This is a genomic window from Streptomyces sp. NPDC001480, from assembly GCF_042894725.1.
Taxonomy (GTDB): domain Bacteria; phylum Actinomycetota; class Actinomycetes; order Streptomycetales; family Streptomycetaceae; genus Streptomyces.
Window position 1 is genome coordinate 1 of record NZ_JBIAVX010000034.1, and the last position, 53,388, is coordinate 53,388.

Annotated in this window: 47 protein-coding genes, 1 pseudogene and 1 riboswitch; of the genes and pseudogenes, 17 read left to right on the plus strand and 31 right to left on the minus strand. The window is 70.5% G+C overall.

Annotation, left to right across the window (positions count from 1 at the left end; genetic code table 11):
- Positions 1–114 precede the first annotated feature (114 nt).
- Complete coding sequence (locus tag ACFY01_RS43615) at positions 115–516, minus strand: winged helix-turn-helix transcriptional regulator (RefSeq protein ID WP_390741337.1); 402 nt, start codon at positions 514–516, stop codon at positions 115–117.
- 95 nt (positions 517–611) lie between these two features.
- Here ACFY01_RS43615 and ACFY01_RS43620 point away from each other — a divergent pair, with 95 nt between their 5' ends.
- The 3 genes from ACFY01_RS43620 to ACFY01_RS43630 all read left to right on the plus strand — a co-directional run bounded on the left by ACFY01_RS43620 (position 612) and on the right by ACFY01_RS43630 (position 3,105).
- Positions 612–1,466 (plus strand): SDR family oxidoreductase, encoded by an 855-nt coding sequence (locus tag ACFY01_RS43620; RefSeq protein ID WP_390741338.1) that lies wholly within the window; start codon positions 612–614, stop codon positions 1,464–1,466.
- Between the two features lie 200 nt (positions 1,467–1,666).
- The gene (gene rarD / locus ACFY01_RS43625) at positions 1,667–2,605 is read left to right on the plus strand and encodes an EamA family transporter RarD (RefSeq protein ID WP_390741375.1); all 939 of its coding nucleotides are present in this window, start codon (positions 1,667–1,669) and stop codon (positions 2,603–2,605) included.
- A gap of 29 nt (positions 2,606–2,634) precedes the next feature.
- The gene (locus ACFY01_RS43630) at positions 2,635–3,105 is read left to right on the plus strand and encodes a VOC family protein (RefSeq protein WP_390741339.1); all 471 of its coding nucleotides are present in this window, start codon (positions 2,635–2,637) and stop codon (positions 3,103–3,105) included.
- A 55-nt stretch (positions 3,106–3,160) separates the two neighbouring features.
- Here the strand turns inward: ACFY01_RS43630 and ACFY01_RS43635 are convergent, their stop codons facing one another.
- The gene (locus ACFY01_RS43635) at positions 3,161–4,132 is read right to left on the minus strand and encodes a hypothetical protein (protein ID WP_390741340.1); all 972 of its coding nucleotides are present in this window, start codon (positions 4,130–4,132) and stop codon (positions 3,161–3,163) included.
- Between the two features lie 214 nt (positions 4,133–4,346).
- Between ACFY01_RS43635 and ACFY01_RS43640 the strand changes: the two genes are divergently transcribed.
- The gene (locus ACFY01_RS43640) at positions 4,347–4,934 is read left to right on the plus strand and encodes a flavodoxin family protein (RefSeq protein ID WP_390741341.1); all 588 of its coding nucleotides are present in this window, start codon (positions 4,347–4,349) and stop codon (positions 4,932–4,934) included.
- 14 nt (positions 4,935–4,948) lie between these two features.
- On the opposite strand, the gene ACFY01_RS43645 is transcribed toward ACFY01_RS43640, so the two are convergent.
- The 4 genes from ACFY01_RS43645 to ACFY01_RS43660 form a co-directional block, all read right to left on the minus strand.
- Complete coding sequence (locus ACFY01_RS43645) at positions 4,949–5,830, minus strand: ABC transporter permease (RefSeq protein WP_390741342.1); 882 nt, start codon at positions 5,828–5,830, stop codon at positions 4,949–4,951.
- Entirely contained in the window at positions 5,817–6,791 is a 975-nt protein-coding gene (locus ACFY01_RS43650; protein ID WP_390741343.1) for an ABC transporter ATP-binding protein, read from the minus strand. Before ACFY01_RS43650 ends, ACFY01_RS43645 begins: the two co-directional genes overlap by 14 nt.
- A gap of 63 nt (positions 6,792–6,854) precedes the next feature.
- On the minus strand, positions 6,855–8,075 hold the full coding sequence (locus ACFY01_RS43655) for an outer membrane lipoprotein carrier protein LolA (RefSeq protein WP_390741344.1): 1,221 nt from the start codon (positions 8,073–8,075) through the stop codon (positions 6,855–6,857).
- Between the two features lie 337 nt (positions 8,076–8,412).
- Positions 8,413–9,423 carry a polyprenyl synthetase family protein gene (locus ACFY01_RS43660; RefSeq protein WP_390741345.1) on the minus strand — a complete coding sequence of 337 codons (1,011 nt, stop codon included), beginning with the start codon at positions 9,421–9,423 and terminating at the stop codon, positions 8,413–8,415.
- 530 nt (positions 9,424–9,953) lie between these two features.
- Positions 9,954–10,136, plus strand: a riboswitch (cyclic di-AMP (ydaO/yuaA leader).
- A gap of 5 nt (positions 10,137–10,141) precedes the next feature.
- On the opposite strand from ACFY01_RS43660, the gene ACFY01_RS43665 reads away from it, so the two are divergent.
- On the plus strand, positions 10,142–10,627 hold the full coding sequence (locus ACFY01_RS43665) for a transglycosylase SLT domain-containing protein (RefSeq protein ID WP_390741346.1): 486 nt from the start codon (positions 10,142–10,144) through the stop codon (positions 10,625–10,627).
- 30 nt (positions 10,628–10,657) lie between these two features.
- Here ACFY01_RS43665 and ACFY01_RS43670 read toward each other — a convergent pair whose 3' ends face one another.
- The 3 genes from ACFY01_RS43670 to ACFY01_RS43680 form a co-directional block, all read right to left on the minus strand.
- Positions 10,658–11,488 carry an HAD family hydrolase gene (locus tag ACFY01_RS43670; RefSeq protein WP_390741347.1) on the minus strand — a complete coding sequence of 277 codons (831 nt, stop codon included), beginning with the start codon at positions 11,486–11,488 and terminating at the stop codon, positions 10,658–10,660.
- Between the two features lie 159 nt (positions 11,489–11,647).
- Entirely contained in the window at positions 11,648–12,850 is a 1,203-nt protein-coding gene (locus ACFY01_RS43675) for an FAD-dependent oxidoreductase (protein WP_390741348.1), read from the minus strand.
- A gap of 81 nt (positions 12,851–12,931) precedes the next feature.
- Positions 12,932–14,179: an ATP-grasp domain-containing protein gene (locus ACFY01_RS43680; protein ID WP_390741376.1), complete on the minus strand. Its 1,248-nt coding sequence runs from the start codon at positions 14,177–14,179 to the stop codon at positions 12,932–12,934.
- Positions 14,180–14,442: 263 nt separating this feature from the next.
- On the opposite strand from ACFY01_RS43680, the gene fahA reads away from it, so the two are divergent.
- From fahA to ACFY01_RS43720, 8 genes are all read left to right on the plus strand, one after another.
- On the plus strand, positions 14,443–15,657 hold the full coding sequence (fahA, locus tag ACFY01_RS43685; protein ID WP_390741349.1) for a fumarylacetoacetase: 1,215 nt from the start codon (positions 14,443–14,445) through the stop codon (positions 15,655–15,657).
- A gap of 175 nt (positions 15,658–15,832) precedes the next feature.
- Positions 15,833–16,771, plus strand: a complete 939-nt coding sequence (locus ACFY01_RS43690) for a M56 family metallopeptidase (RefSeq protein ID WP_390741350.1) — start codon at positions 15,833–15,835, stop codon at positions 16,769–16,771.
- 121 nt (positions 16,772–16,892) lie between these two features.
- Positions 16,893–17,684, plus strand: a complete 792-nt coding sequence (locus tag ACFY01_RS43695) for a GntR family transcriptional regulator (RefSeq protein ID WP_390741351.1) — start codon at positions 16,893–16,895, stop codon at positions 17,682–17,684.
- A 48-nt stretch (positions 17,685–17,732) separates the two neighbouring features.
- Positions 17,733–17,960, plus strand: coding sequence for a ferredoxin family protein (locus ACFY01_RS43700; RefSeq protein WP_010986276.1), 228 nt, complete (start codon positions 17,733–17,735; stop codon positions 17,958–17,960).
- A 50-nt stretch (positions 17,961–18,010) separates the two neighbouring features.
- Positions 18,011–19,354, plus strand: coding sequence for an ABC transporter substrate-binding protein (locus ACFY01_RS43705; RefSeq protein ID WP_390741352.1), 1,344 nt, complete (start codon positions 18,011–18,013; stop codon positions 19,352–19,354).
- Positions 19,351–20,229: an ABC transporter permease gene (locus ACFY01_RS43710; RefSeq protein ID WP_390741353.1), complete on the plus strand. Its 879-nt coding sequence runs from the start codon at positions 19,351–19,353 to the stop codon at positions 20,227–20,229. The genes ACFY01_RS43705 and ACFY01_RS43710 overlap by 4 nt, the downstream gene beginning before the upstream one ends.
- Complete coding sequence (locus ACFY01_RS43715) at positions 20,213–20,980, plus strand: ABC transporter ATP-binding protein (protein ID WP_390741354.1); 768 nt, start codon at positions 20,213–20,215, stop codon at positions 20,978–20,980. Before ACFY01_RS43710 ends, ACFY01_RS43715 begins: the two co-directional genes overlap by 17 nt.
- Before the next feature lie 80 nt (positions 20,981–21,060).
- Complete coding sequence (locus tag ACFY01_RS43720; RefSeq protein ID WP_390741377.1) at positions 21,061–23,799, plus strand: fumarate reductase/succinate dehydrogenase flavoprotein subunit; 2,739 nt, start codon at positions 21,061–21,063, stop codon at positions 23,797–23,799.
- 12 nt (positions 23,800–23,811) lie between these two features.
- On the opposite strand, the gene recQ is transcribed toward ACFY01_RS43720, so the two are convergent.
- From recQ to ACFY01_RS43795, 15 genes are all read right to left on the minus strand, one after another.
- Positions 23,812–25,803, minus strand: coding sequence for a DNA helicase RecQ (recQ, locus tag ACFY01_RS43725; RefSeq protein WP_390741378.1), 1,992 nt, complete (start codon positions 25,801–25,803; stop codon positions 23,812–23,814).
- Between the two features lie 141 nt (positions 25,804–25,944).
- On the minus strand, positions 25,945–27,594 hold the full coding sequence (gene nuoN / locus ACFY01_RS43730; protein WP_390741355.1) for an NADH-quinone oxidoreductase subunit NuoN: 1,650 nt from the start codon (positions 27,592–27,594) through the stop codon (positions 25,945–25,947).
- A complete protein-coding gene (locus tag ACFY01_RS43735) occupies positions 27,591–29,162 on the minus strand; it encodes an NADH-quinone oxidoreductase subunit M (protein ID WP_390741356.1) in 1,572 nt (523 codons plus the stop codon). Before ACFY01_RS43735 ends, nuoN begins: the two co-directional genes overlap by 4 nt.
- A gap of 5 nt (positions 29,163–29,167) precedes the next feature.
- Positions 29,168–31,114 (minus strand): NADH-quinone oxidoreductase subunit L, encoded by a 1,947-nt coding sequence (gene nuoL / locus ACFY01_RS43740; protein ID WP_390741357.1) that lies wholly within the window; start codon positions 31,112–31,114, stop codon positions 29,168–29,170.
- A gap of 15 nt (positions 31,115–31,129) precedes the next feature.
- Positions 31,130–31,429 (minus strand): NADH-quinone oxidoreductase subunit NuoK, encoded by a 300-nt coding sequence (nuoK, locus tag ACFY01_RS43745; RefSeq protein WP_361449666.1) that lies wholly within the window; start codon positions 31,427–31,429, stop codon positions 31,130–31,132.
- Positions 31,426–32,268, minus strand: coding sequence for an NADH-quinone oxidoreductase subunit J (locus ACFY01_RS43750; RefSeq protein WP_390741358.1), 843 nt, complete (start codon positions 32,266–32,268; stop codon positions 31,426–31,428). The genes nuoK and ACFY01_RS43750 overlap by 4 nt, the downstream gene beginning before the upstream one ends.
- Positions 32,265–32,915: an NADH-quinone oxidoreductase subunit NuoI gene (gene nuoI / locus ACFY01_RS43755; RefSeq protein ID WP_390741359.1), complete on the minus strand. Its 651-nt coding sequence runs from the start codon at positions 32,913–32,915 to the stop codon at positions 32,265–32,267. Before nuoI ends, ACFY01_RS43750 begins: the two co-directional genes overlap by 4 nt.
- Positions 32,908–34,272: an NADH-quinone oxidoreductase subunit NuoH gene (gene nuoH / locus ACFY01_RS43760; protein WP_390741360.1), complete on the minus strand. Its 1,365-nt coding sequence runs from the start codon at positions 34,270–34,272 to the stop codon at positions 32,908–32,910. The genes nuoI and nuoH overlap by 8 nt, the downstream gene beginning before the upstream one ends.
- The gene (locus ACFY01_RS43765) at positions 34,269–36,773 is read right to left on the minus strand and encodes an NADH-quinone oxidoreductase subunit G (RefSeq protein WP_390741361.1); all 2,505 of its coding nucleotides are present in this window, start codon (positions 36,771–36,773) and stop codon (positions 34,269–34,271) included. Before ACFY01_RS43765 ends, nuoH begins: the two co-directional genes overlap by 4 nt.
- Entirely contained in the window at positions 36,770–38,119 is a 1,350-nt protein-coding gene (gene nuoF / locus ACFY01_RS43770; RefSeq protein WP_361812130.1) for an NADH-quinone oxidoreductase subunit NuoF, read from the minus strand. Before nuoF ends, ACFY01_RS43765 begins: the two co-directional genes overlap by 4 nt.
- Positions 38,116–38,988, minus strand: a complete 873-nt coding sequence (gene nuoE / locus ACFY01_RS43775; RefSeq protein ID WP_390741362.1) for an NADH-quinone oxidoreductase subunit NuoE — start codon at positions 38,986–38,988, stop codon at positions 38,116–38,118. The genes nuoF and nuoE overlap by 4 nt, the downstream gene beginning before the upstream one ends.
- Positions 38,985–40,319: an NADH-quinone oxidoreductase subunit D gene (locus tag ACFY01_RS43780; protein ID WP_390741363.1), complete on the minus strand. Its 1,335-nt coding sequence runs from the start codon at positions 40,317–40,319 to the stop codon at positions 38,985–38,987. The genes nuoE and ACFY01_RS43780 overlap by 4 nt, the downstream gene beginning before the upstream one ends.
- Entirely contained in the window at positions 40,316–41,080 is a 765-nt protein-coding gene (locus ACFY01_RS43785) for an NADH-quinone oxidoreductase subunit C (RefSeq protein ID WP_390741364.1), read from the minus strand. The genes ACFY01_RS43780 and ACFY01_RS43785 overlap by 4 nt, the downstream gene beginning before the upstream one ends.
- Positions 41,077–41,631 carry an NADH-quinone oxidoreductase subunit B family protein gene (locus ACFY01_RS43790; RefSeq protein ID WP_361466338.1) on the minus strand — a complete coding sequence of 185 codons (555 nt, stop codon included), beginning with the start codon at positions 41,629–41,631 and terminating at the stop codon, positions 41,077–41,079. Before ACFY01_RS43790 ends, ACFY01_RS43785 begins: the two co-directional genes overlap by 4 nt.
- 14 nt (positions 41,632–41,645) lie before the next feature.
- Complete coding sequence (locus ACFY01_RS43795) at positions 41,646–42,005, minus strand: NADH-quinone oxidoreductase subunit A (RefSeq protein WP_007383963.1); 360 nt, start codon at positions 42,003–42,005, stop codon at positions 41,646–41,648.
- A gap of 762 nt (positions 42,006–42,767) precedes the next feature.
- Between ACFY01_RS43795 and ACFY01_RS43800 the strand changes: the two genes are divergently transcribed.
- The gene (locus ACFY01_RS43800) at positions 42,768–43,583 is read left to right on the plus strand and encodes a C40 family peptidase (protein ID WP_390741365.1); all 816 of its coding nucleotides are present in this window, start codon (positions 42,768–42,770) and stop codon (positions 43,581–43,583) included.
- Positions 43,584–43,793: 210 nt separating this feature from the next.
- On the opposite strand, the gene ACFY01_RS43805 is transcribed toward ACFY01_RS43800, so the two are convergent.
- Positions 43,794–45,128 (minus strand): geranylgeranyl reductase family protein, encoded by a 1,335-nt coding sequence (locus ACFY01_RS43805; RefSeq protein WP_390741366.1) that lies wholly within the window; start codon positions 45,126–45,128, stop codon positions 43,794–43,796.
- Between the two features lie 48 nt (positions 45,129–45,176).
- Between ACFY01_RS43805 and ACFY01_RS43810 the strand changes: the two genes are divergently transcribed.
- Both ACFY01_RS43810 and ACFY01_RS43815 read left to right on the plus strand, forming a co-directional pair.
- Positions 45,177–45,686 carry a GNAT family N-acetyltransferase gene (locus tag ACFY01_RS43810; protein WP_390741367.1) on the plus strand — a complete coding sequence of 170 codons (510 nt, stop codon included), beginning with the start codon at positions 45,177–45,179 and terminating at the stop codon, positions 45,684–45,686.
- A 158-nt stretch (positions 45,687–45,844) separates the two neighbouring features.
- The gene (locus ACFY01_RS43815) at positions 45,845–46,162 is read left to right on the plus strand and encodes a PASTA domain-containing protein (RefSeq protein ID WP_390741368.1); all 318 of its coding nucleotides are present in this window, start codon (positions 45,845–45,847) and stop codon (positions 46,160–46,162) included.
- Here the strand turns inward: ACFY01_RS43815 and ACFY01_RS43820 are convergent.
- From ACFY01_RS43820 to ACFY01_RS43835, 4 genes are read right to left on the minus strand one after another with little or no spacing between them, the layout of a single operon-like run.
- Positions 46,149–46,844: a demethylmenaquinone methyltransferase gene (locus ACFY01_RS43820; protein ID WP_390741369.1), complete on the minus strand. Its 696-nt coding sequence runs from the start codon at positions 46,842–46,844 to the stop codon at positions 46,149–46,151. The two genes, ACFY01_RS43815 and ACFY01_RS43820, sit on opposite strands and share 14 nt — an antisense overlap.
- Before the next feature lie 52 nt (positions 46,845–46,896).
- Complete coding sequence (locus ACFY01_RS43825; RefSeq protein ID WP_390741370.1) at positions 46,897–48,231, minus strand: acyltransferase family protein; 1,335 nt, start codon at positions 48,229–48,231, stop codon at positions 46,897–46,899.
- Entirely contained in the window at positions 48,231–50,543 is a 2,313-nt protein-coding gene (locus ACFY01_RS43830) for a bifunctional polysaccharide deacetylase/glycosyltransferase family 2 protein (RefSeq protein WP_390741371.1), read from the minus strand. The genes ACFY01_RS43825 and ACFY01_RS43830 overlap by 1 nt, the downstream gene beginning before the upstream one ends.
- Positions 50,544–50,562: 19 nt before the next feature.
- Positions 50,563–50,913: a hypothetical protein gene (locus ACFY01_RS43835; RefSeq protein WP_390741372.1), complete on the minus strand. Its 351-nt coding sequence runs from the start codon at positions 50,911–50,913 to the stop codon at positions 50,563–50,565.
- Between the two features lie 390 nt (positions 50,914–51,303).
- Between ACFY01_RS43835 and ACFY01_RS43840 the strand changes: the two genes are divergently transcribed.
- The gene (locus tag ACFY01_RS43840) at positions 51,304–52,329 is read left to right on the plus strand and encodes a chitinase (protein ID WP_390741373.1); all 1,026 of its coding nucleotides are present in this window, start codon (positions 51,304–51,306) and stop codon (positions 52,327–52,329) included.
- 27 nt (positions 52,330–52,356) lie between these two features.
- On the opposite strand, the gene ACFY01_RS43845 is transcribed toward ACFY01_RS43840, so the two are convergent.
- Positions 52,357–52,956 carry a hypothetical protein gene (locus tag ACFY01_RS43845; RefSeq protein ID WP_390741374.1) on the minus strand — a complete coding sequence of 200 codons (600 nt, stop codon included), beginning with the start codon at positions 52,954–52,956 and terminating at the stop codon, positions 52,357–52,359.
- Between the two features lie 27 nt (positions 52,957–52,983).
- Positions 52,984–53,388: pseudogene (locus ACFY01_RS43850) on the minus strand (dehypoxanthine futalosine cyclase); the annotation flags it as partial.

Below are 53,388 nucleotides of genomic sequence, written 5' to 3' on the forward strand. Positions count from 1 at the left end.
ACCAGATGGCCGACCAGCTGGACCACGCGGTCGAGCAGCGGGGCAAGGGCGACCTGGCCGCCCTGCTGGCCGGCGGCGACACCTGGACCGTCGTCGGCTGACGGCGGCGGTTCCTCAGGAGGCCCGGGTCTGCGCCGCCCGGGCCTCGTCGTATGCGGTGCGCGCCTGCTGCACGTCGTCCATCCGTTCCTGCGTCCACACCGCGAGCCCCCGTACCTGCTCCGCCGCCTCGCGGCCCATCTCGGTCAGGGAGTAGTCGACGCGGGGCGGGATCACCGGCTTGGCGTCCCGGTGGACCAGGCCGTCGCGCTCCAGGGTCTGGAGCGTCTGGGTGAGCATCTTCTCGCTGACGCCCCGGCCGATCCTGCCGATCTCGCGGCGCAGTTCGCTGAAGCGGTAGGAGCGCTCCAGGAGGGCGATGAGGACCAGGACGCCCCAGCGGCTGGTGATGTGCTCCAGAACGAGGCGGTAGGGGCACATCGCCTCGCCTGCCGGACCCATCTCACTTACTGTCATGACAGTACCTTACTTCAAAGTGGGTACTTTCCAGAAGTTAGTACAGCTCCTAGGGTGAGTGTCGAAGACGCACCCCACAAGGAGATCGCTGAATCATGAGCATCGTCGTCACCGGAGCCACCGGACACCTCGGCCGCCACGTGGTCGAGCAGCTGCTGGAGAAGGTCCCGGCCGAGCAGATCACCGCGGTCGTCCGCACCCCGGAGAAGGCCGCCGACCTCGCGGAGCGCGGTGTGCGGATCGCGGTCGCCGACTACAACACCCCCCAGACCTTCGACGGCCTCTTCGCCGCCGGCGACAAGGTGCTGCTGGTCTCGGGCAACGAGTTCGACAAGGGCCGCGTCCAGCAGCACCAGGTCGTCATCGACGCGGCCAAGGCGGCCGGTGTCGCGCTCCTCGCCTACACCAGCGCCCCGGGCACGCTGACCGCCGCGCTCGCCGACGACCACCGCGGCACCGAGAAGGCGCTGCTGGCCTCCGGACTGCCCTACACGCTGCTGCGCAACGGCTGGTACCACGAGAACTACACCGAGAACCTCGCCCCGGTGCTGGAGCACGGCGCGGTCGTGCAGGCAGCCGGCGACGGCCGGATCTCCTCCGCCTCCCGCGCCGACTACGCGGCCGCCGCGGCCGCGGTGCTGGCCGGCGAGGGGCACGAGAACAAGACGTACGAGCTGGGCGGCGACGAGGCGTGGGGCTTCGCCGAGTACGCGGCCGAGCTGAGCCGGCAGACCGGCAAGGAGATCGTCTACAACCCCGTCTCCGTCGAGGCCTACGAGGGCATCCTGGCGGGCGCCGGTCTGCCGGGGCCGCTCGCCGCGATCCTGGCGGGCGTGGACGCCTCCATCGAGAAGGGCGAACTGGTCGTCTCCACCGGCGACCTCTCCCGACTGACCGGCCGTCCGACCACCCCGCTCGCCGAGGCGATCAGCGCCGCGCTCAAGGGCTGAACTCCCCCCGTTCGGAGCCCTTGGGCCTTCGACCCCGCCTGTCATGACCGTATAGCGATACGGGCATGACAGGCGGGGGTGCTCGGCGCTACCTTCGTCCAGGCGGACAGGATGTACGGAGTGAGCAGGAGGGGCCCGTGGCCGGGGAGACGAAGGGTGAGCGGCGGACAGGCCTGCTGAACGGCTTCGCGGCGTACGGGATGTGGGGCCTCGTGCCCCTGTTCTGGCCGCTGCTCAAGCCCGCCGGCGCGATGGAGATCCTCGCCCACCGGATGGTGTGGTCCCTGATCTTCGTCGCCGCCGCACTGCTGGTCGTACGGCGCTGGGCCTGGGCCGGTGAGCTGCTGCGGCAGCCGCGGCGGCTCGGACTGGTCGCCGTCGCGGCCGGGGTGATCACCGTCAACTGGGGCGTGTACATCTGGGCCGTGAACAGCGGGCACGTGGTCGAGGCCTCGCTGGGCTACTTCATCAACCCGCTGGTCACCATAGCGATGGGCGTGCTGCTCCTGAAGGAGCGGCTGCGGCCCGTGCAGTGGCTGGCGGTCGGTGTCGGCTTCGCGGCCGTGGTCGTTCTCACCGTCGGGTACGGGCGGCCGCCGTGGATCTCCCTGTGCCTCGCCTTCTCCTTCGCCACCTACGGGCTGGTGAAGAAGAAGGTCAACCTCGGCGGCATCGAGTCGCTGGCCGCGGAGACCGCGATCCAGTTCCTGCCCGCGCTCGGCTATCTGCTGTGGCTGACCGCGCACGGCGACTCCAGCTTCGCGAGCGGGGGCGCCGGGCACGCCGCGCTGCTCGCCTCGACCGGTTTCGTCACCGCGGTGCCGCTGGTCTGCTTCGGGGCGGCCGCGATCCGGGTGCCGCTGTCCACGCTGGGCCTGCTCCAGTACCTGGCGCCCGTCTTCCAGTTCCTGCTGGGCATCGCGTACTTCCACGAGGCCATGCCGCCCGAGCGCTGGGCCGGGTTCGCGCTCGTCTGGCTGGCGCTGGTCCTGCTCACCTGGGACGCGCTGCGCACCGCGCGCCGGTCGGCCCGGGCGCTGGCCGTCGCGACCGCCGCCGCGACCGCTCTTCCGGTGGACGCCGTCGTGCGGCAACCGGACGGCGTGGCATCCGGCCAGGAGCCGGAACCGGCCTCCTGACCGGCCCGGGTCGGCTATAAGTGGTCGCCATGACCCAGACGCCCGCACCCGCCCCGCTGCACTTCAAGATCGTCGTCGACGCCGCCGACCCGCACGCGCAGGCCGATTTCTGGGCCGCCGCGCTACACTACGAGGCCGAGGACAACAGCGCGTTCGTCGAGCGGCTGCTGGAGCTCGGCGCGCTGCCGGGCGAGGCCACCGTGGAGTACCACGGCCGCCCGGCCTTCCGGGACCTGATCGCCGTACGGCATCCGGACGACCCGTACGACAAGGAGCGCGGCACCGGGCTCGGGCGGCGGCTGCTGTTCCAGCGCGTGCCGGAGGCGAAGACCGGAAAGAACCGGCTGCACCTCGACCTGCACCCGGGTGAGGGCCGGCGCGATGCCGAGGTCGAGCGGCTCCAGGCGCTGGGTGCCCGGGTGCTGCGGCGGGTGACGGAGCCCGCCGGGGAGTGGGTGGTGATGGCGGACCCCGAAGGGAACGAGTTCTGCGTGCAGTAGGGCGTCGGGTTCGTGGGCGCCCGGTTCGTGGACGCCCGGTTAGGGGAGTAGCCCGTCAGGCGCCGGCCGCCCTGGTGGCACGGTCCGTCAGGCGGCCCATGCGGACGCGGGCGGACTCCAGCCGCTCCCGGTCGTCGAAAGCCGGACCCGGCCCGGCGACCAGTTCGGTCCACAGCTCGATCAGGTCCCGCCCCAGGCGCAGCCCGTCCTCGGGGTCGCGCACCGCACGCCAGGCGGTGGCCGCGCTCTGAAGGTTGCCGTAGGCGGCCTCCGCGTTCCGGCCGCGGTGGTGGAGGCGGGCCAGGTCGAGGGAGAGGTGGAAGGCGCGCAGCGGGTCGCCGGCCAGGTAGGCGATGTAGGCGGTCAGTTCGCGCAGGCGGAGCACCTCGGGGTGGCCGGCGCCCAGCATGTCCGCCGCCTGGACGACGGTGCGCTCGGCGAGTTCCGCCGCCGTCTCGATCCGGCCCTCCTTGACCGCCTCGTTGATCCGCGTCATGGGTTCGGTGAGCAGCGCGGCGCCCTCCGCGGTGGCGGTCACCGGGCCGTCGCCGAGGACCGCTTCGGCGACCGCGTCGAAGCCCCGGGCCGGCGTGTGGTGCCGGGTGTCGGGCTCGGGGGCGCGCTCCGGCGTCGACACGGGGAGCGGGAGCGGCTCGGGCGGGGGCGGGGGTGTGTCGTGGCGGGGTGGCTGCGGGGCGGTGGTCCGGGGCGGCTGCGGGACGGGGGCCCGTCCGTGCAGCCGCGGCTCGCCCGTGAAGCGGCTGGCGCCGTTCACATCCACCTCGAGGGGGACGACGCAGCCGACGCTGTCGTCGTGGACCATGGCGTGCACCGGGTGGCCAAGGCTGATGGCGAGGCGCTGGAGGTGGTTCAGGACGGCCTGCTGGATCTCCTGGCCGGGGGCGGCCATGACCGCCACCCCGCCGACGGAGGCGCTGCCCGAGCCCGAGACGCGCACGTCGACCGGGGCCGCCGGGTGCGGGTCGTTCCACAGGTCCCGCTTCTTCTCGAAGCTCAGTCGAGCCATCGGTTTCCTCACTCCCCCGGCCTCACGATCCGGTCGTACGCGTCCCTGCCCTCGAGTGTCTCCGCTACACCCCCGCTCGTGCGTCACCGCGACGTCACAGCCTCGCACCAGCCGGTCGCCACTGGACATCTAATTGCACGCGCATATAATGCAGATGCTTGTATTTTCGCGGTACGCCGATCATTTTGCGGTACATCGATCACCTGGGGGACCTATGAACCGCCGTTTCCTGTTCGTGCTCGGCAGCGCCCGTGCCGACGGCAACACCGAGCTGCTGGCGCGCACGGCCGCCGAACAGCTGCCGGGTGACGTAGAGCAGCAGTGGATCAGCCTGGCCGAGCACCCGCTGCCGGACTTCGTGGACCTTCGGCGCGACAGCGACCACGTACGGCCGCCCGCCGACACCAACACCGGCCTGCTGCTGGAGGCGACGCTCGCGGCCACGGACATCGTCATCGCCTCGCCGCTGTACTGGTACTCGCTGTCCGGCCTCACCAAGCGCTACCTGGACTACTGGTCCGGCTGGCTGCGCACCCCCGGCATCGACTTCAAGGCCACCCTGGCCGGGCGCACGCTGTGGGGCATAGCGGCGCTCGCCGACCGGGAGCCGTCGGTGGCCGCCCCGCTCGCCGACACGCTCAACAACTCGGCCGCGTACCTGGGGATGCGCTTCGGCGGGGTGCTGCTCGGCAACGGCAGCGCGCGCGGGGACGTGCTCAAGGACACCGAGGCGCTGGCCCGGGCGAAGACGTTCTTCACCGGCGAGGCCCCGCTCGCCCGCTTCCCGTACCAGGACCGCTGACCGGGCCGGTACGGCTAGGCCGTGATGTCCTTCGCCGTGAACCGTGCCCAGGCCGCCGAACCGAAGACCGCCGCGTACAGGGCCTGGACACCGAGGTTCTTCACCAGGTCGTCCCAGTAGACCGGGTCGCGCATCAGGTCGGCGAAGGACAGCCAGTAGTGGGAGAAGAAGTACGGCTGGAGCGCGTGCAGCTGGGGTATCTGGTCGAGGATCTGGACGGTGATGAGCAGGCCGACCGTGGTGGCCATCGCCGCGACCCCGCTGTTCGTCAGCGTGGAGACGAACAGGCCGAGCGCCGCGACCCCGACCAGTGACGCGGCGACGACCAGGGCGATCAGCAGGGCGCGGCCGAGACCGTCGGCGAAGCTGATCCTCGTGCCCGAGATGGTCGTCAGGTCGCCGAGCGGGAAGAGCAGCGCGCCGACCAGGAGGGCGGAGGCGGCGACCACGAAGGTGGCGACCAGGCAGAAGGCCATGACCGTCGCGTACTTGGTGAGCAGCAGGCGGGTGCGGCCGGCCGGGGCGACCAGGAGGTAGCGCAGTGTTCCGGCGCCCGCCTCGCCGGCGATGGCGTCGCCCGCCACCACGCCGATCGCCATCGGCAGGAAGAACGGGAGCGTCGCCGCCAGCGCCGTGAACACCAGGAACAGGCCGTTGTTGGTGATCTGCGCGATGAACGCCGGCCCCCCGCCCCCACCGCCGCGGCCGCCCCCCGACGAACCGCCCCGGGTCTCGATCTTCACGGCCACCCCGACCAGCACCGGCACCGCGGCCAGCACCCCGAGCAGCGCGAGCGTGCGCCAGCGCCGGAAGGTGACGGTCAGTTCGTTCCGCAGCAGACCGAGGGTCCACAGCGGGGTGGGGCGGCGTACGGCCACCGCCTCAGCCTGCGACATCGAAGCCCTCCCCCGTCAGCGCCACGAACGCGTCCTCCAGCGAGGCCCGCTCCACTCCGAAGCCGCGTACCCGCACCCCGGCCGTCACCAGCGCCGCGTTCAGCTCGGCGAGTTCACGGTCGGGCGGTTCGCCGCTGACCCGGTCCTCGGCGACGACGACGTCCGTGACGCCCTGCTCCTTCAGCACCCGGGCCGCGTCCCCCGGATCCGGCGTGACGACCACCAGCCGGCCGCGCGCCCCGGCCGCGAGGTCGGCCACCGGGCCCTGGGTGATCAGACGGCCCTGGGCCATCACCGCCGCGTGGGTGCACACCTGCTCGATCTCGTCGAGGAGGTGGGAGGAGAGGAACACGGTCGTGCCGTCCGAGGCCAACTCCCGCACCAGGGCGCGTATCTCCCGCATGCCCTGCGGGTCGAGCCCGTTGGTCGGCTCGTCCAGGACGAGCAGCCTGCGCGGCTGGAGCAGCGCGGCGGCCAGCCCCAGGCGCTGCTTCATGCCCAGGGAGTAGGCCTTCGCCTTCTTGCCCGCGGCGGCCGTCAGGCCCACCCGGTCCAGTGCGGCCGTGACGCGGGCGCGCCGGGTGCGCGGGTCGGCCGTCGGGTCGGCGGCGTCGTACCGCAGCAGGTTGTCGCGGCCGGAGAGGAAGCCGTACAGGGCCGGTCCCTCGATGAGGGCGCCGACCTGCGGCAGCACGGTGCGCGCGGCCCGGGGCATGGGTCGCCCCAGGACGCGCGCCGTGCCGGAGGTCGGCTCGATCAGGCCCATCAGCATGCGGATGGTGGTGGTCTTCCCGGAGCCGTTCGGACCGAGGAAGCCGAAGACGCTGCCCGCCGGGACGGTCAGGTCGAGACCGTCGACGGCGAGCTGTCCGCCGCGGTAGCGCTTGGTGAGCGCGCGGGTGTGGATGACGCTGTCACCCTCACCCCGCGCGGCCGGCTCCGTGGCGGACGCTTCGTCCATCGGCTCCCCTGTCTCGTCGTGCGTGTACTGCTTCGTCGTACGTGTACTGCTTCGTCGTAACGTCTAGCGGGCCGCGTCGGCCGCCTTCACCAGCGCGCTCTTGGTCACGGTGCCGACGTAGACCTTGCCGTCGTCCGTGATCAGGGCGTTGACCAGGCGGGTGGAGAACACCGTGCCCTTGCCGAACTTGCCGGTCACCTGGTCGCCGAGCGAGCCGAGGAAGCCGCCCATGTCGCCGCCGCCCGCACCGGTCGGCAGGCCGCCCTTGCTGCCGGAGTCGAAGGTGGCGATCGAGTTCCAGCCCTTGCCGAGGACGTCGAAGCCGTCGCGGCCCTTGGCGAGGTCCTTCCCGGCCTTGGGGGCGCCGGCCTTCGGGCCGCGCTTGCCGGGCGCCTTGGCCGCGTCGTCACCCTCGGTGACCTTCGCGCCCTTCGGCGGGGTGAAGTCGAAGGTCGAGGCGGCCGGCTTGGCGAAGCTGACCTGGGTGAAGCCCGCGTCCACGACGGCGGCGCCGCCGCTCGCCGGGGTCAGGGTGAACTTCAGCGGCATGCCTGTCTTCGCGTCCACGGCGATGCTGATCGCGCCCACCGTGGTGCTCGACTGCTTGGGCTTGATGAGCAGCTTGTAGGCGTCCCGGCCGGCGACCTGGACGGTGCCGTCGACGGTCACGGACGTGGTGTCGTCGACGGACTTCAGGGCCTCGTCGGCGAAGTCCTTCGGCGTGGCGGGGGTCTTCTCCCGCTGCTGCTTGCCGTGCTGGTCCGCGGTGCCGTGGTACACCTCGTTGGACCTGCTGTCGTAGCCCCAGACGTCCTTGCCGTCGTGGATGAGGCTGTACTCGGCGGCGCTCTCGATCAGCGAGACCTTCTGGCGGTCCGGTCCGTCGGCCGCCACGCGCAGCGTGTGACTGCCCGAGAGCAGTTCGGTGAGCTTGGATTTCGGGTCCGCGGACGAGCCGTCGCCGCCCTTGTTCGCCCCGGACAGCAGGCTGCTCTCCAACCCACCGAGGTTCGGCAGGCCGAGGTTGGTGCTGAACCGCACCGTGCCGGACAGCTGCTGCACGTCCGACGCGGCGATCTTGTCTATGAGCTGCTGTGCGCTGATCTTCGGCAGGTCGGGGTCACCGGAGTCGGCGAGCGCCGGGACCAGCCCGATGGTCGCCGCCGCCACCCCCACCACCGCGACCGGGACGACGTACCGGGCCGCTTTGCGGCGTCCGGCGGCCGTGTCGGTGTCGGCCATGCTGTCGTCGGACGTGGTGTCGTCGGATCCGTACGGTGCCATGTGTGCCTTACCTCCGTCGTCGGCGGCGGCTGTCCTCACCCTCGTCAACCCTGAGCCGCCATTCTCACCCGAATCGGTGAGGAGTGGTGATTTCCGTGGTTTCCATCTCACCAAATCGGCCGTGAGGATGCGTCAGACCCGGGAGGCAACTCGATGTACGCCTGCGGTATGACACGGGGAGGCGGGATGTACTCCGACCCGTAGGGGTCACGCTGGATTCTTTGTCAGCCCGTCTGGGGGTGCCCCCTCTGGGGGAGTTCGAGGACGAGGCCGTTCAGGCCGAAGCGGGGGGGCTGGGGGCGGCAGCCCCCAGGGCGCGCCACGCAGACCCCGGGCACTACCCGGCCCGGTGCACCACCGCATCGCACAGCTGAATAAGTGCCGCCTTGGCGTCACACTCCCGCAGGGGCGCCAGCGCCGCCCGCGCGTCCTCCGCGTAGCGCACGGTGTCCCGGCGGGCCTGCTCCAGTGCCGGGTGGGCGCGCAGCGCCGCCAGCGCCTCGGCGTGCCGGGTGTCGTCGGTCAGGTCGGAGTCGAGCAGGTCGCACAGGGCGATGTCCTCGGCCAGCCCCAGCCGGGCGGCCCGCTCCCTGAGGCGCAGCACGGGCAGGGTGGGGATGCCCTCGCGCAGGTCGGTGCCGGGGGTCTTGCCGGACTCGTGGGAGTCGGAGGCGATGTCCAGCACGTCGTCGGCGAGCTGGAAGGCCACGCCGAGCCGCTCGCCGTACTGGGTGAGGACGTCCACGACCGTCTCGTCGGCCCCGGACATCATGGCGCCGAAGCGGCAGGAGACCGCCACCAGCGATCCGGTCTTGCCACCGAGGACGTCCAGGTAGTGCTCCACCGGGTCGCGGCCGTCCTGCGGCCCCGCCGTCTCCAGGATCTGCCCGGTGACCAGCCGCTCGAACGCCAGGGCCTGCACCCGGACGGCCTCGGGGCCGAGGTCGGCGAGGATCTGGGAGGCGCGGGCGAAGAGGAAGTCGCCGGTGAGGACGGCGACGGAGTTGCCCCAGCGGGTGTTCGCGCTGTCCACTCCGCGGCGCACCGCGGCCTCGTCCATGACGTCGTCGTGGTAGAGCGTCGCGAGGTGGGTGAGCTCGACGACGACGGCCGAGGGCACGATTCCCGGCGCGTACCGGTCCCCGAACTGCGCCGCGAGCATCACGAGCAGCGGCCGGAACCGCTTCCCGCCCGCGCGCACGAGGTGCTGCGCGGCCTCGGTGATGAAGGGGACCTCACTCTTGGTGGCTTCGAGCAGTCCCTCCTCGACAGCCGCCAATCCGGCCTGGACATCGGCTTCCAGAGCCTGGTCCCGCACGCTAAGCCCGAACGGCCCGACGACGGTCACGAGGGGTCTCCTGTCTGCTGGTGCCTGCTGGCGATTACACGGTTTGTCGATAGGTCGCTGCCCTCACTCAAGTCAGCGTATCCGGTCAGCTTTCGATCACCGAGGGCGCCCACTGTTACAGGCCGGGCGCTATCGGACCACGCCCGTTATGTTTTCGATCGGTCGATAAGCACAGATATTTATCGACTTACCCGGAAGTACGACATGACTGCGCCGCTTGGAGCAGCTCGCCTTCCGCCCTCACGATCGATGCGCTACCCAATGCGGCGCCCCTCATGTCCCATTTGCCGCGATTGATATTCCGTGAATTGGGTCACTTCGGCCGATCGGAGCACTCCGCCGCCCGATAGGGGCATACCGCTTGCCGTCATTGGCCAGTTGAGGGTTGGCAGACGCAAAGGATCAAGCACCTCATACGCCTCACAACAAGGTCAACTAGGACTTTGTGTGAATCCGCTGCTTGTTCAGGACATGTGCTCTCGCATACGTTCCCGGCCGTCGGGCGGAACGCCGAATCCTGCCGCCGCCCGTCACACCCATCGACGAACTCATTCACGACGGCAGGAGCGGGGGACCCAGGTTTGCCGCCGGTCCGGACGACACCCGTCGTCCCGGAACGGCTAGGGGTTAAGCCGCACCGCCTTCGGGCGGCGCGGCCGGGCACCTCCCAGCCCGAACCCGACAGCTCACCTCGCAGGCGACGGAGAGGAACATCGACATGTCTGCTGCCGCTCAGCACCGTGCCCCCTTCGCCCGCCTCGCCCGCAAGCTCGCCGTCGCCGGCACCGGCGCCGCCGTGCTCGCCCTCCCGCTGATCGGCGCGACCAGCGCCTCCGCGGCCACCACCACGAGCGCCCCCGCAGCCGCCCCCGCGGTCACGTACGCGAACAACCTCGACGGCTGGATCCGCGAGTCGCTCGCGATCATGGCGGAGAAGGGCATCCCGGGCACGTACAACGGCATCTACCGCAATGTGATGCGCGAGTCGTCGGGCAACCCGGTGGCCATCAACCTCTGGGACTCCAACGCGGCGGCCGGCATCCCGTCCAAGGGCCTGCTCCAGGTCATCGACCCCACGTTCGCCAGCTACCACGTGGCCGGCACCTCGTGGAACATCTACGACCCGGTCGCCAACATCACGGCCGCCTGCAACTACGCCGCCCACCGGTACGGCTCGATCGACAACGTGTTCGGCGCGTACTGACCGTTCCGCTCCCCTGAGGGAGCGGGCCGCTCAGGGGAAGAGTCTTTCGAGGACGACGGCGATGCCGTCGTCCTCGTTCGACAGAGTGATCTCGTCGGCCACCGCCTTCAGTTCGGGGTGGGCGTTGGCCATCGCCACACCGTGGGCGGCCCAGTCGAACATCGGGATGTCGTTGGGCATGTCCCCGAAGGCGACGGCCCGTTCGGCGCTCAGCCCGAGGTGGTCGGCGGCCAGCGCCAGCCCGGTCGCCTTGTTGACGCCGCACGGCTGGAGTTCGACGGTTCCCGGCCCCGACATGGTGACCGTCGCCAGCGATCCCACGGCCGCGCGGGCTGTGGCGGCCAACTCGTCGTCCGACAGGGCGTGATGCCGCAGCAGGACCTTGCTGATCGGCTCGCACCACAGGTCGTCGCGCCGCCTGACCCGTACGGCGGGCAGTGTGGGGTGGGGCATCAGATAGCCGGGCTCGATGAGCGTGAGCCCATCCACCCCGCCCTGGTCGACGGCCGCGTACACCTCCCCCACCTCGGCCTCGATCTTGCCGAGCGCGGCCTCCGCCAGCTCCCGGTCCAGGGTGACCGACCACAGCAGGCGGTGGGCGCCGGCGTCGTAGACCTGCGCGCCCTGTCCGCACACCGCGAGCCCCGTGCAGCCGAGGTCGTCGAGCAGCGGCCGCACCCGCGGTGCCGGGCGCCCGGTCACCACGAGGTGCCGGGCACCCGCTCTCCCGGCCCTGGCGAGGGCGGCGAGGGAGCGGTCGGAGAGGGTGTCGTCGCCACGCAGGAGCGTTCCGTCGAGATCGGTCGCGACGAGCGAGAACGCAGGGGAGGTCGGGGGGGAATATGCGGGGGGTGCGGCCATGATCAGAGAATACGGACACCGCGCCCCCACGACTCACCACTGTTTTCAGCCCCAACTGGCGCCCACGGGCTCCTAGATGGCGGTGTCGAGGCGCGCGGGCGCGTCCCGCTCCTCCTCCGCCGCCCGCTGCGCGGGCGGCGGAGGAGGAGCGGTAGTACGTCAGCCGTGGGCCGCCGCGAGGTGCTTGGCCAGGCGCGGCGAGGCGAACTCGGTGCCGCAGACGAAGCGCATCACCGGGCCGTACGACGACGCCGCCGGAAGGCCGGTGAAGTACAGACCGGGGACGGAGGAGACGTATCCCGCGCCCAGCCGGGGCGCGCCCCGGCTCACCGTGAGCCGGGTGCGCAGCTCATGGCCGAGGAAGTCCATGGCCGCGATGTCCACGCGGTAGCCGGTGGCCGCGATGACGTGGTCGGCGGCGAGCCGGGTGGTCTGCCCGGCTCGGGTGCGGACGGTGAGGACCGGGCTGCCGCCGGAGGCGTCCGCGCCGGCCACCCGCTCGACCTCCTCCACCTCGACCTTCCCCTCGAAGCGGTCGCGCAGCCACCAGGCACCGAGCGGGCCGAGGACGCGGCGGACCAGGTAGTGGCGGGTGCGGGCCGGGAGGAAGCGGTAGGGGTGCGGGTAGTAGCTCAGCGCCCAGAGGGACCAGGCGCGGCCGAAGGGCGACTCGGGGCGCAGCCTCGGCTGGTTCCAGGGCGGGGCCCCGAAGGCGACCCGGCCGCGGCCCCGTGACACCACCCGTACCCGGGCGCCGGCCTCCGCTGCCAGGGCCGCCGTCTCCAGCGCGGACTGGCCGGCGCCGACGACGATCAGCTCCTTGCCGGAGAACCTGGTCAGGTCGTGGTGCTGGGAGCTGTGGGACACCGGGCCGGTGAGGCCGGGCCCGTCGGGCGCCGCCGACGCCAGCTCGGCCGGGAGGTGGGCCAGTCCGGACAGGCCGGTGGCGACCACCACCGCGCGCGCGGTGAACGACTCCCCGGAGTCCAGTTTGAGTTCGAAGCCGCCGCCCGGGCCCCGGTCCACGGACACCACCCGCACCCGCTCCAGGTCGGGCAGCAGCTTCTGCTGGAACCACTCGCCGTAGTCGATGAAGGTCTCGACCGGGATGATGTCCTCGTCGGTGACCAGTCGGCGGATGCCCGCCGCGTCGCAGTAGTCGGCGAGCGAGTGGCCGGGCTGGGGGCAGTCGATGCTGGACGCCGCCGGGGTGGACTTGAGGAGCATTCCGGCGGGCATGTGGTCGCGCCAGCTGACCATGGGATCGCCGAAGACGCGGACGGGGATGCCGCGCGCCCGCAGATGGGCGGCGGTGGACAGGCCGAACGGCCCGGCACCGATGACTGCAACCGGTTGAATCACGAAGTCCCTCCCCAGGACGTGTTTTCCGTCACTTCGTGGTGGTGAACGATGCGCCGGTCCGGACGGGTCGCCCAGGGCGGGCTAGCCGCCGGAACCGGTGCCGCTGCCGCGGCGGTTGGTCCGCCACAGCTGATAGAGGTGCTTCGCGCCCGGTCGCACGAAGCGCGCGAGCATCGTGAGGAACGGCAGCGGGTCGTCACCCGCGAGCCAGGCCAGCTCCGTCCCGCTCGCCCGGGCCGGCGCGTGCGGCGTCGTGTAGCCGCTGCGGCGGTAGGCGAGGAGGGCGGGGAGGTCGATGTTCTCCACGATGTAGCGCCGGCCCGCCGGCTGTTCCCCCTCCGGAACCGGGCGGCCGGTCAGATTCAGGTGCATGGCGCGTACGACGTCCACGCCGGACTCGTTCTCGAAGAGCCGGAACTGGGCGCCCATGCGCGGGTTGAAGTCGAGGAGTTTGTACTGTCCGTCGCGCCGGTCGAAGCGCAGGTCGAGGTCGATGACGCCGCTGAAGCCGATCTGCTTGATGAAACGTGCGGCGAGGTCGGCGAGTTCCGGGTTGTCGACGACGTACGCGTTCGCCGTCATGCCCGCGTGCGGCGGCCACGAGCGCACCTTGACGCCGGTGAACATCGCGAGCGGCGTGGAGTCGGCGTCGAAGCAGGCGTGCACGATCCAGTCCTCGGCGTCCTCCCGGGGCAGGTACTCCTGGAGGATCACGCCGGGGTGCTCGCCCCAGTCGCGGGCGAGGGTGAGCAGGCCCTCCCGGGTGGCGATCCTGGTGGTGCCGTTCACAGCGGGCCGTCGGCGCCGGACGAACGCCTCGCGGTTCTTGGCCACCACCGGGAAGCGGGCGGTGTCGGCGAAGGCGACGATCTCTTCGTAGGACTCCGGGAAGGCCGCCGACGGGCTGGCGACGCCGTGCTCCGCGCACAACTCGTGCAGCCCCTGTTTGCTGGCCAGCCGACGCGGCAGGCCGGGGTCGACTCGTGGGAACAGGAAGCGGTCCGTCAGGTCGTCCTGGTGCTCGGCGATCAGGACGGCGGCCTCTTCGTCGGTGGGGATGAGGACGGTGGGGCGGCCGATGCGCCGGCCGATCCGCCTGAGCCCCTCCACCAGGTACTCCGGTTCCTCCGCCCCGCTGGTCGACCAGACGAAGGCGCGGGTGAGGTAACGGGAGGAGGCGGCGGGCGTGTAGGGGTCCTCGGTGATCGCGTACATCGGGATGCCCAGGCGGCCCAGGCTGCGGATGGCGCCGACACCGCCGTGGTGCAGGGGATAGTCGCCGAACTTGACGATCAGCCCCGGTACGTCCCTGTCCGCGTTGAAAGGCACACCGACGAAAGGCACACCGACGGAATTCCTGGCCACGGGTCCCCCCACGTGTCCCCCCTACGGACCGGACCCACCCCGTCCGTGTCCCCCAAAGGGACGCTAAGCCGGAATTAGCCCCTCCGACAAGGCCTATTGGGACATTGCGAACTCTTTAGACACTACCCGGCACTCTGCCCAGGACCTGCGACTCACCCGTAACGTGTGGCCCGACCACATGCCACGACCCGCAGCGATGGCACCGGATGAGAGCGAGGCAGCACCCCATGCCCCCCTTCGACGTCCCCGAGGGCGACCCCTTCGGCCCGCACAACCTCCCCTACGGCGTCTTCTCCCCCGCCGGCTCGACCGAGCGGCGCGTCGGCGTGCGGCTCGGCGACCACGTGCTCGACGCGGGCGCGGCGGCGCGCGCGATCGGCTCGCCGTACGCCTCCCTGCTCGCGCACCCGACCCTCAACCCGCTGCTCGCCGCCGGCCGCACGGCGTGGTCGGACGTGCGGCGGGCCCTGACGGCCTGGGTGACGGTGCCCGCGCACCGGGAGACGATCGAACCGCTGTTCCACCCCCTGTCCTCGGTGACCCTGCACCTGCCCTTCGAGGTCGCCGACTACGTCGACTTCTACTCCTCCGAGCACCACGCCAGGAACGCGGGCCGCATCTTCCGCCCCGACGCCGAGGATCCGCTGACCCCCAACTGGAAGCACCTGCCGATCGGTTACCACGGCCGCTCCGGGACGGTCGTGGTGTCGGGCACGGACGTCGTACGGCCCTCCGGCCAGCGGAAGGCCCCCACCGACCCCGCCCCCGTCTTCGGGCCCTCCGTCCGCCTGGACATCGAGGCCGAGGTCGGTTTCGTCGTCGGTGTCCCCTCGGAACGGGGCAGGCCGGTCCCGCTGGGCGACTTCCGGGAGCACGTCTTCGGGCTGTGCCTGCTGAACGACTGGTCGGCGCGTGACATCCAGGCCTGGGAGTACGTGCCCCTCGGCCCGTTCCTCGGCAAGTCCTTCGCCACATCGGTGTCGGCGTGGATCACCCCGCTGGAGGCACTGGAGGACGCGCTGGTGGCGCCGCCCGAGCGCACCCACCCGCCGCTGCCGTACCTGGACGACTCCGGTGAGGAGCCCGGCGGCTACGACCTGCGGATCTCCATCGCCGTCAACGGCCACACGGTGTCCGAGCCGCCCTTCTCCACCATGTACTGGACGGCCGCGCAGCAGCTGGCGCACATGACCGTGAACGGGGCCTCGCTGCGCACCGGGGACCTGTACGGGTCGGGGACCGTGAGCGGGCCCGAGGAGCGGCAGCGGGGCTCGCTGCTGGAGCTGACCTGGAACGGGCGTGATCCGCTCGAACTGCCGGACGGCAAGCGGACGTACCTGGAGGACGGGGACGTGGTCACGCTGTCGGCGTGGGCGCCTGGGGCGGGCGGGGGCCGGGTGGGTCTCGGGGAGGTCAGCGGGCGTGTCGTAGCGGGCGGTTGAGCGTTGCGGGAGCAAGGGGGCGGAAAGGGCCGGGAGCGGGTCGTGTTTGTCGTCGACGCCTGACTCCGGGCGCCCGTCGGCGTCATACTGGCGTAACAGCGTGCACCACCTGAAGCGCCACCCGGGCCGGCCCTTCGTCCGCCCCCGTCTCCGACCAGGAAACGGAGCCCCCGGCATGACCGTCTGCCTGCTCCTGCTGAGCGTCGTCGCCCTGACGGCCGCGGTGCCGGTGCCGCGCGCGCTGACCCGGGCCGCGTGGCCCGAACGGGACCCGGTCGTCGCGCTGTGGGTGTGGCAGTGCCTGGTCGCCACCGTGCTGCTGTGCTGCCTGACCGCGCTGGTGCTGGGCGCCGCCGCCGTCTTCCACACCGTCCGCGACCGCGTCTTCGCCCCCGCGCCGCCGGCCGTGACCGCCGCGTACGACCTCTCCGTCGCCCCGGTCTGGGCCGTCACGCTCACCGCGCTGCTCGCCTGCGGGGCCGCGTGGACCACGGCGATGCTCGCCCGCGAACTCGTCGAGGCCCGCCGTCGCCGCGGCCAGACCAGGGCCCACCTGCGGGAACGCGCGCCCGAGCTGCCCGCCGGGCTGCCTGCCGCGCGGGGCCCGATGCTGGTGCTCGAGGACGAGTACCCCGACGCCTGGTGGATGCCGGGGCACCCGCCCCAACTGGTCGTCACCACCGGCGCCCTGCAACGCCTCACCGACCACCAGCTGGACGCCGTCCTCACCCACGAGCGCGGCCACGCCCGCGCCCACCACGACTGGCTGCTGCACCTGTCCACCGCCCTCGCCACCGGCTTCCCCCGCGTGCCGCTCTTCGCCCACTTCTGCGACCAGACCCACCGCCTGGTCGAACTGGCCGCCGACGACACGGCCTCCCGCCGCTGCGGTCACCTCACCACCGCCCTCGCCCTGATCGAGCTGAACCAGCACCGCGGCGTCCTGTCCTGCGCCTCCAGCCGCCGCCTCCTCGGCGAACGTGTCGACCGCCTCCTGGAGCCCCCGCCGCGGCTGCTGCGGCGGCAGCGCGCGCTGACCACGACGGTGGCGGCGCTGGTACCGCTGCTGCCCCTGCTCATCACGTTCGCGCCGGGCCTGTCGGCACTGTCCTGAGTGGCAGATCTTCCCCCAGTCGCCGGCGAACCCCCAGCTCAGCGGCTCAGCCGGTGGTGTGTCAGATGGCGCAACACTCCGGCAACACGACTTTTCCTACCGCCTCGGTATGGTTCACGGCATGCCACCCACCGACCGCATCCGAGACCACGCCGGTCAAGGCGCCGCGACCACCGTCGCCGCCCACCGCACGCGTCGCCGGCTGCGTGCGGACCAGGCCAGGCAGCTCGCCGATCTCCTCCGCCACCAGATCCTCACCGGCGCCCACCCCGACGGCGCACTCCCCCACGAGTCCACGCTCGCCGACGACTACCGCGCCTCCCGCAACACCGTGCGCCAGGCACTCGACCTGCTGCGCGCCGAGGGACTGGTGGACCGCCTGCCCGGCGTGGGCACGGTGGTCGTCGCCCAGAAGTACCCGCACGGGCTCGACCGTCTGATGGGCCTCGCGGAAACCCTCCGCGAACACGGCCGCGTCACCAACGAGGTCCGCACCATGGGCCCCGCCCCCGCTCCCTCCCCGGTCGCCGAACGCCTCGGCGTCCCCGCGGGCACCGACGTCCTCTACATCGAACGCCTGCGCCGCCTGAACGGCCTCCCCCTCTCCCTCGACCTCACCTACATCCCGCTCGACATCGGCACCGCCCTGCTCGACGCCGACCTGGAGAACACCGACGTCTTCCGCCTCCTGGAAGCCATCACCGGCCAGCGCCTCGGCCACGCCGAGATCACGCTGGAGGCCGTGAACGCGGACACCCACTCCGCCACCGTCCTGGAGGCCCCGCGCGGCGCGGCCGTCCTGATGCTGGAACGGCTCACCCACCTCGCGGACGGCCGTCCGGTCGACCTGGAGTTCATCCGGTTCCGCGGCGACCGCATCACCATGAGCGGTCTCCTGCACCGCTCCCTCTGACCCACCCGCTTCCCGCTTCCCAAGAGTTCGACCTTCCTGGAGACAGCCATGCCCTTGGCGCCCCAGCGGGCCGATGTGCCCGTGACCATCGACGAGTCCAAGTGCATCGACGGCTGCACGCTCTGCGTGGACATGTGCCCGCTGGACTCCCTCGCCATCGACGAGAGCAACGGCAAGGCGTACATGCACGTCGACGAGTGCTGGTACTGCGGCCCGTGCGCGGCCCGATGCCCCACCGGAGCCGTCACGGTCAACATGCCCTACCTGCTCCGGTGAAAGGCCCGACTCCAATGAAGCACCCCATGAAGCACCCCACGAAGCGTCCCGTGAAACGCACGATCATCGCCGTGTCCACGGCCTCCCTGCTCCTTCCCCTGTCGGCCTGCGGCGGCGACGCCCAGGCCGGTGACGGACACACGGTCACCGTCACCGTCGGCTACCAGTCCAAGACCATCAACACCGTCACCGCGGGCACCCTCCTGCGCTCCCTCGGCTACTTCGAGCGGCAGCTCAACGCCCTGCACGACGGCCACACCTACAAGGTGGACTGGCAGGACTACGCCACCGGCGCCCCGATCACCGCCCAGATGACCGCGGGGAAGATCGACATCGGCTCGATGGGCGACTTCCCGCTGCTGCTCAACGCGGCCCGCGGCAAGCAGCTCGGGCAGCCCACCCACCTGGTGTCCGTCACCGGCTACAACCTCCGCGGCGGCCTCAACACCATCGTCACGGCGCCGGACTCGAAACTCACCTCCCTGAAGGACCTGAAGGGCAAGAAGGTCTCCACGAGCGTCGGCTCGGCCGCCGACGGCACCCTCGTACGAGCCCTCCAGCGGGCCGGCATCGACCCTGACAAGGGCATCTCCAAGCTCAACCAGCAGCCGGCGGTCGGCGCCTCGGCCCTGTCGGCGGGCAGCATCGACGCACTGTCCCAGTTCGTGGCCTGGCCCGGCCTGCTCACCTACCAGGGCAAGGCGAAGGCCCTGTACGACGGCGCCCAGCTGAACCTCCCCACCTTCCACGGCGTCACCGCCCGCGAGGACTTCGCCAAGCAGCGGCCCGCCATCCTCGGCGCCTTCCTCAAGGCCCAGGCCCAGGCGACCGACTACCTGGGCACCCACCCCGTCGCGGCCGCCGAGAAGGTCGCCGAGGCCACCGGCCTGCCCGCCGAGGCCGTCTACCTCTACAACGGCGCCCACGGCATCTCCACCTTCGACCCCGCCGTCAAGCCGCAGCTGGTCTCCGCGCTCAAGCAGGACGTGTCGGTCCTGAAGTCCGAGAAGCTGGTCGGGGACGTCGACGTCGACTCGTTCGTCGACGACCAGTACGTGAAGAAGGCCCTCGGCTCCTCCTACGCCAAGCAGCTCGCCGCGCCCCCCGCGCCGGCCGCGAGCGAGGTGTGGACGAAGGGCTCCGAGAAGACCACGAGCCTCAAGTCCCCGAAGGAGCTGCTCGCCTACGTGGCCGGGCACAAGAACGGCATCCGTGCCGCATACGTCCCCGACGCCACCACCGGCACCCTCTGGTTCGCCGACAAGGCGGTGTGGGTGGCCGACGGCGACAAGCTGCTCCCGTTCGTCGCCCCGGCGACCGCCCAGGCGTACGCCGCCGCGCACCCGGGTGCCCGGACCGTCTCGTACACCGACGCGCTCGGACTGGCCTCGTGACCCGGCGCCCGCTCGCCCGGTATGCGCTGCGAGTGGCGTCCCTGGCCGCCGCCCTCGGTCTCTGGCAGCTGCTGACCAGCCTGGACATCGACCTGTGGCTGCGCTTCTCGCAGTTCCCCACGGTGACCGACGTGGCCCACGCCTTCGCCGACCGGGTCACCGGCGGTGACTACTGGACCGACCTCACCGACAGCCTCACCCGGATCCTCCTCGGCTTCGCACTGGCGGCCGTCCTGGGCGTGGCGACGGGCGTGCTCGTGGCCCGCTCGCGCCTCGCCGAGGACCTGCTGGGCCCGGTCCTGGAGGTGATCCGCCCGATCCCGGCGATCGCTCTCGTCCCGGTGGCGATCCTGCTCTTCCCGTCCAACGAACAGGGCATCGTCTTCATCACCTGCACCGCTGCCTTCTTCCCCGTGCTGGTCTCCACCCGGCACTCGGTCCGCGCGCTGACCCCCGTGTGGGAGGAGGCGGTGCGCACCATGGGCGGCGGCCGGTGGCGGATCCTCGGCTCGGTCGTCCTGCCGGGAGCGCTGCCCGGCATCTTCGGCGGCCTGTCCGTCGGCATCGGCGTCTCGTGGATCTGCGTGATCTCCGCCGAGATGATCTCCGGCCAGTACGGCGTCGGCTACCGCACCTGGCAGGACTACACGGTCGTCAACTACCCGGGTGTGTTCGTCGGCATGGTCACCATCGGCGTGCTCGGCTGGGTCACCTCCACCCTCGTCGAACTGCTGGGCCGCCGGCTGACCCGCTGGCTGCCCCGCACGTCGTACGACCCCGGTGTGCGCGCCCCGCGGCGGGCGCGCGGTGCCACGACCCCTGCTCCGATCAGCCCCAGGACCGAGGAGGACGTGCCCCATGACCAGTTCGTCTGACGTCCGTTCGCCGTCCCGCACCGGTGCGGGACTCGCCCTGCGCGGCGCCGTTCTCGGCCGGCCGGGCGCGCCCGTGCTGCACCAGGTGGACCTCGACATCTCCCCCGGCGAGATCCTCACCGTCGTCGGCCCGTCCGGGTGCGGCAAGTCGACGCTGCTGCGCACGCTGGCCGGGCTGCTGTCACCGCTCGCCGGAGAGGTCGTCCAGGACGCGCGTCCCCTGACGGGCCCCGGCGCCGACCGCGCCCTGATCTTCCAGGAGGACGCGCTCCTGCCCTGGCGCGGCCTGCGCGCGAACGTCGAACTCCCGCTCGCCATCAAGGGGCTGCCCCGGGCCGAACGCCGTGCCCAGGCCGAGTCCTGGCTGGCGCGCGTCGGACTCGCCGACCAGTTCCGGCAGTTGCCGCACCGCGTCTCCGGCGGCCAGCGCCAGCGCGCGCAGCTCGCCCGAGCCCTGGCCGGCAGCCCGCGTGCCGTCCTCATGGACGAGCCCTTCGGCGCCCTCGACGCCCAGACCCGCGCCGGGATGCAGGACCTGCTGGTGGAGGTGCTGGGCGGCACCGGAGCGACCGTCGTCTTCGTCACCCACGACGTGGACGAGGCCCTGTTCCTCGGCGACCGCGTGGCCCTCCTGAGCTCCGGCCGGCTGACCGCCGTACGCGACGTACCGCGCCCCCGCGACCGTACGGCGCACGACGATCCCGCGCGCGCGGCACTGCGGCGCGACGTCCTGACCTCACTGAGCATCTGAAAGGCACGACGGTGGACACCCCGGACACCCGCACCGAAACCCGCACGGACGCCTCCGCGGCCACCCCCACGGACACTCCCCTGGAGATCCCCGCCCTCGCCGACGCCGAGGAACTCACCTGCGACGTCCTCGTCATCGGCGGCGGCACCGCCGGCACGATGGCCGCGCTGACCGCCGCCGAGCACGGCGCGAACGTCCTGCTGCTGGAGAAGGCCCACGTCCGGCACTCCGGGGCGCTCGCCATGGGCATGGACGGCGTCAACAACGCGGTCATCCCCGGCCGCGCCGAGCCCGACGACTACGTCGCCGAGATCACCCGCGCCAACGACGGCATCGTCGACCAGTCCACGGTCCGCCAGACCGCCACCCGCGGCTTCGCGATGGTGCAGCGCCTGGAGTCGTACGGGGTGAAGTTCGAGAAGGACGAGCACGGCGAGTACGCCGTCCGCCAGGTCCACCGCTCGGGCTCGTACGTGCTGCCCATGCCGGAGGGCAAGGACGTCAAGAAGGTGCTGTACCGGCAGCTGCGGCGGCGCGAGATGCGGGAGCGGATCCGGATCGAGAACCGGTTGATGCCGGTACGCGTGCTGACCGCCGAGGGGCGTGCCGTGGGCGCGGTCGCCTTCCACACCCGCACCGGTGCGTTCGTCACCGTCCGCGCGGGCGCCGTCATCCTCGCGACCGGCGCCTGCGGCCGCCTCGGCCTGCCCGCGTCCGGCTACCTGTACGGCACGTACGAGAACCCCACCAACGCGGGCGACGGCTACGCCATGGCCTACCACGCGGGCGCGGAACTCACCGGCATCGAGTGCTTCCAGATCAACCCGCTGATCAAGGACTACAACGGCCCCGCCTGCGCGTACGTCGCCAACCCCTTCGGCGGCTACCAGGTCAACCGGCACGGCGAACGCTTCGTCGACTCCGACTACTGGTCCGGCCAGATGATGGCCGAGTTCGCGGCCGAGGTGGCCAGCGACCGGGGGCCGGTGTACCTGAAGCTGAGCCACCTCCCGGAGGAGTCCGTCTCGGCGCTGGAGTCGATCCTGCACTCCACGGAGCGCCCGACCCGGGGCACCTTCCACGCCGGGCGCGGTCACGACTACCGCACGCACGACATCGAGATGCACATCTCCGAGATCGGCCTGTGCGGCGGCCACTCGGCCTCCGGCGTACGGGTCGACGACCACGCCCGCACCACCGTCCCGCGCCTGTACGCCGCCGGCGACCTGGCCTGCGTGCCGCACAACTACATGATCGGCGCCTTCGTCTTCGGCGACCTGGCCGGCGCGGACGCCGCCCAGTACCGCCCGTACGAAGGGGAGCTTCCGCAGGACCAGTTGCGGGAGGCGCACGAGCTGATCTACCGCCCGCTGCGCAACCCGTCCGGCCCTCCGCAGACCCAGGTCGAGTACAAGCTGCGCCGCTTCGTGAACGACTACGTGGCCCCACCGAAGTCGGGTGCCCGGCTGTCGCTGGCCCTGGAGGCCTTCGAGCGGATGCGCGCGGACATCGCCGCGATGGGTGCCCGCACCCCGCACGAGCTGATGCGGTGCGCGGAGGTCACCTTCATCCGCGACTGCGCGGAGATGGCGGCGCGCGCCTCCCTGGCCCGTACGGAGTCCCGCTGGGGCCTCTACCACGACCGCCTCGACCATCCCGAGCGCGACGACGCCTCCTGGTTCCACCATCTCGATCTGCACAAGTCCCCCTTGGGTGCGATGGAGTTCACGGCCCGTCCCGTGGCTCCCTATCTGGTTCCGGTCGATGAATTCACTCCGGTCGGCGGCGCTTCCCGGCACCTCGGTGAGGTCCGCGCCGAGGACGTGGCCACCGCCGGGTCCCAGGGCGTGGCACCGGTCGCCACGGGACCGGCCTCCGCCCCCGTCCCCGGGCCCGTGGACCGCGGCTCGGGCGAGACCGCCTCGCCGCGGCTCCTGGAGCTGCTGGAGCTGGCCGAGGAACAGCCGGAACTCGCCGCGATCGAGCCCTACTTGACCGACCTCGACGCTGCCGTGCGGCGGACGGCGGTCTCGGTCCTCACCGAGACGGTGCCGCCCGGCACCGGGCAGGCCCTGGCCGGTGCCCTCAGCGACCCCGACGCCGACGTGCGTGCCGCCGCTGCGGCCTCTTTGCGCGAGCTCGTCGAGACCCTCCCGCCCGAACCCGCCCTGGGTGCCGCCCTCACCGCCGCGGTCGCCGAGGCCGACCCCGTGGTGCGCGCCGCCGCCCTCGACGTGCTGCGCGCCCTGCGCCTGGGCGACGCCGGCCTGTTCGCCGGGCCGCTGCACGATCCCGACATCGCCGTCCGCATCGAGGCCGTACGCGCACTCGTCTCGGTCGACGCCGTCGAGCCACTGGCCGGTGCGGCGGCCGACCCCTCGCGGGAGGTCCGCGTCACCGTGGCCAAGGCACTGGCCGCCGTCAGCGCGGCGACCCTGGCCGCGAGCGCCCTGGAGCTGCTCACCGGCACCCTGGACCGGCTCACCGAGGACACCGACCCCCTGGTGCGCGGCGCGGCGCTCGGTGCGCTGGCCACCGTCGGCTGCCCGGCCCCGCTCGCCACGCGCGCCGTGGCCGCGCTGGCCGACCCGGCGTGGCAGGTCCGGGCGGGCGCGGCGACCGCGCTGGGCTCCGCGGACCCCGGTGTGTCGGTCCCCGCCCTGGCCAAGGCGCTCGCCGACCCCAACGCCGACGTGCGCAAGGCGGCGGTGCTCGCCCTGACCCGGCACAACGGCACGGCGGAGGCCCGGGCGGCCCTCGCCACGGTCACGTCGGACCCGGACGCGGACGTCAGGGCGTACGCGGCGCGGGGCCTGTGACGCGTTCCGCCTCTATATCCAGTCGGGCTCCGGCTCCGGCTCCTCGTCCGGCTCCGGCCAGTCGTCGTCCGCGGCGGCCGGGGCCGTAGGGCCGGTGGCCGGGCCGCCCGCGGCCGGGGCGTCCAGGGCGGACAGCACTTCGAGGACACCCTCTCCGTACGTCGCCAGCTTCTTCTCTCCCACGCCCCCGACGGTGCCCAGCTCCGCCACCGAGGCCGGCCAGACCGTGACGATCTCCCGCAGCGTGGCGTCGTGGAAGATGACGTACGCCGGAACACCCTGTTCGCGTGCCTGCTCGGCGCGCCAGGCGCGCAGGGCCTCGAAGGCGGGCAGCAGCTCCTCGGGCAGCTCGGCCGCGGCCGTCCTGGCCTTGCGGTCGCCCCGGCCGGACGATCCGGCGGACGACGCACGCTGGGTCACCGGCTTCTTCGGCTCCTTGCGCAGCGGCACCTCCCGCTCCCGCCGCAGCACCGCCCCGCTGGCCTCCGTGAGCACCAGCGTGCCGTACTCCCCCTCGACCGCGAGCAGCCCCTGGGCCAGCAGCTGCCGGATGACACCCCGCCACTCGCCCTCGGAGAGGTCTTCGCCGATGCCGAAGACGGACAGCTGGTCGTGGTCGAACTGGATCACCTTGCCGGTGCGCTTGCCGAGCAGGATGTCCACGATCTGCACCGCGCCGAACTTCTGCCCGCGCTCCCGCTGGAGCCGCACCACCGTCGACAGCACCTTCTGCGCGGCGACCGTGCCGTCCCAGGTCTCCGGAGGCGTGACGCAGGTGTCGCAGTTCCCGCAGCCCGCCGGGTCCGGGTCCTGGCCGAAGTAGGCGAGCAGCTGGCCGCGGCGGCACCGGGCCGTCTCGCACAGGGCGAGCATCGAGTCCAGGTGGGCGGCGGCCCGGCGGCGGAACGCCTCGTCGCCCTCGCCGGACTGGATCAGCTTGCGCTGCTGTATGACGTCGTTGAGGCCGTACGCCATCCACGCCGTCGACGGCAGGCCGTCCCGCCCCGCCCGGCCGGTCTCCTGGTAGTAGCCCTCGATCGACTTGGGCAGGTCGAGGTGTGCGACGAACCGCACGTCCGGCTTGTCGATGCCCATCCCGAAGGCGATGGTCGCCACCACGACCAGGCCGTCCTCGCGAAGGAACCTGGCCTGGTGCGCCGCGCGCGTGCCCGCGTCCAGGCCGGCGTGGTAGGGCACCGCCTCGATGCCGTTGCGGGAGAGGAATTCCGCGGTCTTCTCCACCGAGTTCCGTGAGAGGCAGTACACGATGCCCGCGTCGCCCGCGTGCTCCTCGCGCAGGAAGGCGAGCAGCTGCTTCTTGGGGTCGGCCTTGGGCACGATCCGGTACTGGATGTTGGGCCGGTCGAAGCTCGCCACGAAGTGGCGGGCCGTCGGCATGTTCAGCCGCTGGGTGATCTCCTGGTGGGTGGCGTGGGTGGCCGTCGCCGTCAGCGCGATCCGCGGGACGTCCGGCCAGCGCTCGCCCAGGAGGGAGAGGGCCAGGTAGTCGGGGCGGAAGTCGTGGCCCCACTGGGAGACGCAGTGCGCCTCGTCGATGGCGAAGACCGCGATCTTGCCCCGGGAGAGCAGGTCGAGCGTGGACTCCAGGCGCAGCCGCTCCGGCGCCAGGTACAGCAGGTCCAGCTCGCCGGCCAGGAACTCCGCCTCGACCACGCGGCGCTCGTCGAAGTCCTGCGTGGAGTTCATGAACCCGGCGTTCACGCCGAGCGCCCGCAGGGCGTCCACCTGGTCCTGCATCAGCGCGATGAGCGGGGACACCACGATTCCCGTGCCCGGTCTGACCAGGGCCGGGATCTGGTAGCACAGCGATTTGCCGCCGCCGGTCGGCATGAGGACGACGGCGTCACCGCCCGCCACCACATGCTCGATGACCGCTTCCTGCTCGCCGCGGAAGGCCTCGTATCCGAAGACCCGGTGCAGCGTGGCCAGCGTCTCGCTGTCCGTCGTCCCTGGCATCTCGCCGATCCCGCCCGTCCCGCCCATCGTCGTGCCCCCCGTACGTCGTCTCTCGACCACTGCGTCCACGATAGGGCTCCGCACCGACAACACCGGAGTTATCCACAGGCCCGCGCATGCGGAAGGGCCCCGGCCTCCCCAGGGAGGGCCGGGGCCCCACGCATCCGGTCAGCGCACGAACACGCTCGCCTGGCTCGCCAGGTTCAGGAAGTACTGCGGTGCCACACCGAGCACCAGCGTCACCGCCACGCCCACGCCGATCGCCGCCATCGTCAGCGGGGACGGTACGGCGACCGTCGGACCCTCGGGCTTGGGCTCGCTGAAGAACATGAGCACGATCACACGGATGTAGAAGAACGCCGCGATCGCCGAGGAGATCACACCGATCACCACCAGCGGAACCGCACCGCCCTCCGCCGCCGCCTTGAACACGGCGAACTTCCCCGCGAACCCGGAGGTCAGCGGAATGCCCGCGAAGGCCAGCAGGAACACCGCGAACACGGCCGCCACCAGCGGCGACCGGCGGCCCAGCCCCGCCCACTTGGACAGGTGCGTCGCCTCACCGCCGGCATCGCGCACCAGGGTCACCACCGCGAACGCGCCGATCGTCACGAACGAGTACGCGGCCAGGTAGAACAGGACGGACGACACACCGTCCTTCGAGGTCGCGATGACACCCGCGAGGATGAACCCGGCGTGCGCGATGGACGAGTACGCCAGCAGCCGCTTGATGTCGGTCTGGGTGATCGCGACGATCGCACCGCCCAGCATGGTGATGATCGCGACGGCCCACATGACCGGCCGCCAGTCCCAGCGCATGCCGGGCAGCACGACGTACAGCAGCCGCAGCAGCGCACCGAAGGCCGCCACCTTGGTCGCCGCCGCCATGAAGCCGGTCACCGGGGTCGGGGCGCCCTGGTAGACGTCGGGCGTCCACATGTGGAAGGGGATCGCGCCGACCTTGAACAGCAGGCCCATCACCACCATCGCGGTGCCGAGCAGCAGCAGCGCGTCGTTGCCCATGGTGCCGGCGAGCGCCGGGTCGACGTTGGTGACCGTGCCGTCGACGACCTGCGCGATCGTCGCGTAGGACACCGAGCCCGCGTAGCCGTACAGCAGCGCGATGCCGAACAGTGTGAACGCCGAGGCGAACGCGCCGAGCAGGAAGTACTTGACGGCCGCCTCCTGCGACATCAGCCGCTTGCGGCGGGCGAGGGCGCACATCAGGTACAGCGGCAGCGAGAAGACCTCGAGGGCCACGAACAGCGTCAGCAGATCGTTGGCCGAGGGGAACACGAGCATCCCGGCGACCGCGAAGAGCAGCAGCGGGAAGACCTCGGTGGTGGTGAAACCGGCCTTGACGGCGGCCTTTTCGCTGTCGCTGCCCGGCACGGACGCGGCCTGCGCCGCGAAGGAGTCCACCCGGTTGCCGTGCGCCGCCGGGTCGAGCCGCCGCTCGGCGAAGGTGAACAGGCCGACCAGCCCGGCCAGCAGGATCGTGCCCTGGAGGAACAGCGACGGCCCGTCGACCGCGATCGCGCCCATGGCCGCGATGTGGGCCTTGGTGGTGCCGTAGCCGTCGGCCGCGAGGGCGACGACCGCGGCGAAGGCGGCGGCCAGCGCGACCGTCGACACGAACACCTGGGCGTAGTAACGGGACTTGCGGGGGACGAACGCCTCGATCAGCACCCCGATGATCGCCGCGCCGACGACGATCAGGGTCGGCGACAGCTGTCCGTATTCGATCTTCGGCGCGTCGATCTTCGAGATCGGGTCGGCCGCCGTTGTCCACAGGCTGTGGACGGCTGTTGCGCTCACTTGACCGCCTCCACCTGGGGCTTGGGGTCCTTCTTGTGTACGTCGGACATGGTCTGCTTGACCGCCGGGTTGACGATGTCCGTGACGGGCTTCGGGTAGACGCCCAGGAAGATCAACAGCACGATCAGCGGGGCCACGACCACCAGCTCACGCGCGCGGAGATCCGGCATCGCGGAGACCTCCGGTTTCACCGGGCCCGTCATCGTCCGCTGGTAGAGGACGAGGGTGTAGAGCGCGGCGAGGACGATGCCGAAGGTGGCGATGATCCCGATCGCCGGATAGCGCGTGAACGTGCCGACCAGCACCAGGAACTCGCTCACGAAGGGCGCGAGTCCCGGCAGCGAGAGGGTGGCCAGACCGCCGATCAGGAACGTGCCGGCGAGCACCGGAGCGACCTTCTGCACCCCGCCGTAGTCCGCGATGAGCCGCGAGCCGCGCCGGGAGATCAGGAATCCCGCGACCAGCATCAGCGCGGCCGTGGAGATGCCGTGGTTGACCATGTACAGCGTCGCCCCGGACTGGCCCTGGCTGGTCATCGCGAAGATGCCCATGATGATGAAGCCGAAGTGCGAGATCGACGCGTAGGCCACCAGGCGCTTGATGTCCCGCTGGCCGACCGCGAGCAGCGCCCCGTAGACGATGCTGATCAACGCCAGCACGAGGATGACGGGCGTCGCCCACTTGCTCGCCTCCGGGAACAGCTGGAGGCAGAAGCGGAGCATCGCGAAGGTGCCCACCTTGTCGACGACCGCCGTGATGAGCACGGCGACCGGGGCGGTGGCCTCCCCCATGGCGTTGGGCAGCCAGGTGTGCAGCGGCCACAGGGGCGCCTTCACCGCGAAGGCGAAGAAGAAGCCCAGGAACAGCCAGCGCTCGGTGTTCGTCGCCATGTGCAGCGAGCCGCCCGCGCGCGCCTGCGCGATCTCCGTGAGCGAAAAGCTCCCGGCGACCACGTACAGGCCGATCACCGCGGCCAGCATGATCAGACCGCCGACCAGGTTGTAGAGCAGGAACTTCACCGCCGCGTACGACCGCTGCGTCGACGCCACTTCTTCCCCGTGCTGGTGGGCACGGTCCCCGAAGCCGCCGATGAGGAAGTACATCGGGATCAGCATGGCTTCGAAGAAGATGTAGAAGACGAAGACGTCGGTGGCCTCGAAGGAGATGACCACCATCGCCTCGACGGCCAGGATCAGCGCGAAGAAGCCCTGGGTGGGCCGCCAGCGGCGGCTGCCGGTCTCCAGCGGGTCGGCGTCGTGCCAGCCCGCGAGGACGATGAACGGGATCAGCAGGGCGGTCAGCGCGACGAGCGCCACCCCGATGCCGTCCACACCGAGCTCGTACCGGACCCCGAAGTCCGGGATCCAGGCGTGGGACTCGGTGAGCTGGTATCGGGCGCCGTCCGGGTCGAAGCGGACCAGGACGACGACGGCCAGGACGAGCGTGGCGAGCGAGAACAGCAGCGCGAGCCACTTGGCGGCGGTGCGCCGCGCGGCCGGTACGGCGGCGGTGGCGACCGCTCCGACGGCCGGGAGCGCCGCCGTCGCTGTCAGCAGAGGAAAGGACATCGGTATCAGACCGCCCTCATCAGCAGGGTCGCGGCGACCAGGAGTGCCGCGCCGCCGAACATCGAGACCGCGTAGGAGCGCACGAAGCCGTTCTGGAGCCGGCGCAGCCGTCCGGACAGGCCCCCGAAGGAGGCCGCGGTGCCGTTGACGACCCCGTCGACCAGGGTGTGGTCGACGTACACCAGGGAGCGCGTGAGGTGCTCGCCGCCCCGCACCAGGACGACGTGGTTGAAGTCGTCCTGGAGCAGGTCGCGCCGGGCGGCCCGGGTGAGCAGCGACCCGCGCGGGGCGACGACCGGGACGGGCTTGCGGCCGTACTGGGCCCAGGCGATGCCGACGCCGATGACCAGGCACACCATGGTCGCGCCGGTGACCGCGCCGGCACTGAGGGGCGAGTCGCCCTCGCTGTGACCGGTGACCGGCTCCAGCCACTTCAGGAAGCGGTCGCCGAAGCTGAACAGACCACCCGCCGCGACCGAGCCCACGGCCAGCACGATCATCGGGATCGTCATGACCTTCGGGGACTCGTGCGGGTGCGGCTCGGCGTGCTCGCCGTGGTGCTCGGCCGCGGGCTCGGCGCTCGGGGCCTCGGGAGAACGAGTGGGCTGGTTCCGCCAGCGCTCCTCGCCGAAGAACGTCATCAGCATCACCCGCGTCATGTAGAACGCGGTGATGGCCGCGCCCAGCAGGGCCACGCCGCCGAGGATCCACCCCTGGGTGCCGCCCTTGGCGAAGGCCGCCTCGATGATCTTGTCCTTGGAGAAGAAGCCGGACAGTCCCGGGAAGCCGATGATGGCGAGGTAGCCGAGGCCGAAGGTGGCGAAGGTGACCGGCATGTACTTGCGCAGGCCGCCGTACTTGCGCATGTCGACCTCGTCGTTCATGCCGTGCATGACCGAACCGGCGCCGAGGAACAGCCCGGCCTTGAAGAAGCCGTGCGTCACCAGGTGCATGATCGCGAAGACGTAGCCGATGGGGCCGAGGCCCGCGGCCAGCACCATGTAGCCGATCTGCGACATGGTCGAGCCGGCCAGCGCCTTCTTGATGTCGTCCTTCGCGCAACCGACGATCGCACCGAACAGGAGCGTGACCGCGCCGACCACGGTGACCACGAGCTGCGCGTCGGGCGCGGCGTTGAAGACGGCCGCCGACCGGACGATCAGGTACACGCCCGCGGTCACCATCGTCGCCGCGTGGATGAGGGCCGAGACCGGGGTCGGGCCCTCCATCGCGTCCCCGAGCCAGGACTGGAGCGGGACCTGGGCGGACTTGCCGCAGGCGGCGAGCAGCAGCATCAGGCCGATGGCGGTGAGCCTGCCCTCGGAGGTGTCGCCGGCGTGGCTGAACACCGGGCCGAAGGCGAAGGACCCGAAGGTGGTGAACATCAGCATGATCGCGATCGACAGGCCCATGTCGCCGACGCGGTTGACCAGGAAGGCCTTCTTGGCGGCCGTGGCCGCGCTGGGCTTGTGCTGCCAGAAGCCGATCAGCAGGTAGGAGGCGAGACCGACACCCTCCCAGCCGACGTACAGCAGCAGGTAGTTGTCGGCGAGGACCAGCAGCAGCATCGCCGCGAGGAACAGGTTCAGGTAGCCGAAGAAGCGGCGGCGGCGCTCGTCGTGCTCCATGTACCCGACCGAGTACAGGTGGATCAGCGAGCCGACGCCGGTGATCAGCAGCACGAACGTCATCGACAGCTGGTCGAGGCGGAAGGTGACGTCCGCCTGGAAGCTGCCCACGGAGATCCACGTCCACAGGTGCTGGGTGAGCGTGCGGTGTTCGGCGTTCTTGCCCAGCAGGTCGGCGAAGAGGATCACGCCGAAGACGAAGGAGGCCGTCGACAGGAGCGTGCCGATCCAGTGGCCGACGGCGTCGAGGCGCCGGCCGCCGACCAGCAGGACGGCCGCTCCGAGCAGGGGCGCCGCGATCAGCAGCGCGATCAGGTTCTCCACGATTATCCCGACCCCTTACAGCTTCATCAGGCTGGCGTCGTCGACCGAGGCCGAGTGGCGGGCGCGGAACAGCGACACGATGATCGCCAGACCGACGACGACCTCGGCGGCGGCCACGACCATCGTGAAGAAGGCGATGATCTGGCCGTCGAGGTTGCCGTGCATCCGGGAGAAGACGACGAACGCGAGATTGCAGGCGTTGAGCATCAGCTCGATGCACATGAACACGACGATCGCGTTCCGCCTGATGAGCACGCCGGTCGCACCGATCGTGAACAGCAGCGCCGCGAGATACAGGTAGTTGACGGGGTTCACTTCTGCGCCTCCTCGGCCCGCTTGAGGTTCGCCGGCTCGATCGTCGTGCGCTCCAGGCGCTCCTCCGCGCGCTGCTCCAGGGCCCGCAGGTCGTTGAGGGCCTCCGTCGACACGTCCCGGATCTGGCCGCGTTCGCGCAGCGTCTTGCTGACCGTGAGCTCCGACGGGGTGCCGTCGGGCAGCAGACCCGCGATGTCGACGGCGTTGTGCCGGGCGTACACGCCGGGCGCGGGCAGCGGCGGCACGTACTTGCCCTCGCGGACGCGCTGTTCGGACAGCTCGCGCTGCGTCTTGGCGCGCTCGGTGCGCTCGCGGTGGGTGAGGACCATGGCGCCGACGACGGCCGTGATGAGCAGGGCGCCGGTGATTTCGAAGGCGAAGACGTACTTGGTGAAGATGAGGGACGCCAGTCCCTCCACATTGCCGTTCGCGTTCGCCTGGCCGGTGCCGTCGAACTCCTTCAGGGAGGCGTTCCCGATGCCGCCGAGCAGCAGGATGCCGAAGCCCACCCCACACAGGAGGGCCAGCCAGCGCTGGCCCTTGATGGTCTCCTTCAGCGAGTCCGCGGCCGTGACGCCGACGAGCATCACCACGAACAGGAACAGCATCATGATCGCGCCGGTGTAGACGACGATCTGCACGATCCCCAGGAAGTAGGCGCCGTTGGCGAGGTAGAACACCGCCAGGACGATCATCGTGCCGGCGAGACAGAGCGCGCTGTGCACGGCCTTCTTCATGAAGACGGTGCACAGGGCGCCGATCACGGCGACGGTGCCGAGGACCCAGAACTGGAAGGCCTCTCCGGTGGAGGTGGAGTAGGCGGCGAGCTGCGCGGTCATCGGCCGATCACCTTCTGGGAGGCGGGTTCGTCCGCACCGAAGGTCGAGGCGGCCTCCTGCGGCACCTCGCCCTTGGAGCGGGCCACCTGCGGTACGGTCCCGGGCGCGGCCTCGGTCACCAGGCCCCGGTAGTAGTCCTGCTCGTCCATGCCGGGGTAGATGGCGTGCGGGGAGTCGACCATGCCCTCCTCGAGTCCGGCGAGCAGCTGCTCCTTGGTGTAGATGAGGTTGGCGCGGCTGCTGTCGGCCAGCTCGAACTCGTTGGTCATCGTGAGCGCGCGCGTGGGGCACGCCTCGATGCACAGGCCGCACAGGATGCAGCGGGCGTAGTTGATCTGGTAGACGCGGCCGTACCGCTCGCCCGGCGAGTAGCGCTCCTCGTCGGTGTTGTCGGCACCCTCGACGTAGATGGCGTCGGCGGGGCAGGCCCAGGCGCACAGCTCGCAGCCGACGCACTTCTCCAGGCCGTCCGGATGGCGGTTGAGCTGGTGCCGTCCGTGGAACCGCGGAGCCGTGGTCTTCTTCTGCTCCGGGTACTGCTCGGTCAGCCGCTTCTTGAACATGGCCTTGAAGGTCACGCCGAAGCCGGCCACGGGGTTCTGGAAGCCAGGCTTCGCCTGCCCGGCCTCCTGGGGCTCCTCAGCCATCGGACGCCTCCTTTCCATCCGAAGATCCGTCACTGACAGTGTCCGCCCCACCACTGACAATCAGCTCCCGGTCGCGGTGCGAGCGACGCCTCGGCACCGGCGGAAGCTCCTGTCCGGGCAGCGGCGGCACCGGGAATCCACCGGCCATCGGGTCGAACCCGGCCGGCTGGGCTGCGGGCGGCTCGGCCTTCCTGGCCTTGTCGCGGAACATGTCGGCCACGAAGGACAGCAGGAGCAGGGCCAGGACGGCGCCGCCGACGTAGAGGGTGATGTCGGCGAAGTCGTAGTTCTCGTTCCTGAGGGTCCGCACGGTCGCGACGAGCATCAGCCACGTCACGGAGACGGGGATGAGGACCTTCCAGCCGAGCTTCATCAGCTGGTCGTAGCGGACACGCGGGAGTGTGCCGCGCAGCCAGATGAAGAAGAACAGCAGCAGCTGGACCTTGATCACGAACCAGAGCAGCGGCCACCAGCCGTGGTTCGCGCCCTCCCAGAAGGTGCTGATCGGCCAGGGGGCACGCCAGCCACCGAGGAACAGCGTGGTCGACACGGCCGAGACCGTCACCATGTTGACGTACTCGGCGAGCATGAACATCGCGAACTTGATCGACGAGTACTCGGTGTTGAAGCCGCCGACCAGGTCGCCCTCGGACTCCGGCATGTCGAAGGGGGCGCGGTTGGTCTCGCCCACCATCGTGACGATGTAGAGGATGAAGGAGACCGGCAGCAGCAGGATGTACCAGCGGCCCTGCTGCTGCTCGACGATCGTCGACGTCGACATCGACCCCGAGTAGAGGAACACGGAGGCGAACGCCGCGCCCATGGCGATCTCGTAGGAGATCATCTGCGCGCAGGAGCGCAGGCCGCCGAGGAGCGGATAGGTGGATCCGGAACTCCAGCCCGCCAGCACGATGCCGTAGATCCCGACCGAGGCGACCGCGAGGATGTAGAGCATCGCGATCGGCAGGTCGGTGAGCTGCATCGGGGTGCGGTGCCCGAAGATCGAGATCTCGTTGTCGGCCGGTCCGAACGGGATCACCGCGATCGCCATGAAGGCCGGGATGGCCGCGACGATCGGCGCGAGGACGTACACCACCTTGTCCGCGCGCTTGACGATGACGTCTTCCTTGAGCATCAGTTTGATGCCGTCGGCCAGCGACTGGAGCATGCCCCAGGGGCCGTGCCGGTTGGGGCCGATGCGCAGCTGCATCCAGGCGACGACCTTGCGCTCCCAGACGATGGAGAACAGTACGGTCACCATCAGGAAGGCGAAGCAGAAGACGGCCTTGATGACGACCAGCCACCAGGGGTCGCGGCCGAACATCGAGAGGTCTTCAGCGGCGAGGTACGGGCTCATGCCTCCACCTCCTTGGGGGCCTCTTCGGCGAGTGCCGCCGGGCCGATACGGACGAGGGCGCCGGGCTGTGCCCCGGTGTCGGAGGCGACACCGGCGCCGACGGAGTTCAACGGGAGCCAGACCACCCGGTCGGGCATCTCCGTGACCTGGAGCGGGAGTTCCACGACCCCGGCGGGGCCGGTCACCGCGAGGAGGTCGCCTTCCGCGACGCCCGCCTCGGCGGCCGTCGCGGCGGACACGCGCGCGCGTGCCGCGTGCCGGGTTCCGGTGAGCGCCTCGTCGCCCTCCTGGAGCACGCCCTGGTCGAGCAGCAGCCGGTGCCCGGCCAGCACGGCCTCCCCGGCGGCCGGACGCGGCAGCGCACGCGCCGTCTCCAGCGGCTCGGAGGCCCGCGGCCCGTCCCAGGCGCCGAGCCGGTCCAGTTCCGCACGCGCGGTCCGCAGATCCGGCAGGCCGAGGTGTACGTCCATGGCGTCGGCCAGCATCTGGAGCACCCGCGCGTCGGCCGGTGCCAGACGGCGGGTCATCTGGTCGGGCTTGAGCGCGGCCTCGAAGGGGCGGCCCCTGCCCTCCCAGTTGAGGAAGGTGCCCGCCTTCTCGGCGACCGCGGCGACCGGCAGGACGACGTCGGCGCGTTCGGTGACCTCGCTGGGCCGCAGCTCCAGCGACACCACGAACCCGGCCTCCTGCAGCGCCTCACGCGCGCGTGCCGGATCCGGCAGGTCGGCGACCTCCACACCCGCGACCAGCAGGGCCTGGAGCTCACCGCTCGCGGCGGCCTCGACGATCTGGCCGGTGTCGCGGCCGTAGCGGTGCGGGAGTTCGGCCAGCCCCCAGGCCGCGGCGACTTCCTCACGCGCGCGCGGGTCGGTCGCCGGACGCCCGCCCGGCAGCAGCGACGGGAGCGCGCCCGCCTCGATCGCGCCGCGTTCCCCGGCCCGCCGGGGAATCCACACCAGCCCCGCTCCGGTCGCGGACGCGGCACGTACGGCGGCGGTGAGGCCACCGGCGACCGAGGCCAGCCGCTCACCGACGACGATCACCGCGCCCTCGGTGCGCAGCGCCTCGCCGGCCAGGGTTCCGGCATCCTCCAGGCCGACACCGCTCGCGAGCGCGTCCAGCCACTCCGTCTCGGTACCGGGAGCGGCCGGCAGCAGCGTGCCACCCGCCTTCTCCAGGCCGCGCGTGGCGTGTGTGGCCAGCGAGAACACCCGCTGCTTGCGCTTGCGCCAGGCCTTGCGCAGCCGCAGGAAGACGCCGGGTGCCTCCTCCTCCGACTCGAACCCGACCAGCAGGACGGCGGGCGCCTTTTCGAGAGCGGTGTACGTGACGCCCGTACCGTCGATGTCACGGCCGTGCCCGGCCACCCGGGCCGCCAGGAAGTCGGCTTCCTCGCTGCTGTGCACCCGCGCGCGGAAGTCGATGTCGTTGGTGTCGAGGGCCACGCGCGCGAACTTGCTGTACGCGTAGGCGTCCTCGACGGTGAGGCGTCCGCCGGTGAGGACGCCGGTCCTGCCGCGCGAGGCCAGCAGTCCCTGGGCGGCGATCTGCAACGCCTCCGGCCAGGAGGCCGGTTCGAGCTCGCCCTCGGCGTTTCGCACCAGCGGCGTGTCGAGCCGGTCCTTCGTTTGTGCGTAACGGAACGCGAAGCGTCCCTTGTCGCAGATCCACTCCTCGTTGACCTCGGGGTCGTCGGCGGCGAGCCGCCGCATGACCTTGCCGCGCCGGTGGTCGGTGCGGGTCGCGCAGCCGCCCGAGCAGTGCTCGCAGACCGACGGCGACGAGATCAGGTCGAAGGGGCGGGAGCGGAACCGGTAGGCCGCCGAGGTGAGCGCGCCGACCGGGCAGATCTGGATGGTGTTGCCGGAGAAGTACGACTCGAACGGGTCGCCCTCACCGGTGCCGACCTGCTGGAGCGCGCCCCGTTCGAGCAGCTCGATCATCGGGTCGCCGGCGACCTGGTTGGAGAACCGGGTGCAGCGGGCGCACAGCACGCACCGCTCGCGGTCGAGCAGTACCTGTGTGGAGATCGGGACCGGCTTCTCGTACGTCCGCTTCTTCCCGCCGAAGCGGGACTCGGCGTTGCCGTGCGACATCGCCTGGTTCTGGAGCGGGCACTCGCCGCCCTTGTCGCAGACCGGGCAGTCCAGCGGGTGGTTGATGAGCAGCAGTTCCATCACACCGTGCTGGGCCTTCTCGGCGACCGGCGAGGTGAGCTGGGTCTTCACCACCATGCCGTCCGTGCAGGTGATCGTGCAGGAGGCCATGGGTTTGCGCTGGCCCTCGACCTCGACGATGCACTGGCGGCAGGCGCCGGCGGGGTCGAGCAGGGGGTGGTCGCAGAAGCGGGGGATCTCGATGCCGAGCTGTTCGGCGGCCCGGATGACCAGGGTGCCCTTGGGCACGCTGATCTCGATGCCGTCGATCGTCAGCGTGACGAGGTCTTCCGGCGGGACCGCCGCCTGCCCTCCTCCGGTGGGAGCGCTGGTGGTCACGGTCATGCGTTCACCTCCGGGCGGTCCGCCCAGGCCGTCGACTTGGCCGGGTCGAAGGGGCAGCCCCGGCCCGTGATGTGCTGCTCGTACTCCTCGCGGAAGTACTTGAGCGAGGAGAAGATCGGCGAGGCGGCGCCGTCGCCGAGGGCGCAGAAGGACTTGCCGTTGATGTTGTCGGCGATGTCGGCGAGCTTGTCGAGGTCGGATGTGACGCCCTTGCCGGCCTCGATGTCCCGCAGCAACTGCACCAGCCAGTAGGTCCCTTCGCGGCAGGGCGTGCACTTGCCGCAGGACTCGTGGGCGTAGAACTCGGTCCAGCGGGTGACGGCCCGCACGACGCAGGTGGTCTCGTCGAAGCACTGGAGTGCTTTGGTGCCGAGCATGGAGCCGGCGGCGCCCACTCCTTCGTAGTCGAGTGGGACGTCGAGGTGCTCGTCGGTGAACATCGGTGTCGAGGAGCCGCCGGGCGTCCAGAACTTAAGCCGGTGCCCGGGGCGCATCCCGCCGCTCATGTCGAGGAGCTGGCGGAGTGTGACGCCGAGCGGGGCCTCGTACTGGCCGGGGCTGGCGACATGGCCGCTGAGCGAGTAGAGCGTGAAGCCCGGGGACTTCTCGCTGCCCATCGACCTGAACCATTCCTTGCCGTTTTTCAGGATGGCGGGAACCGACGCGATCGACTCGACGTTGTTCACAACAGTCGGGCACGCGTAGAGGCCCTCGACGGCAGGGAAGGGGGGACGCAGCCGCGGTTGACCACGGCGGCCTTCGAGCGAGTCGAGCAGTGCGGTCTCCTCACCGCAGATGTACGCGCCGGCGCCGGCGTGCACGGTGAGCTGGAGGTCGAGTCCGCTGCCCAGGATGTTCTCGCCGAGGTAGCCCGCCGCGTAGGCCTCGCGCACGGCCTCGTGCAACCGCCGCAGAACGGGGACGACTTCACCACGCAGATAGATGAAGGCATGCGAAGACCTGATGGCGTAACACGCGATGACGATGCCCTCGATGAGGCTGTGCGGGTTGGCGAAGAGGAGCGGGATGTCCTTGCAGGTCCCGGGCTCCGACTCGTCGGCGTTGACAACTAGATAGTGCGGTTTTCCATCACCCTGCGGAATGAACTGCCACTTCATTCCCGTCGGGAACCCCGCGCCGCCCCGCCCGCGCAGACCGGACTCCTTGACGTACGCGATCAGGTCGTCCGGCGACATGGCGAGCGCCTTGCGGAGCCCTTCGTACCCCTCGTGCCTCCGGTAGACGTCCAGCGTCCAGGACCTGTCCTCGTCCCAGAAGGCCGACAGCACGGGTGCGAGCAGCTTCTCCGGGCTGGTGTCCTTGAGTTCGGCGGCCACGCTCATCACTCACCCTCCTCGGCGGTAGGCCCTGCCGGGTGGGACGGGTCCGAGGCCGATGTCTCCTGCGGCGCGTCATGCGAACTGAGGTGCTCGGCCGGCGACGGCTCGTGCGCCGCCCGGTCCTGCGGTTCGTCGTGCGGTCCGCCGTCCCGCGGATGCACCACCCGCGCGGGTGCGGCCTCTCCCCTTGCCAGGCGAAGGCCCACCAGCGAAGCGGGTCCCGCGCTGCCGCTCTCCTCGACGGCCCCTGGCCGCTCGTCGGGGAAGCCCGCCAGGATCCGGGCGGTCTCCTTGAAGGTGCACAGGCGTGCCCCGCGCGTGGGCTCGACGGGCCGTCCCGCGCGGAGGTCGTCGACCAGGCGGGTGGCGCTGGCCGGGGTCTGGTTGTCGAAGAACTCCCAGTTCACCATCACGACCGGCGCGAAGTCGCAGGCCGCGTTGCACTCGATGTGCTCCAGGGTGATCTTGCCGTCGCCGGTGGTCCCGCCGTTCCCGACGCCGAGGTGCTCCTGGAGTTCCTCGAAGATCGCGTCGCCGCCCATCACCGCGCAGAGGGTGTTGGTGCAGACGCCGACCTGGTAGTCACCGGACGGCTTGCGCCGGTACATGGTGTAGAAGGTGGCGACCGCGGTGACCTCGGCCGTGGTCAGGTCCAGCATGTCCGCGCAGAACCGCATCCCGGTGCGCGTGACGTGGCCCTCCTCCGACTGCACCAGGTGCAGCAGCGGCAGCAGGGCCGATCGGGAGTCGGGGTAGCGGGCGATGATCTCGCGCGCGTCCGCCTCCAGCCGGGCTCGGACGTCGTCCGGGTAGCCGGGCGCCGGCAGCTCGGGCATGCCGAGGCTGACGCCCCGCTCCGAAGAAGAGGTGGTCACCGGTCGACGCCTCCCATCACGGGGTCGATGGACGCGACGGCGACGATGACGTCGGCGACCTGGCCGCCCTCGCACATCGCCGCCATGGCCTGAAGGTTGGTGAAGGACGGGTCGCGGAAGTGGACCCGGTAGGGGCGGGTGCCGCCGTCGGACACGGCGTGCACCCCGAGCTCGCCCTTGGGCGACTCGACCGCCGCGTACGCCTGTCCCGGCGGGACGCGGAAGCCCTCCGTGACCAGCTTGAAGTGGTGGATCAGGGCCTCCATGGAGGTGCCCATGATCTTCTTGATGTGGTCGAGGGAGTTGCCGAGTCCGTCCGGTCCCAGCGCGAGCTGGGCGGGCCAGGCGATCTTCTTGTCGGCGACCATGACCGGGCCCGGCTGGAGCCGGTCCAGGCACTGTTCGACGATCCCGAGCGACTGGCGCATCTCCTCCAGGCGGATCAGGAAGCGGCCGTAGGAGTCGCAGGAGTCCGCGGTCGGGACCTCGAAGTCGTAGGTCTCGTAGTCGCAGTACGGCTGTGTCTTGCGCAGGTCGTGCGGCAGGCCGGTGGAGCGGAGGATCGGGCCGGTGGCGCCGAGGGCCATGCAGCCGGCCAGGTCGAGGTAGCCGACGTCCTGCATGCGGGCCTTGAAGATGGGGTTCCCGGTGGCGAGCTTGTCGTACTCCGGGAGGTTCTTCTTCATCTTCTTCACGAACTCGCGGATGTGGTCCACCGCGCCGGGCGGCAGGTCCTGCGCGAGTCCGCCGGGGCGGATGTACGCGTGGTTCATCCTCAGGCCCGTGATGAGCTCGTAGATGTCGAGAATCATTTCACGATCACGGAATCCGTAGATCATGATCGTGGTGGCGCCGAGTTCCATGCCGCCGGTGGCGATGCACACCAGGTGGGAGGACAACCGGTTCAGCTCCATCAGGAGCACCCGGATGATCTTGGCCCGTTCGGTGATCTGGTCCTCGATGCCGAGGAGTTTCTCGACGGCGAGGCAGTAGGCGGTCTCGTTGAAGAAGGACGTCAGGTAGTCCATGCGCGTCACGAACGTGGTGCCCTGCGTCCATGTCCGGTACTCGAGGTTCTTCTCGATACCGGTGTGGAGGTAGCCGATGCCGCAGCGGGCCTCGGTGACCGTCTCGCCCTCGATCTCCAGGATCAGGCGGAGCACCCCGTGGGTGGACGGGTGCTGGGGACCCATGTTGACGACGATGCGCTCGTCGTCGGCACGGGCCGCGGACTGGACGACCTCGTCCCAGTCGCCACCGGTGACCGTGTAGACGGTGCCCTCGGTGGTCTCGCGCGCCGAGGCGGACGCGGCTGCTGACTGCGTGCTCACGAGTACGACCTCCGCTGGTCCGGAGCCGGAATCTGGGCGCCCTTGTACTCGACGGGGATGCCGCCGAGGGGGTAGTCCTTGCGCTGCGGGTGGCCCTGCCAGTCGTCCGGCATCATGATCCGCGTCAGGGCCGGGTGACCGTCGAAGACGATCCCGAAGAAGTCGTAGGTCTCGCGCTCGTGCCAGTCGTTGGTCGGGTAGACGGAGACCAGCGACGGGATGCGCGGGTCGTCGTCGGGAGCGCTGACCTCGAGGCGGATCAGCCGGTTGTGGGTGATCGAGCGCAGGTGGTAGACGGCGTGCAGCTCGCGGCCCTTGTCCTGCGGGTAGTGGACGCCGCTGACGCCGGTGCACAGCTCGAAGCGCAGGGCCGGGTCGTCGCGCAGGGTCTGCGCGACGCGCAGCAGGTGCTCGCGCTCGACGTGGAAGGTGAGCTCGCCGCGGTCGACGACCGTCTTGCCGATCGCGTTGTCGGGCAGCAGGCCCTGTTCCTCCAGCGCGCCCTCGAGTTCGTCGGCGACCTCGTCGAACCAACCGCCGTAGGGCCGGGTCGCCGGGCCCGGGAGCCGGACCGAGCGGACCAGGCCGCCGTAGCCGGAGGTGTCGCCGCCGTTGTTGGCGCCGAACATGCCGCGCTGGACGCGGATCTCCTCGCCGCCCTGGCCGCGGTGGCCGGGCAGGTTGGAGGCGGCGAGGTCCTTCTCGGGGTTCACCCCGTTCGCGGACCCGTTCACGCCGTTGGTGCCGTTCGCGTCGCTCACCGCAGCAGCCCCTTCATCTCGATCGTGGGCAGGGCCTTGAGCGCCGCCTCCTCCGCCTCGCGGGCCGCCTCCTGGGCGTTCACGCCGAGCTTGGAGGACTGGATCTTCTGGTGGAGCTTGAGGATCGCGTCCATCAGCATCTCGGGGCGGGGCGGGCAGCCTGGCAGGTAGATGTCCACCGGGACGATGTGGTCGACGCCCTGGACGATCGCGTAGTTGTTGAACATGCCGCCGGAGGAGGCGCAGACACCCATGGAGATCACCCACTTCGGGTTGGGCATCTGGTCGTAGACCTGCCTGAGCACCGGCGCCATCTTCTGGCTGACCCGGCCCGCGACGATCATCAGGTCCGCCTGGCGCGGTGAGCCGCGGAAGACCTCCATGCCGAAGCGAGCCAGGTCGTAGCGGCCGGCTCCGGTGGTCATCATCTCGATGGCGCAGCAGGCGAGGCCGAACGTGGCGGGGAAGACGGACGCCTTGCGCACCCAGCCCGCGGCCTGCTCGACGGTGGTGAGCAGGAAACCGCTCGGCAGCTTTTCTTCGAGTCCCATGTCCTAAAGGCCCCTCAGTCCCATTCCAGGCCGCCGCGCCGCCACACGTACGCGTAGGCGACGAAGACGGTGAGCACGAAGAGCAGCATCTCCACGAGCCCGAAAACACCCAGGGCGTCGAAGGTGACGGCCCAGGGGTAGAGGAAGACGATCTCGATGTCGAAGACGATGAAGAGCATCGCCGTCAGGTAGTACTTGATGGGGAAGCGCCCGCCGCCGGCCGGCGTGGGGGTCGGCTCGATACCGCACTCGTAGGCCTCGAGCTTGGCGCGGTTGTACCGCTTCGGACCGATCAGCGTGGCCATGACCACGGAGAAGATCGCAAAGCCTGCCCCGAGGGCTCCCAGTACGAGGATGGGCGCATACGCGTTCACCGCTCCTCGCTCCTCTCAGTCGGCACTGACTGCTGGCGGTTGCGTCGGACCATCCGCCTCACAGGTGCCACGAACCCCGCTCGTCCCGGGCGAAGATCGAGAACATGTGAAGCAGGTCACAAGCCCGACTGCCTCGCATCTTATGCCCGCCGCTCTGTGATCTGCGACACGGCGTTTGGCACAAGCTTTGTGATCTCCACCACCTGACGAACGATCATGAAGTCGGATGAGCAGTGATCTTCACACCGGAAGCGTCCGAGTGATCACCAGAAGTGACATTTTCGCTCGTCACCGCAGGCCGGAAGGCGCGTCTCAATATCAAGAGACTTCCCTTGCATGCAAATTCGCGCTGGACGTCATGCCCTGCTAGAGGCTCGCGTTCACACATCGGAGGGAGGTGCGGTGCGGAATGTGGACGCGTGCACGCGTTCACGAAGTCCGTCGCGTGACACGGCTGTAATTCGGTCGTGATCTACGCGCGAGACGCGGCCCCACCGGTGACCGTTCCGTGACCTCCGCCACATCCATGAGAGGCGCCTGAGAACCGGGCTTGGCCACCGAGCGCAACCAATGGTAGGCGGAGGGCAATTCGGACGTAATCATGAAAACCCATGATCAACGGCCTGATCACCTGCGTCCGCAATGTCCGTTACGGCGTCAATAAGGAACGACACGCGCGGGTTTCAGGGGCTCGGTTGAGTAAATGTGGCGCAGCACACGTTTCTTGAAGATATGAAGGAGCCCCTGGTACCGCTTATCCCCATGTCCCACACCGCTCACATACGCAGCCACCGGAAACCCCGCCGCAGCGCGTCGAAAATCGCGATGCGGGCCGGAGTTGCCGGTGGCGTCCTCAGCACCCTGGCAGTGGCCGGGGCGTCCGGCGCGGCCAACGCGGCCGAGCCGGTGACTCAGACGCTCGAACTGCCCACGCTGACGGCCGACGTGGCCACCCAGGTCGCCCAGTCCGCGGACGCCACGCAGCAGGCCGCCGCGAACTACCAGCTTCAGGCCGAGCGTGACGCGGCCGCCGCAAAGGCCGCCAAGCAGGCCAAGTCGGACCTCGCGGACGCGAAGCAGAAGGCGGAGGCCAAGAAGAAGGCCGCGCAGGAGGCCGCCCGCAAGGAGGCCGCCGCCCGCGCCTCGCGCAACTCGGAGCGGACCACCCTCTCCGCCAAGGCGACCGTCAACACCTCCACGAGCACGTCCTCGTCGACGGCCACGGGTTCGGCCGCCGCGGTCGTCGCGTTCGTCAAGGCGCAGATCGGCAAGGCGTACGTCTCCGGTGCCACCGGCCCGTCCGCCTACGACTGCTCCGGTCTGGTGCAGACGGCGTTCAAGCAGGTCGGGATCAGCCTTCCGCGTGTCTCCCAGGACCAGTCGACGGCCGGCACCCAGGTGTCGCTGAGCAACCTTCAGCCGGGCGACATCCTGTACTGGGGCAGCGCGGGCAGCGCGTACCACGTCGCGGTGTACGTGGGCGACGGCATGTTCGTCGGCGCGCAGAACCCCTCCAGCGGCGTCGGGGAGCACCCGCTCTCCTACGACCCGCCGACCGGTGCCGTGCGGGTGCTCTGACCGCACCCCACCCACGCGTGAAGGGCCGCAGCCGCTCGGGGGCAGCGGCCCTTCGGCGTCCCCCGTGATGCTCAGTCGTCCAGCATGACCCAGTTGTCCATAACGGCCCAGTTGCCCAACATGTCGGACATGTCGTCAGCTGGACGCGGAACGGCCCGGCGGGAGGACGTGTCCACCCGCCGGGCCGTCAGGACGCTGCCGTCAGGAGGCTCACGCCTTCGGCGCCACCCGGCTCAGCCCGTTGATGATCCGGTCCATCGCGTCGCCGCCCGTCGGGTCGGTGAGGTTGGCCAGGAGCTTCAGGGTGAACTTCATCAGCATCGGGTGGGTCAGGCCGCGCTGGGCGGCGATCTGCATGACCTTCGGGTTGCCGATGAGCTTCACGAAGGCGCGGCCCAGCGTGTAGTAGCCGCCGTAGGTGTCCTTGAGGACGCGCGGATAGCGCTGGAGGGCCAGTTCGCGCCCGCCGGGCGTGGGCCGCGCGTGGGCCTGCACGATGACGTCGGCGGCGAGCTGGCCGGACTCCATGGCGTAGGCGATGCCCTCGCCGTTGAAGGGGTTCACCAGTCCGCCGGCGTCGCCGACCAGCAGCAGGCCCTTGGTGTAGTGCGGCTGGCGGTTGAAGGCCATCGGGAGGGCGGCGCCGCGGATCGGGCCGGTCATGTTCTCCGGCGTGTAGCCCCAGTCCTCGGGCATGGAGGCGCACCAGGCCTTCAGGACCTCGCGCCAGTCCAGCTCCTTGAAGGAGTCGGAGGTGTTGAGCACGCCCAGGCCGACGTTGCTCGTCCCGTCGCCCATGCCGAAGATCCAGCCGTAGCCGGGCAGCAGGCGGTCCTGGGGGCCGCGGCGGTCCCAGAGCTCCAGCCAGGACTCCAGGTAGTCGTCCTCGTGGCGCGGCGAGGTGAAGTAGGTGCGGACCGCGACGCCCATCGGGCGGTCCTCGCGGCGGTGCAGGCCCATCGCCAGGGACAGGCGGGTGGAGTTGCCGTCGGCGGCGACGACGAGCGGCGCGTGGAAGGCGACCTCGCGCTTGTCCTCGCCGAGCTTGGCGGTGACGCCGGTGATGCGGCCGGTGCGGTCGTCGACGATGGGGCCGGAGACGTTGCAGCGCTCGTACAGCCGCGCGCCGGCCTTCTGGGCCTGCCGGGCGAGCTGCTCGTCGAAGTCGTCGCGCTTGCGGACCAGTCCGTAGTCGGGGAAGGAGGCGAGATCGGGCCAGTCCAGCTGGAGGCGGACGCCGCCGCCGATGATGCGGAGGCCCTTGTTGCGCAGCCAGCCGGCCTCCTCGGAGATGTCGATGCCCATCGCGACGAGCTGCTTCACGGCGCGCGGGGTCAGGCCGTCGCCGCAGACCTTCTCCCTCGGGAACTCGGTCTTCTCCAGCAGGAGTACGTCGAGTCCGGCCCTGGCGAGGTGGTACGCGGTGGTGGAGCCGGCTGGCCCCGCGCCCACGACGATCACGTCGGCGGTGTTGTCGGAGAGGGGCTCGGTCACGGCGGGATCTCCCCAAGGTTCGTAATGTGCGTGCCGACCGGCACTGGACATGGGCAGTCTATTCAGCAGCATTGATCACCCGGCTGAAGGGCTGCCTCCGTGAACCGACCTCTCCCCGCGGTACGACTGCGCGTCCCCACCCACGAGGACGCGTTCGCCTGGCACCGGGCCTTCGACGACCCCGAGGTCATGGAGTTCTTCGGCGGCACGCCGGCGGCCCTGTCGGTCTACGAGGAGCTGACCGCCCGACAGCGCCGGCACGACGCCGAGCGGGGCTTCTGCCTGTGGTCCCTGCTCGGCGAGGACGACGAGGTCATCGGCTTCACGGGCGCCCAGCCGTGGCCGCGGGAGTGGGGACCGAAGGGCGAGATAGAGATCGGCTGGCGGATCGGGCGGGCGCACTGGGGCAGGGGGTACGCGACCGCGGCGGCGCGCGAGACGCTCGACCGGGTGCGGGCGGCGGGCGTGCCGGAGGTGGTGGCCGTGATCAGCTCCGGCAACGAGCGTTCCGCCGCGGTGGCCCGGCGGCTGGGCATGGAACCCGCTGAGACCTACACGCACCCGAGGCTGGACGTGCCCGCGCTCTGCTACCGGCTCGTTCTGACCTGAAATGACCCGTTGACCCGAAATGACCCGGAAATTGATTACTTAGCGTAATCGACTGTCACAGAAAGACACTTAAAGCTTCCGGCTGCCGTGCGCACGGGGTTACCCTTCCAGTACCACTGGGGGTGACATCTGTGCGCATAACACCCAAAACACCCGAAGTGCGCGTACCTCGTCTCGTCGGCTTGATGGCCGTCGACGCGCGCGAGACCGCCCAGGCGTGGGGACTGTTCCTCAACGCCCCGGACCGGCCGGACTTCCCCCACACCGTCGTCGACTACGTCGTGCGCCAGTACCCGCAGCCCGGGGCCGAGGTGCCCCGGGAGTCCATGGTGTACGTGTGGTTCGACTTCGGTGAGGGAGAGGGCGGCGGGGGCGTGCGGGAGCCTCGCATCCCGAGGCCGCCCAGGGGCGGGATGCAACGCGAACTGGACGAGCCGGGCGATCCGTACGCCGTCGTCGGCTTCAGCTCTCCTTGAAACCCCGGTGCAGGGCGACCACACCGCCCGTCAGGTTCCGCCACGCGACCCGGGACCAGCCCGCCTTGCGCAGCCGTTCGCCCAGCGCGGGCTGGTCGGGCCAGGCGCGGATGGACTCGGCGAGGTAGACGTAGGCGTCGGGGTTGGAGGAGACCGCCCGTGCGACCGGCGGCAGGGCGCGCATCAGGTACTCGGTGTAGACGGTGCGGAAGGGCGCCCAGACCGGGTGCGAGAACTCGCAGATCACCACCCGCCCGCCGGGCCGGGTCACCCGGTACATCTCACGGAGCGCCGCGTCCGTGTCCTGCACGTTGCGCAGGCCGAAGGAGATCGTCACGGCGTCGAAGGTGTCGTCCTTGAACGGCAGCCGCGTGGCGTCGCCGGCCGTGAAGGGCAGCCAGGGATTGCGCGTCTTGCCGACCTGGAGCATGCCCAGGGAGAAGTCGCAGGGGACCACGTAGGCGCCCGTCTGCGCGAACGGCAGCGACGAGGTGGCGGTCCCCGCGGCGAGGTCCAGGACCTTCTGCGCGGGGCGCGCGTCGACCGCCTTCGCGACCTCCTTGCGCCAGCGCCGGTCCTGCCCCAGGGACAGCACGTCGTTGGTCAGGTCGTACCGTTCCGCCACGTTGTCGAACATCGAGGCGACTTCGTGCGGCTGCTTGTCCAGGGATGCGCGGGTCACGGGCCCATTGTGGCAGCAGGGCCCCCGACCCCGCCGCAGCACCCTCGGCCGGTCACGGCAGCAGCCTCGGCTTCTTCTTCGCCGCCACGTCCTCCACCCAGCCGCACAGCACGACGAACAGCGCGATCAGGACCCAGCCGATGCCGAACATGAACCACTGGCTGTCCAGCGGCAGGTACTTCTCGAAGGCGGGGACGTTCCAGAACTGGTCGATCAGCGGGACGGCGAGGACCAGCGCGATCTCGTGCCAGAGGTAGATCGTCACCGCGCGCGCGTTGAAGACCGTGACCGTCCGGTCCAGCCGCTTGAAGCGGGTGAGCCAGGCGAAGTCGATCCGGAAGTACACCTTCGCCCACATCAGCAGCATCACGAACCCGGCCGACCAGAAGGCCTGCGCGAGGGGGTTCTCGTCCAGGTCGTACGTGCCGAAGTCGGCCTGGTGCGAGAAGGCGTACCAGCCGCCGTACCCGAGCGCGGCGAACGAGAGCACGACCACCGGGGCCGGTTTCATCCGCTGGAGCACACCGTCGCGGTGGGCGAAGCCGAGGATCCAGCAGAAGAGGTACGTCGACAGGTCCCACAGGGCGCTGCCCAGCCGGTTGTCCGGGCCGGACCAGACGAAGTTCAGCACCAGGATCGGCGCGAGGGACAGCGCCAGCACCGGGACCGGGGCGAGCCGGAAGACCGGTAGCAGCAGCGGGGAGAGCAGGACGAACCAGAGATACGTGCGCAGGTACCAGAGGATCTCCCAGGCCTGCTCACCCCAGGCGTTGCCCGGCGGGTCGCCGAGCGGCACGATCCAGTAGACGATCTGCCAGTCGGGGATCCAGTCGTGGATCAGCATCGCCAGCACCACGAAGACGCCCCAGAACCAGAAGGGCGGCAGCAGTCTGCGCAGCCGGCTCCTCAGGACCTTGGCCGCGGGGCGCTCCAGCGACTTCGCCATCAGGGTGCCGGCCAGGCCGAACATGATCCCCATGGACGGGAAGACCATGCCGCACCAGGCCCAGCCGAAGGTGTGATAGGTGACGACGCGGATGAGGGCGACGGCGCGGAGGGTGTCGAAGTAGCGGTCGCGGCCCGTGGGCCTGGACTTGGCCCGGGGCCTCCGCTCCTCGGCGGCGGACGCCCGGGGTTCGGGGCCGGGGTCCGGTTCGGGCCGGGGTTCGGGGCCGGCGTCCGGTTCGGGAGCCGGCTCCACCACCGGCAGCGGCGCCGTGGCCTCCGCCACCGTGGCCTCAGTCGCCGTGGCCTCCGCCGCCGCGACGTGCCCGTAGTCCGCATACTGCTGCGGATACTGCTGCGGATACAGCTGCTCCCCGTACCGGTAGCCGTCGTACCCCTGCGGATACGGCTGCCCGTATCCCTGCTGCTGCTCCCAGCTCATCAGCCGCTCACCCCCGCCGGCGTCCCGACCTCGCCCGTGCGCTTGAGCTTCTGCCAGCGCAGCCGGCCGCCGGTGAGGGCGGTGATGCAGGAGTGGATGAGGACGAGGTACATCATCTGCCGGTAGGCCAGCTGTTGCAGCGGCATCATCAGCAGGTAGCGGTACTTCTCCCGGTCCAGCCGGAAGGCGTACGCCGCGCACACGAGCTGGACGGCGAGCACCGCGAGCCAGGCGAGCAGTGCCGCCTGGAAGTCGATGAAGATCATCGAGTAGGCGGTGAACACGTCGATGAGCGGGGCGAAGACCGGCGTGACGATCTGGAAGAGCACCACCAGCGGCATGCCGACCCGGCCGAAGCGCCCCGAGGGCCCCTTGTCCGTGAGGGACTTGCGGTGCTTCCACAGCGCCTGCATGGTGCCGTACGACCAGCGGTAGCGCTGCGACCACAGCTGCTTGAGCGAACCGGGCGCCTCCGTCCAGGCCTTGGCGTGCTCCTGATAGACCACCCGCCAGCCCGCGCGGTGCATGGCGATGGTGATGTCGGTGTCCTCGGCGAGGGTGTCCTCGCTCATGCCGCCGACCTCCAGCACCGCGTCCCGGCGGAACGCGCCGATCGCGCCCGGGATGGTGGGCATGCAGCGCAGCAGGTCGTACATGCGCCGGTCGAGGTTGAAGCCCATCACGTACTCGATGTGCTGCCAGGCGCCGATGACCGTGTCGCGGTTGCCGACCTTGGCGTTGCCCGCGACCGCGCCGACCTCCGGGTCGGCGAAGGGCTGCACCAACTGCCGTACGGTGTCCGCTTCGAAGACGGTGTCGCCGTCCATCATCACGACGATGTCGTGACTGGCGTTGCGGACGCCGTTGTTCAGGGCGGCCGGCTTGCCGGCGTTCTCCTGGCGGATGACCCGGACGTTGCGCATGCCGAGCGACTCGGCCGCGCCGCGCGCGATCTGGGACGTGTCGTCGGTCGAACCGTCGTCGACCACGATGATCTCGATCGGATGAGTGCTCTGCGCCAGCGACTCGAGGGTGTTGGCGATGCACTCCTTCTCGTTGTACGCCGGGACGATCACGCTCACCGGCTGGGTGACCGTCGGGCCCCAGCTGAAGCGGCGTTTGTTGCGCTGTCTGTAGTGGCGCCGGGCGAGGATCAGCATCATCCCGAAGCGGCCCATGACGGCGACGCCCACGACCAGCAGCCCGTACGACAGGGTGGGCACGGTCCACTCGGCGACGGCGACGGCGACGATGAGGGCCTTGCCCTCGTAGAGGGTCATGCCGGTGGCGGTGCGGTGGGCCGCCTGGAGGCGGGCGATGGTGCTCGCGCCACCCTGACTGCCCTGACCACCCCGGCCGTTCTCACCGCCCGGCGCGGCACCGGGCCCGCTCCCGGGCTGTCCACCACCCGTCGTCTGCCGCTCCGCCGCGTTCTGCTTCTGGACGACACCGCTGATGGTGGTGAAGGTGTAGCCCTTCGCCTTCATCTTCTTGATGTACTGCGGCAGCGCCTTGATGGTCTGCGACCGCTCACCGCCCGCGTCGTGGAAGAGCACGGAAGCACCCTTGGTGCCCTTCGGCGTGGCCCACTTGACGATCTTCGAGACGCCCGGCTTCTTCCAGTCGTCGCTGTCGGTGTCGACGAAGACGCTGGTGTAGCCGTCCTTGCCGAGCTTCTCGTACACGGGCCAGCTGTAGTTGTCGATGGCGTCCGTCTCCGAGGAGTACGGCGCGCGGAACAGCGTGGTCGTGATGCCGGCCGCGCCCGCGAGGGCGAGCTGTGTCTGCTGCATCTCGCGGTTGACGCGGGCGTCGCTCTGGTACGACAGGTCGACGTGCGTGAAGGTGTGGATGCCGACCTCGTTGCCCTCGCCGACCATCGTCTTCACGATGCTCGGGTAGCGCGACACCATCGAGCCGACCAGGAAGAACGTGCCGGGCACGTCGTTCTCCCGGAGGATCTTGAGCACCTGCGGCGTCCAGGTCGGGTTCGGCCCGTCGTCGAAGGTGAGCGCGATGGTCTTGTCCGGCACGGAGACCGTGGTCGCCCGGCCGCCCCGGAAGGTGAGGATCGGGTCGCCGTCGAGGATCTTGTCGGGGACCTTGCTGGAGCTGGCGCCGGTACGCACCCGCTGGTCGCCGCCGACCTCGGCGCGCAGATAGCCGTCGAGCAGCATCACGCAGGTCAGCGCCAGCAGGAGCAGCAGGGCGAGGATGACACGCGGTTTCTGCAGGGCCGCGGCCTTGCCGGCCGCCCGCTCCATGCGGGTGGGGGCTCGGCGTCTGCGGCGTGCGGGTGTCGAAGTAGTCATGAGGGTGGCTGCGCTCCCGTCAGTTGGCGGACGCGGACGAGGTGGCGGTGGCCGACGAGGTGGCGGTGGCCGTGGCCGTGGGTGCGACCGTGGCTGTGGCCGCGGGTGTGCCCCTGGGCGTGGGCGGCGCCGACGGGGCGCCGCTGGGCAGGCCGGCCTGGCGGCCGATGCCGCCCTGCGGCGCGTAGCCGCCGGGGGCCTGGCCGCTCCGCCCGCCCGCGAAGGGCAGCAGCGAGGACGGGGTGAGCGAGGTGCCCCAGCCCATGAAGGCCATGACGAGCACGACGGCGTAGCCGGCACACACGACACCCACGCCGAGGCCGATGCGGCGCAGCACTCTGGACCGACGTCCGGAGTTGTCAACGAACACGGGCCCCTCGGCGGACCCGTTGCCACGTTTGCGACGGCGACCGCGCCCCTCTGCGGCGCTTTCGATGGCAGTCTCGGAATGCATTCCCCGGATATTAGGGACTCTTTATGTGTCCGCACCCCTTCTTCTTGTGAAGTGGCCATGAGAAACGCCCCAAGCTATCTGTTTCCTGAGAGATTCTGTGAAGTCCTGCGCAACGCCACCACGGGCGGAAAATCCGCGAACAACCCTTTCAGGCAGCCCAGTTGGCCCGATTCGCACCCTGCGACCCATGCATTGCCTGTGCATTCTCCGTCGAATTGAACATCGGCTTCGCATGAGACGTTTTCCTTTTGAAGGAGACTTTGTTTCAGTGCTGAGACACAAATCACGAGAGCGGGTGCAGTAGCCATGAGGGGTTTCCTGAAGCCGGCGGCCGGGCTCACATGCCTGTTTGCCATGGCAGTCACGGGGTGCTCCTCGGGCTCCGGCGGAACGTCGGACGCGGCGCCCGCGCCCCCGGAACGCAGTGCCGCGAGCACCGAGGCCGCGGCCGCTTCGAGCACCTCCTACGCCCCGTACGTCAGCGCCACCACCGCCTCCGACAACGACTCCGCGGGCTCCCCGACGACGTACAACCTGGCCTTCGTGATCGCCGACGGCAGCGACTGCACACCGAAGTGGAACGACGAGTACGCCATCGGCAACTCGGCGGTGAAGAGCCGGATTTCGCAGCTGAAGCAGGACGGCGCCACGGTGCGGGTGTCCTTCGGCGGCGCCTCCGGCAAGGAGCTGGCGGCCACCTGCGACAGCGCGTCGAAGCTGGCCGCCGCCTACGCCGAGGCGCTGGACGCGGCGGGCGCCACCGAGGCCGACTTCGACATCGAGGGCGACGAACTGACCGACTCCGACTCGGTCGCCCTGCGCTCGAAGGCGATCGCCCTGCTCCAGAAGGACCGCGACGACCTCACGGTCTCCTTCACCCTTCCCGTGATGCCCTCCGGGCTGGACGACGACGGCCTGGCGCTGCTGGAGTCCGCGAACGAGTACGACGTCCAGGTCTCGACGGTCAACATCATGACGATGAACTACGGCGAGTCGTACACCGGCGACATGGGCGACTACGCCCTCACCGCCGCCAGGGCCACCCACACCCAGCTGAAGAAGGTCTTCGGCCTGTCCGACGCGAACGCCTGGCGGGGCATGGCGCTGACCTCGATGATCGGCGTCAACGACGTCGACAACGAGACGTTCACCCTTTTCGACGCGGCCCAGGTGCGGACGTTCGCCGAGGAGAAGGAGATCGCCTGGGTGTCGATGTGGGCCGGCTTCCGGGACCAGCAATGCGACGACGACTCCGCGTCCGACGACGCGGCGACCGACTGCAGCGGGGTGAAGCAGAGTTCGGGGGCGTTCGGGAAGGCGTTCGCGGGCTGAGCCGGCGTTCCCCGGCACGAGCCGTGATCAGCGACCCCGGTACACCAGCCGGCCGCCGATCACGGTCGCCACGCAGGTCCCGGCACCACGCCGGACCAGTTCGGCGCGGTCCGCGACGTCGAACACGGCGAATCGGGCGGGACCGCCCGGCACCAGCCTGGGCAGCAGGATCAGCGGGGCCGGGGACAGCGCCGCCGGGCCTGGGAGGCGGTCCGGCCGCTGTCCCACCGCGAGCCCGGCCCTGCGCACCGCGTCGGCCACGGCCCGCGACCGCAGTTCCCCGGCCACCGCCACCGTGCCGTGCGCCAGCATCCGCTGCACCCCGCGCCGCGCGCTCGCGCCCAGGCGGGCGGGGTCGGTGCGGAAGATCTCCCGCGCCCGCTCCCCGCCGATGGGCTCGGTACCGAGGGCGTCTGCCTCGCGCGGGTCGGGGTGGTACGTGGCCTCCAGGAGCTCCGGGCCGTACGGGTTCAGCAGTCCCGGAGTCAGGATGCCGGGCCAGCGCCGCACCCTCGCCCGCGGGTGGGCGTCGGCAAGTTCCTGGTAGGGGCCGACGGCGGCGACGGACGCCCCGTCGACCAGGACCGCCGCCTCCGGCGACTGCTCGGCGACGTGAAGTGTCAGCACGGAACCCCTGCTCGGCTCTGGTCGGCTCTAGTTGGACGCCAGCAGCTTCAGCTCGGGGTGGGCGGTGCCGCCCGCGATCGCCGTGGACGAGATGTGCGACATCACGCGCTCGTCGACGGGGTCGTTCGCCGGGTCGTCGTGGACGACGAGGTGCTCGTACGTCGTCGCGCGCTGCGCCGGGACCCGGCCCGCCTTCCTGATGAGGTCGATGATCTCCAGCCGGTTGGAGCGGTGCTTGGCGCCGGCCGAGGAGACCACGTTCTCCTCCAGCATGATCGAGCCGAGGTCGTCCGCGCCGTAGTGCAGCGACAGCTGACCTACCTCCTTGCCGGTGGTCAGCCAGGAGCCCTGGATGTGCCGCACGTTGTCGAGGAAGAGGCGGGCGACGGCGATCATCCGCAGGTACTCGAAGAGGGTGGCCTGGGTGCGGCC

Coding starts and splice junctions, on each gene's coding strand:
- ACFY01_RS43615 (WP_390741337.1), bottom strand. CDS start 516: ATGACAGTAAGTGAGATGGGTCCGGCAGGCGAGGCGATGTGCCCCTAC.
- ACFY01_RS43620 (WP_390741338.1), top strand. CDS start 612: ATGAGCATCGTCGTCACCGGAGCCACCGGACACCTCGGCCGCCACGTG.
- rarD (WP_390741375.1), top strand. CDS start 1,667: ATGTGGGGCCTCGTGCCCCTGTTCTGGCCGCTGCTCAAGCCCGCCGGC.
- ACFY01_RS43630 (WP_390741339.1), top strand. CDS start 2,635: ATGACCCAGACGCCCGCACCCGCCCCGCTGCACTTCAAGATCGTCGTC.
- ACFY01_RS43635 (WP_390741340.1), bottom strand. CDS start 4,132: ATGGCTCGACTGAGCTTCGAGAAGAAGCGGGACCTGTGGAACGACCCG.
- ACFY01_RS43640 (WP_390741341.1), top strand. CDS start 4,347: ATGAACCGCCGTTTCCTGTTCGTGCTCGGCAGCGCCCGTGCCGACGGC.
- ACFY01_RS43645 (WP_390741342.1), bottom strand. CDS start 5,830: ATGTCGCAGGCTGAGGCGGTGGCCGTACGCCGCCCCACCCCGCTGTGG.
- ACFY01_RS43650 (WP_390741343.1), bottom strand. CDS start 6,791: ATGGACGAAGCGTCCGCCACGGAGCCGGCCGCGCGGGGTGAGGGTGAC.
- ACFY01_RS43655 (WP_390741344.1), bottom strand. CDS start 8,075: ATGGCACCGTACGGATCCGACGACACCACGTCCGACGACAGCATGGCC.
- ACFY01_RS43665 (WP_390741346.1), top strand. CDS start 10,142: ATGTCTGCTGCCGCTCAGCACCGTGCCCCCTTCGCCCGCCTCGCCCGC.
- ACFY01_RS43670 (WP_390741347.1), bottom strand. CDS start 11,488: ATGGCCGCACCCCCCGCATATTCCCCCCCGACCTCCCCTGCGTTCTCG.
- fahA (WP_390741349.1), top strand. CDS start 14,443: ATGCCCCCCTTCGACGTCCCCGAGGGCGACCCCTTCGGCCCGCACAAC.
- ACFY01_RS43690 (WP_390741350.1), top strand. CDS start 15,833: ATGACCGTCTGCCTGCTCCTGCTGAGCGTCGTCGCCCTGACGGCCGCG.
- ACFY01_RS43695 (WP_390741351.1), top strand. CDS start 16,893: ATGCCACCCACCGACCGCATCCGAGACCACGCCGGTCAAGGCGCCGCG.
- ACFY01_RS43700 (WP_010986276.1), top strand. CDS start 17,733: ATGCCCTTGGCGCCCCAGCGGGCCGATGTGCCCGTGACCATCGACGAG.
- ACFY01_RS43715 (WP_390741354.1), top strand. CDS start 20,213: ATGACCAGTTCGTCTGACGTCCGTTCGCCGTCCCGCACCGGTGCGGGA.
- recQ (WP_390741378.1), bottom strand. CDS start 25,803: ATGGGCGGGACGGGCGGGATCGGCGAGATGCCAGGGACGACGGACAGC.
- ACFY01_RS43735 (WP_390741356.1), bottom strand. CDS start 29,162: ATGTCCTTTCCTCTGCTGACAGCGACGGCGGCGCTCCCGGCCGTCGGA.
- ACFY01_RS43750 (WP_390741358.1), bottom strand. CDS start 32,268: ATGACCGCGCAGCTCGCCGCCTACTCCACCTCCACCGGAGAGGCCTTC.
- nuoI (WP_390741359.1), bottom strand. CDS start 32,915: ATGGCTGAGGAGCCCCAGGAGGCCGGGCAGGCGAAGCCTGGCTTCCAG.
- nuoH (WP_390741360.1), bottom strand. CDS start 34,272: ATGAGCCCGTACCTCGCCGCTGAAGACCTCTCGATGTTCGGCCGCGAC.
- ACFY01_RS43765 (WP_390741361.1), bottom strand. CDS start 36,773: ATGACCGTGACCACCAGCGCTCCCACCGGAGGAGGGCAGGCGGCGGTC.
- ACFY01_RS43790 (WP_361466338.1), bottom strand. CDS start 41,631: ATGGGACTCGAAGAAAAGCTGCCGAGCGGTTTCCTGCTCACCACCGTC.
- ACFY01_RS43800 (WP_390741365.1), top strand. CDS start 42,768: ATGTCCCACACCGCTCACATACGCAGCCACCGGAAACCCCGCCGCAGC.
- ACFY01_RS43805 (WP_390741366.1), bottom strand. CDS start 45,128: ATGTCCAGTGCCGGTCGGCACGCACATTACGAACCTTGGGGAGATCCC.
- ACFY01_RS43825 (WP_390741370.1), bottom strand. CDS start 48,231: ATGAGCTGGGAGCAGCAGCAGGGATACGGGCAGCCGTATCCGCAGGGG.
- ACFY01_RS43830 (WP_390741371.1), bottom strand. CDS start 50,543: ATGACTACTTCGACACCCGCACGCCGCAGACGCCGAGCCCCCACCCGC.
- ACFY01_RS43840 (WP_390741373.1), top strand. CDS start 51,304: ATGAGGGGTTTCCTGAAGCCGGCGGCCGGGCTCACATGCCTGTTTGCC.